Below are 55,874 nucleotides of genomic sequence, written 5' to 3' on the forward strand. Positions count from 1 at the left end.
CCGCACCCTCCGCGAGCGGCAAGCCCAGCTCCAAGGCCCTCAAGGCCCAGGAACTGGGGGTCGAGGTCCTCTCACCCGAGGAGTTCGCCGAACTCGTGGCCGACTTCCTCGACTGAGCGCCACGGCGGCCGGCTGCTGCCGCCGCGAGCAGGAGCAGGCGGCGGGAGCAGAAGGAGAAGCGGTCAATGAGGGTCGTGCCGGTGCGTGGCGTGCAGCGCGCAGGCCGGTGTGCCACCGGGAAGGCGGTGGCGGTTGTCGGCGACGGCGCGGTAGACGCCATGGGCCAGCCACCGCACGGGCGCCAGCTGCAACACCGCTCCCAGAACCGCCCAGCCGCCACGCGCGCTCGCCAGGAGCTTGGCCACCGCCTGAGCGCCGCCGTGCACCGTGCCGTCGGGAGTGATCCACAGGGCCTCGTACTCGGCCCTGTGGCGGGTGACGCCCAGCGCATCCAGTCCCGCCCGCTGCCAGGGCACGACCTCGCAGCGTGGTCCGATCCGCCGCTGTGCGAAGGCCACGCAGGCCGTACAGAAGCCGCAGTCGCCGTCGAAGACGAGGAGAGGTTGCGTCCGCATGCTGTCCATGGTGCCGCGCCGCCGCGCGGAAACGCTCACCCGGGGCGTCCGCGACCGGGCTGATCTGCGCGCTTAATCTCCCTTGAGTGACTATTGTCCCTTTTGTGGAGCGGGTGCCCGTGACGGACGGACGTCCGCCCGTCGGCGGGAGGTGACTGCTACGGGGCGGGCCCCGTGGCCCGGACCCTCTTCCCGCCCAGATCCCGGTCGTGGCTTCGGAAGGTCGGTGAAGTGGCGTGCAGCCTGCCGCCGCCGGTTCAGGGCCGGAATGGGACGAGCTCGCCACCCTGTTCCGCGACCTGGTGCGCGAGGCCGAGCCCTCCGGCGGCATGCTGTTCCTGCTGCCGTCGCGGGAGCCGGTGCTGCAGCTGTCCATGCTGTACGGGATGTCCTGGCACATCGCCGCTCCGTGGGCCCGTATCAGGGTGGAGGAGGCGATCCCGGCGGCGGAGGCCGTGCGTGACAGACGCCTGGTCTGGGTCGAGAGTCCCGACCAGATGGCCCTGCACTACCCGAGGCTCGCCCTCGTGGTTCCGGAGCACACGGTGGCGGCGGGGCCGGTGCTCGTGGGCGACGGCGTACGGGGTGTGGTCTGCCTGCTCTGGCCCGCCTCGCGTCCCGCGCTGCTGGCACAGGGCGAACGCGAGGCGATCGACACCTTCTGCCGTCGGGCGGGACTGTTGCTGGGATCGGCGGCGCAAAGCGGCCGCCCCGTGACGCCCGGGCCCCGCCCCCAGGTGCTGGAGCCGGTACGTCCGCACCCGCCCGGCACGGCCGAGACCATGGCCGCCTACGACTTCGCGGTCCGCCTGCCCGGGGCCATGTCGCTGGACCTGGAGGGCCGGACCACCTTCGTCAGCGACGCGGCGGCCGATCTGCTCGGGGCGAGCGCGGACGACCTGCTGGGTGTCCGCCCCTGGGAACACCCGCGATGGCCCGGTGAGCCCCACTTCGAGGACCGCTTCCGCGCCTCCGTCATCAGCCACCGGCCCGCGCACTTCACCGTCGCGCGCTCACCTGACCGCAGGCTTTCCTTCCAGCTCTATCCCGACGCCTCCGGCGTCAGCGTGCACATCACACCGCTGCCGGCCGACGCGCCCCGGGAGGCGCAGCCCGCCCGGCCGTCCGCCGTGCCCGGCGGCGCCACGACGCTCTACCACCTGACGCATCTGGCGGCGAGCCTGACGGAGACGGTGGAGGTGGAGGACGTCACCGAAAGGGTCGCCGACCAGCTCGTGCCCGCCTTCGGCGCGTCGGGCCTGGTGCTGATGACGGTGGACGAGGGGCGGCTCAGGGTCGTCGGCCACCGAGGCTACGATCCGGCCTTCCTGGCCCCCTTCGACGGCCAACCCCTGACCTCCGACGCGCCGCCCGCACGGGCACTGACGCTGCAGCAGCCCACCTTCTTCACCGATTTCGCGGACTTCCGGTCCGCCCATCCGGACGCCGTCCGCTACGGCGGCAGGGACGCGTGGGCCTTCCTGCCCCTCGCCATCCGTGGCCGCCCCGTCGGGCTCCTGGTGCTGTCCTACAACCGGGCCAAGCGCTTCCCGCCGACCGAACGGCACCTGCTGGTGTCCGTGGCCGGCCTGGTCGCCCAGGCCCTGGACAGGGCCCGGCTGTACGACGCGAAGCAGCGCCTGGCCCATGCTCTGCAACGCGACCTGCTGCCGCGGGAACTTCCCGTGATCCCCGGTCTGCACGTGGCCGCGCGCTATCTGTCGGCCGGTCACGGGATGGACATCGGAGGCGACTTCTACGACCTGATCCGCTGCGACTCCGACGGCGCCGCGGCGGTCATCGGCGACGTCCAGGGACACAACGTCCAGGCCGCCGCGCTCATGGGCCAGTTGCGCACGGCCGTCCACGCCCACGCCGCCGCGGGTACCTGTCCCGGCGAAGTCATGGCCCGTACGAACCAGCTCATGTGCGACCTGAATCCCGGCCTGTTCGCCAGCTGCCTCTTCGTCCACCTCGATCTGGTGAAGCACCGGGCCGCGCTCGCCACGGCCGGACACCCGCCGCCCCTGCTGCGCCATCCGGACGGCGGCAGCGAGGTTCTCCCGGTGCCCACCGGTCTGCTGCTCGGCATCAACCCGGATGCCGAGTACGCCACCATGGACATTCCGCTGCCGCCGGGCACCACTCTCGCCCTCTACACCGACGGGCTGGTGGAAGCCCCGGGGATCGACATCGACGACGCCGTCGCCGACCTCGCCCGTCAGCTGGCCCTTACCCCCGCCGACGACATCGACGCCCTCGTCGACGCCCTCCTGCGGCACGCCCTGCGGGGCATCCCCCGCACCGACGACGTCGCCATGCTGCTGATGCGCACCATGAGGTGACGCGCGAACGCGACGTCCACAGGCTCACTCGGCGGCCAGGCGTGCGAGGTCGGAGACGAAGTCGGTGTTCCCGGTCTGATGCACCACGTTCAACTTCTCGGACGCCACCTTCCAGCCGTGCGGTGTCCGGCGCAGGCCGATCACGTTGCGGGCGTACAGGGTCCAGTCGGTGGCCGACGTGTCCGTACCGAGGCCCGGGTGGTGGTGAAGGGCCTCCAGGTGGAACCGGACCGTGGCCGAGTCTCCCTCGACGTCCACGACGGGAGACGTGACCATGTGCTGGGTCAGCGGGATCATGCCCAGGAGCTCGCTCATGGTGCGCTTCAACGCGTCGGCCTCGACCTGGCCCTGCAGCGGGAAGACGCCCCCGTAGTCGACGGAGACCACGTCCGTCCACAGGCCGCGCATCCCGTCGAAGTCCTTGGCGTCGCAGAACTGGAAGTACCGGCCGATCACGTCGACCGCGTCGAAGGCGTCCAGCGTCGGATGATCCATGTGCCGCGCTCCGCTCGTTCTTCGTGCGTTCGCCGGCTCCCGGCCGACTTCCTGCACGGGACTATGCCGACCGCGGACCGTGTCCTCCTCCACCCCGAACGGTGTGTCGCCCATGTTCCGGCACCGCTGATGCCCGTCACTCGCACGGCGGTGTGCGGGTGACGGGCATCGGTTCACGGCCTACGACGTCGAAGGCGTGGTTCAGGCGGCGGCGAGTCCGGCCTTGAGGCGGGCGGCGATCGTGACGACGCGCTCGGCCTGGACGCGGGCGGCGGTACGGGTGGTCTCGTCGACCGGGTTGTTGCCCTGCGCGTCGACGTGCGACGTGCCGTACGGGTTGCCGTCGGCGAACTTGGCGGCGTCCGTGTAGCCGGGGGAGACCAGGATGCCGCCGAAGTGGTGGATGGAGTTGTACAGCGCGAGCAGCGTCGACTCCTGGCCGCCGTGCGTGGTGGCGGTCGCGGTGAAGCCGCTGTACACCTTGTCGGCGAGCTTGCCCTGGGCCCACAGGCCGCCGAGCGTGTCGATGTACTGCTTGAGCTGGGAGGCGATGTTGCCGAAGCGGGTCGGGCTGCCGAAGATCACGGCGTCGGCCCACACCATGTCGTCCGGGGTCGCGGTCGGGATGCCCTCGGTCGCCGCCGCGTTGGCGGCCCAGGCGGGGTTGGAGTCGATCGCGGCCTGCGGAGCCAGTTCGGCGACCTTGAGCAGGCGAACCTCGGCGCCGGCCTTCTCGGCGGCCTGCGCGATCTCCTGGGCGATCGTGGAGACGGTCCCGGTGGAGGAGTAGTAGATGACAGCGAGCTTTACGGGGCTGGGCACTGTGGTGATCTCCGTGTGGTCGGGGGAGGACGTTCGGTTGCGGCGGAAGATGCCCATGACGGCTTTCATCCCTTGGTTCTGGCACCCGTCGAGCGGGGTGTTGGTTGAACCATAAACCATTCTGGGGCGCCGGTGACGACCGGTGCGAGGGTGACGAACGTCGCACGAGGGGGCATCGCCCTATCCTCGTGCGCGTGCTCCCTGACCTCGTCTTCCGCACCCCTCGGCTCACCGTCCGCGCGTTCACGGCGGCCGACGCGCCCGACGCGTTCGCCATGTGGTCCGACCCGGAGGTGTGCCGGTACACCGGAGACGAGCCCGCCACCGACGTCCGCGTGATCCTCGAGGACATCGACCGCTGGCGGTCCGTCGCGGCCCGGGGCCCGGGCTGCGGTTTCTGGGCCGTGGACGCGGCGGGAGCCGGCTTCGTCGGCGACGTCTATGTGCGCCCGCTCGGGAGCGACCCCGGCGAGCGCGAGATCGGGTGGCACATCGCGCGCCCGCGCTGGGGCCGCGGGTACGCCACCGAGGCCGCCACCGCGGCGGTCCGGTACGCCCACGCCGCGGGCGTGGCACGTGTCGTCGCTCTGATCGACCCGGCGCACCACGCGTCCGTGCGGGTCGCGCACAAGGCCGGCCTGGTTCCCGAAGGGCTCTCCGACCGCTACGCCCCGGGGGAGCCGCCGTCGGCCGTCTTCGCCGGCACCAGCACGCGGTGACCGCGCCGGATGTGCAAGAGCCTGCGGGGAGAGTGGCGCCCGCCGGGCCCGGATCGCGCGGCGTGCCGGACGCTCTCGCAAGGCCCGCCCCACCGGGCGCGCGGGCCTATCCGGAGCTGTCGCTCCTGCCGACGGGCGCCGGATGTGCAAGAGCCTGCGGGGAGAGTGGCGCCCGCCGGGCCGGATCGCGCGGCGTGCCGGACGCTCTCGCAAGGCCGCCCCACCGAGCCCGCGGGCCTATCCGGAGCTGTCGCTCCTGCCGACGGGGGCTGCACCGCCCGTTGTGGGGAAGCGCGGGTTCGGCAACGTCACCCGCCCTGGCGCGGCAACCGCCGGCGAGGCGCATCGACTTGACGCGGGGGCACTCCCGCCCCGGGGCACCGACCGGGCCGGGTGGTGCCCCGAGCCCGCCCCACCGCCCCGGACCAGCAGCCGGTACGCGCCGGGCGACACCCCTTCCCTGCGCCGGAACGCCCGGTTGAACTCGGACGCCCGTGGGAAGCCCCAGCGCGCGCCGATCGCGTGCACCGGCACCGCGTGGAGTCGGGGGTCGGCCAGATCACGACGACAGTGCGCGAGGCGGCGTTCGCGGATGAACGACGACGGTGTGGCGTCCTGCTCCTGGAAGACGAGTTGCAGATACCGCGGTGAGATCCCGTGCGCCCGGGCCACGAGGCCGGGGGAGAGTTCAGGATCGGCGAGATGCCGCTCCACGAAGGCGGCGCACTCCAGGTACAGGACATGCCGCCGTGACTCGGGGGTGAGGCGGGGATCGCGGTCGGTGAAGTGCCCCAGGACGGCCACGGTCAGGTCCAGCACGTTCTGGCCGGCCCGGACGAGATCCCGCGAGGACAGTTCCGTGTACTCCTCGACGAGGCCCCGTAGCAGCGTCGCCAGCAGTTTCCCGACCCCCGAGGCCGCGGGCAGCGGCACCGCCAGCAACTCCCTCATCCGGGACTCGGGCAGGCGGACCAGCTGTTTGGGGAACTGCAGGATCAACGCCCCCGACATCCCCGCGGTGACCGCCGTTCGCGCCGTGAGCGGGAGCGAGGAGTCGTGCAGCACCATCTCCCCGCGTCTGACCAGCGCCCGTTGCCGTGCCTGTTCGATGCCCTGGTCGCCGGCGACGACCACGGCGATCTCGTACAACTCCGGGTCGTCGCGCCGGATGAGACGCGGCGTCCGCTCCGCGACCAGCGCGCTGTAACTCGCCTCCGCCAGTGTCACACCACCCAGCGGCATGGAAGCCAGCCGTGCCCGGCAGTTCTCCGGGATCAGGAATCGACAGCTCATCGGCAGTGCGCCCCGAGCGATGATCGCTTCCCACGCCGACGCCCGCTCGGCGCGCGGTACCTCGTCCAGATCGGCCACCCTGCGCACAACGCCCCCCGTGTGTCCCCCGGGTACATGGTGGGAGCCTGGTCCCGAATTCAACAGTGCGCCGTCGGCCAATCACTGTGCGCGCCCAGCACATGACCTTCTCCCACCCCAAGCAGCAGAGTGGCTCCGCTCGCTCCGGCCGACGCCCTTCCCCCACGGAGGGGCGGAAGGCCGGTGCATCCGACCCGCAGAATGGAGTCAGACATGCGCATCCGCAGAAGGCTCGGCTTCACCGCCGCCCTTGCCGCGATGGCCGCCTCGGCCGGACTGCTCGCCACTGCCGCCCCCGCCTCGGCCGGCCCGAACTGTACCTCGGGGAACCACTGCGTGTTCTACCTGGGGATCAACGACTCGGCTCGCCACTCGTACTTCAACTCGGACAGCAACTTCGCCGGCGACACCTTCAACCAGCTGACCACCCGGGCGGGTGGCGGCCAGGGCGTCAACGACAACACGGTCTCCGCGAGCAACTCGAGCACCGGTGGCTACGAGAGCCACTACTACGTCAACTCCGGCTACAGCGGCTTCCTGTTCTGCGTGAACCCCGGGTCGTACGTCGACTACCTGCCGGGCAGCCAGCAGAACACGGCCAGCTCCCTCCAGTTGCGGGGCACCACCAGCATCAGCTGCTACTGACCGGCCAGGCCGACGGGGCGACGGCAGGCCGGCCTGCCGCCCCGCCCCGTCGGTCCCGGCACCCCGCCGCACACGGATCCGCCAGCCGGAAGGACGCCCGATGCCACCGACGAGTCCACCTCCCGGCCCCTCGGGGCCGCCGCCCGAGTCCGGCCGGCGTTCGGGTGCGCGTGCGCAGCCGCGCCGACGCGCGCGTCGCAGCGCCGGCACCGCCCTGCTCCTCGTCACGCCGGTCGTGGTGGCGGCGACGATCGGCTGGTCCCTTCATCGCGACGACCGAGGGCAGGACGAGCCGCCGGACCGTGCGGCCACCCTGCGCACGGCGCTCCCCCTGCAGAAACTGCTGAACTCGTCGCCGGAGAAGGCCCGCCAGGTGCACCGGGCGGAACAGTCGCTCGTCGCCACCTGCATGGCGCGCCACGGCTTCGCCTACGAACCGGCACCCGAACCGGCCGCGGGTTCGGAGGCGACCGGCTCCGTCACGTCCTCCTTCGGCATCGAATCCGTCGACCCGCCGGGCGCACGAGCGGCGGGAACCGAGCGTCAACCGGTGGAACGCCACCGCGGACAGGACTTCGACCGCGCCCTCTACGGGGACCCGGAACGCAGGATCTCCGCCCGGAACGAGGTCGTCCGCGTCACCCGGCCCGCCACCGGGTGCCTTGCCGAGGCGCAAACCCGTCTCCTCGGCGAGGACGGCCGCGAGCGCGATCTCGCGCTGCGCCTCGTCCTGGACCAGGGGGAGCGCGACGCGGCGGCGGGTCTGGCCGGCGACGCCGCCTCCCGTGCCGCCGACAGGGACTGGCGCAGGTGCATGGCCGAAGCGGGCATCCGAGCCTCCGACCCCCGTGCGTTCGCCCAGCGGCTCCCGAAGGACACGGACCTCACCGGCGATCAGTCGGTGGCCGCCGACCTCGAATGCAAGAAGCAGACCCGCTACCTGGAGCGCGGCTACGGCCGTCTCGCCGCCCTGCAGCGCGACTGGCTGACCGGGCACAAGGAGGACGCGGCCGCATGGAAGTCCCTGCGGGCCCGTGAAGCAGCGAACGCCGCCCGGGTGTTGCGGGGCGCCGCGCACGCCGCCCCCTGACGGAACGCCGAAGGGGTGCCCGAGCGTGCTCGGGCACCCCTCGACGAGTCAGGTCAGCGGACGACGACCTGGGCGCTGCCGGTGATGCCGCCGGAGGTCACCGAGACGGTGACGGTCCCGGCGCGGTGGGCGGTCAGGTGGCCGGTGGCGGCGTCCACCGAGGCGACCTTGGGGTTGCTGGAGGACCAGACATGGGAGGCCGGGTCCGCGATCGGGATGGTGAGCGGTGCGATGTTGTCGCCGGCGATCATGTCACCCGTCGCCGTGAGGGCGATCCGATCGCCCTTGGCGATCGGATCCTTGGGGCCCTTGACGCCGATCGAGGCCAACGCGGGCTCGACGGTGTACTGCAGGTCACCGTCGTCGCCGATGCGGACCAGACCGAAGTGGTAGAAGCCGCCCTGGTCGGCAGGGGCGTAGGCGGGCATGCCGAGGTCCGCGAAGGTGAACTGCGGGATGCCGCCCTGCTCGACGGTCGTGCTCCGCCCCTCGGGGTCGAGGATCTGCTCGGCGAAGCCGCGGGCGTGACCGTACATCATGATCGCGTGCTGCTTCGGGTGGGTCTCCTGGTAGCGCTGCACCAGTCGCAGATACATCCGCGCCTCCCAGCGGTCCGTGAACTGGCTGTTCGCGGCCGGGTGCGGGTCGTACGCGGGCATGTGGGTGATGACCAGGACGTCCTTGGCGGTGGTGTCGGTCAACTGCTTCACCAGCCAGGGGTACTGCGCTCCCGCCGGGTCCTGGAACGGGTCCGAGGACTGCAGGCTGCCGTGCGAGTTGTCGGTGACGATCATCCGCGCCGCGCCCTGGGTGTAGGCGTAGTGGGTGTCACCGAAGGTGTCGCTGTAGTTGCCGTTCTCCGCGTCGGCGCCCTGCGTGATCTCGTGGTTGCCGACGATGTCGCGCTCCGGGATGCCGAGGGCGTCCATCTTGGACTTGGCGTACTGCAGGTCGACCGGTTTGCCGTCGTCGGACATGTCGCCGAGGAACTGGGCGGCGTCCGGGCGGGCCTGCGGGCTGAGCGTGGGCAGCCGCTCCGCGAGGGAGTCCATGACGTTGCTGCTGACCGACCCGGGGTCGCTGGCGAGCAGGTGCGCGTCGTCGCCGGCGAGGAGGGTGGTGCCCTTCCTGGCGAAGTCGGCCGAGTCCTGCTCGAAGGACAGCCACTTCGGGTTGTCCGGGATCGGGCGGTACTCGGGGACCGTGACCGGTCGCGGCGAGTAGAGCGCCTGCAGTCCGGCGACGTTGAGCGAGCCGCTGTAGGCGGTGCTCGGACTGATGGCCAGGAAGTCGATGAAGCTGATCGTCAGCGGGAACTGCATGCCGGCGGGCAGCTGGGCGACCGCGAGGTGCCAGTCCTTCCAGGTGACGAACGTCGGATACAGCGTCGTGGACGTGCCGTTGACGCCGATGTACTTCTCGGCGAGCTCGATGCCGTTGCCGTCGCCCTTGATCCAGACCCCGATGCCGGTGGGGACCTGGCCCTCGTGGGTGTCGGTCTTCAGCGTGGTGCGCGGCGAGAGGACCAACTGCTTGACGCCGGAGCCGGCCGGCATCGAGTAGTCCAGGCGCAGGGAGCCGGACTCGGTCGAGCCGGGCGGGACGACGCCGGGATCGGCGGCCAGGGTGGCCGGCTTGCCGGTGGTGTTGTTGCTGAGACGCCAGACGTCGAGGCTGGTCATCGGGTCGACGACCTTGCTGACGCTGCCGACGGCGATCGACGTGGTACCCGTGGCGCCCGCGACGTGGGCACTGACCTCGGCGAGCCCGCCGTGGTCGGCATCGGCCGTGAACAGGCCGTGCGCGTCGACGTGGCCCAGTTCCTCCGGCGTGACCTTCCAAGTGGCGGCCTCGGCGGGGATCTGCACCTCCTCGCCGCCCTTGACGGTGCCGGACAGGGTGAGCTGCTGGGTGGCGCCGTTGTCGAGGTCGGCCTTGTCCGGCGACACCGTGAGCGTCTCCAGCCTGTTGACGACCTCGAGCTTCTCCGAGGTCGAGGCCTTGCCGTCGGAGGCGATGATGCGGCCCGTTCCCGCGTGGTGCGGCGTGAGCCTGCCGTTCTCGTACGACGCGAGGGACGGGGGCACGACGCGGACGTGGACCTCGCCGGCCGACGGGTTGGCGTACCGGTCGACCGAGTGCACCGGGAGCGGGACGGAGCCGCCGGCGACGGTGGTGACCTTCTCGCCGCCGTTCACCACGACCTCGACGGCCGGTCCGGCCGCCTTGGCGGTGGAGTAGAAGAAGATGCCGTTGGCCACCGGGCGTTCGGAGTTGCCGGGCAGGTCCGAGGGCGTGCTGACCAGCTCGGCCTGGTGCGCGCCGGGGGCGCGGCTGACCATGCCGGTGGAACCGCCGCCGTCGAAGAGCATCGCGGAGTGGGCGCCGTGGGCGACCATGTAGCCGGCGACCTCGTCACGGGTCATGCCGAAGGCGGTGGCGGCGCCGCCGTGGCCGTCGACGGCGACGACGATCGCGTGCTTGCCGTCCTCGGTGACGCCGACCGCGGTCTCCGGGTTGGCGCCGCTCGGCGGGGTGCCGGTCGGGTCCTTGTAGACCTTGCCGTCCTTCACCAGCGTGTCGACACCGCTGATCAGCTGGGTGAGGTCGTTGTCGGGCGAGAGCCGGGTGGCAAGGCCCACGCGGTCGCCGCCGCGCAGGGTGTCGCTCAGCCACTGCCCGCCGTCTCCGGCGCCGAGCAGGCCGAGTTGGCCGGCGGTCAGCCGCGGGACGGTGGTGAGGCCGGTGGTGATGTCGTCGACGACGAACCCGTCGTCGGTGACGTGGCCGAGCGCCAGGGTGGCGGGCCTGGCCAGGCCCGGGGTCTCGCCGAGGGCGGGCGTGACCTCGGTGATGCCGCCGGACGCCACGTCGTTCACGGTGTTCACCGAGGTGAGCGGGCGGGTCGTGGAGCCCACGGTGATCGTCCCGGAGAAGGTCTGCGGACCCATCACCATGCTGCCGTCGGGCTTGACGCCCAGTTGGGACGCGAAGCCCGGCTTGGGGCTCTTGAGGAGCCGCCCGTCGGTCATGATGCCGCCGAGCGGGCGTCCGCTGGCGTGGATCTCGAAGTAGTCGCCGTTGACACCGGCCACCGCGTGGGTGCGGTGGGCCATGGACGACGGGGTCTCGTCCGCCGGGTTGGTGAGGGTGTCGCCGGCCTGGACCATCCCGACCCGGAGGTTCGGATCGCCGAGGTCGGCCCGCAGCACCTGGAGGTGCTGACGTCCGCCGACGGTGTCGTAGGTCTCGCTGTGGTGCTCCAGGCCGCGCGTGACGGTCTCGGCCGACGTACGGCCGGAGTCCACCACCAGCGGCCAGTTCTCCGGTGTGTCCGGGAGCCAACTCCCGTGTGCCGCGTAGCTGTCGGCGGTCGCCGCGTCATCGGCGGAACCGACGGCGGGTCCTGCTCCCGTCACGGCGCCGGCCAGCGCCAGCGCCACCGCGGTCGCCACCGCGGTACGGCGGGCGGCGGGCCCCGCGGGTCTGTCTGCGCGAAGTCTCATCGTGTGTTTCCTCATGGACGTGCGCGCCGGTGGACACCGGCGCGCACGTCCACCGCACACGGACTCGGCGGATCACAGGTTTCCGTTCCGGGCGCCGCAGATGAGCAGGAGGAATGCTCTCGTACCGCATTTGGTCAAGTTGAGTAAACTTTCAACGAATCCGTCCTGCCTGACCGGGCGCCCGACCGGTGGTAAGTTCGTATACCAGTTGTATGCAACGGAGGGGGTCGCTGTGGCATCGGGACGGGACAAGGCCTACGCCTTCCTCAAGGAGCACGTGCTCACCGACCCTGAGCTGCAGGGCACGTTCCTCTCCGAGCAGGAGCTCGCCGATCGCATCGGGGTGTCACGTACGCCGATCCGCGAGGCGCTGCTGCTGCTGGCCGCCGAGGACCTGGTGCGGCTGGTGCCCAAGCGCGGGGCCCAGATCGTGCCGCTGACGGGGCGCGAGCTCAACGAGCTGATGGAACTGCGCGGGATCGTCGAGCGTTACGCGGCCGAGCGGGTCATCGCGGACGGCAAGGCCCCGCTGGAGGAGCTCCGGGAGATCCTGGAGCGGCAGCGGGCGCTGAGCGGGCCGGAGTTCGCCAAGGAGTTCATCGCTGTGGACCACCTCTTCCACGCGACGATCGTGGCCGCGGTGGGCAACGTGCTGCTGGACCGGCACTACGACGGGCTGCGCAGCCGTCAGGTCCGGGCCGGCGTGGTGGCGCTGTTCAACCAGCACGGACGGCAGGCCGCGGTGCTGGAGGAGCACCACGCGATCCTGTCGGCGCTCGCCTCCGGGGACGCGGACGCGGCGCGCACCGCGATCGACGGCCACCTGGACTCGACCCTGAAGGTCCTGCTCGCCGGCTGGTAGCGCGTGCCGGTGGCCGGTGGCCGGTGGCCCGTTGCCGGTTCCCGGCCGGTCAGGCCCGGCCCAGCCTGCGGTTGTCCAGCACCGGCACCGCCCCGCGCACCGACGCGACCTCCCAGGGACCCGGACACGGGTGACGTGATCGGCCTGCGGTACGACGTGGTGGCGATGGCGGCGCCGATCGGCTGAGGGCGTGCGGCTCAGGCGGCCCGTCGGACGTGCGCGAGGACGAGCACCGTGTCGTCATGAGGAGGGTGCGGCAGCAGGCGCGCCAGGATGTGGTCGGCCATCTCCTCCAGCGGACCCGACGCGCCGCTCAGCTCGGTGCGCAGCAGCGCGGCGCCCTGGTCGATGTCCCGGTCCCGCGCCTCGATGAGGCCGTCGGTGTAGAGGGCGAGGGTCGCGCCGTCGGGGAGGTCGACCTCGGTCGTCGCGAAGGGCTGTCCACCGACTCCCAGGGGGACGCCGAGGACGTCACCGATCGTCTCGACGGTGCCGTCGGCCCGGAGCACGAGCGGCGGGGGATGGCCGGCGTTGGCGATGCGGGCCCGGCCGCTCCTGGCGTCGTAGCGGATGTAAAGGCAGGTGGCCAGCTCGATGCCCGCCTCCACGGCGCAGGAGTCCAGCTCGGCGAGCAGGTCGGCCGGGTCCTCCTTGTGCCGGGCGAGGGCCTTGGCCGTGATGCGCAGCCGGCCCATGTTCGCCGCGGCCTGGACACCGTGCCCCATCACGTCGCCGACGACGAGCGCGACCCGGTCGTCGGGCAGCTCGATCACGTCGTACCAGTCGCCGCCGACCTCCGTGACGCGGCTGCCGGGAACGTAGCGGTGGGCGACCTGCACGTGCGCACTGGTCGCCAGGGCGGAGGGGAGCAGGGCACGTTGCAGCGTCAGCGCGATGTCCTGGACGCGGCTGTAGAGCCGCGCGTTGTCCAGGCACAGGGCCGCCCGGGACGACAGTTCCGCGGCGAGCCCCAGATCCTGTTCGTCGAAGGTCGGACGGGCGGCGGAGCGCCCGAACATGGTGAGCCCCTGGACCGTGCCACGGGCGATGAGCGGGACGATGGTGATACAGGTCAGGCCGCTGTCGAGGAGCAGCCGGGCGCGTGCCTTGTGGAGGACGGTCGTCGTCGCGAAGTTCGCGTCGACACCGAAGGTGACGGGGCGGTTCGTCCGCAGCACCTCATGGATCCTGGAGCCCGGTGGGTACGTCACGGTCTCCAGGCCGCTGACCAGCTCGATGGCGGGCGGCGGCAGGACGGTGCCGGAGGCGATCCGGCGGGTGATCAGCGGTTGTCGGGGATCGAAGACCTCGGGGTTGCCCCGCCGGTCCACCAGTTCCACCACGGCGGCGTCCGAGAAGTCCGGGACCGCGGCGTCCACGAGTTCCTGGGCGGTGACGCCGACGTCCAGGGACGTGCCGATCCTGGCCGTCGCCCGGTTGAGCAGGGCAAGTCGCTGACGTGCGGCGGTGGCTTCGAGGATGGCCTGTTCCCGGTCGGTCACGTCCACCATGAGTCCGCCCAGTCCGGGCCGGGTGCCGGCCGCCCGGTTCAGCGGGAACCACGTCACCGAGCGCACCTGGTCACGGTCGGGGTGGCCGGGGGTGCGCAGTCCGACCAGCGTGCCGACCACCGGTGGGCCGCCCGCGACGACGGCGCGGAGCATGTGCCGGTGCTCACCGCCGTCAGACGTGATCATGATGTCGTCGACGGGGCGCCCGAGATGGCTGTCGACGGACAGGCCGTCCATCTCGGCCAGCGCCTGGTTGAGGTGGACGTACCGCAGGTCCTCGTCGAGCATGACCAGGCCGATGGGGCACGTCTCGAAGAGGGCGTCGAGGAACGCGAGGTTGGTCTTCACCCGGTCGAGTTCGCGGCTCCTGGCCGCCAGGCCCATCACCACCGATCGCCCCATGGCCCCGGTCACGGGGAAGACCCGGAACCCGCAGTCGAAAACCGCGCCGCCACGATGCAGCACCGGCAGCCTGCCACGCCAGTAGCCGAGGGTCCGGGCGAGCTTCGCGAGCCTCTCGGCGGCGCCGGGGCTGCCCTCGGGCGGGCCGGGGAAGAGGGACGCTGCCGGCTCGGACAGGATTCCGTCGGGGGCGTGCCCGAAGAGGCTGTGGGCGCCGGGGCCCCAGAAGCAGATCCGGTCCTCCTCGTCCATACCGAAGACGGCGATGGACACGTGTTCGAGCAGGGAGCCGGGCTCCGACCGCAACAGCTCCCCTTCGTCTCCCGGCCGATCAGGTCGCACAGCTTGTTCCTTCCGCCTGAGGCGCGCGGGTCGCGCGGCCGCTTCGGGAGTACTCCGGGAGCGGTGGACAAACCCGATCGCCTTTCCCCATTGTGGGCAAGACGGGCTATTGCCGCCCACGGCGCACCATGACCGCCTCTCCGTGACGGCGGCTGACCGAGAGTGACGTCCGGTGGGTCGCGCGGCACCGCTTCGCGCGTGTCACACATTTCAGATGTCCTTTGTCATAAGGGTTGTAAGCAGCAAATGGCCCGCCGACCCAAGGAGTGCAGTGATGACCGGTCCCGTTCTTGAACCCGCGGCGCAGGAGATTGCAGATGCGACGGCCAATCCGCCGTTCCTCTACGAACTCGGCCCGGAGGGTGCCCGGAAGGTCCTGGACGACCTGCAGGCGGCGCCGGTGGCGAAGCCGGACGTCGAGGAGAAGTGGATCACGGTGCCCGCCGAGGTGGGGGATGTGCGGGTACGCATCATCAAGCCCGTGGGCAGCGAAGGCACCCTGCCGGTCGTCCTGTACGTCCACGGCGGCGGCTGGGTCCTCGGCAACGCCGGCACCCACGACCGACTGGTGCGCGAGCTGGCCGTCGGGGCCGACGCCGCCCTCGTGTTCGTCGAGTACGACCGCTCCCCGGAGGCCAGGTATCCGGTCGCCATCGAGCAGGCGTACGCGACCGCTCGGTGGATCGTCGCGAACGGCGCCGGCGAGGGCCTGGACGCCTCGCGCCTGGCGGTGGCCGGCGACTCCGTCGGCGGCAACATGACCGCCGCCCTGACCCACATGGCCAAGCAGCGCGGCGACGTGACCTTCGTGCACCAGTCCCTGTACTACCCCGTCACGGACGCGGCCCAGGACACCGACAGCTACCGGGAGTTCGCCGACGGGCCGTTCCTCACCGCGCGGGGCATGGCCTGGTTCTGGGACTGCTACACCACGGACCCCGCCCAGCGGGCCGAGATCACCGCCTCACCGCTGCGGGCGACCCTGGAGGAGCTCGCCGGCCTGCCGCCCGCGCTCGTCATCGTCGACGAGAACGACGTCCTGCGTGACGAGGGCGAGGCCTACGCCCGCAAGCTGACCCAGGCCGGGGTTCCCACCACGAGCCTGCGCTACAACGGCATCCTGCACGACTTCATGATGCTCAACCCGCTGCGGCCCACGCAGGCCACAACGGCCGCGGTCCAGCAGGCCGTTCACACCCTGCGCACCGTCCTGCACGGCAACTGAGACTCCGCGACCGAGACTCCCGTGCTGCGCGTCCGCAGCACCTGAACGGCTTCGACAGAGCTGACCTGACAGCTCTTCCGCGCTCGTGCGCGCGGAACTCACGGGCGTAGAACGGTGATGATCCTGTTCCGCCCCGGCGCACGGTGCGTTCCTTCCAGACGTGCGGCAGCCGCGCCTGCCGCATGCGGCCACGTCCACTGTCCGGACCGGCCGCCAATCTCTGCCTCGAAAGGGCCATCTCGTGAACCGTCATTCGCGCCTTCGGCGTGCCCGGACACCGCTCACCCTCGCGGCCACGGCGGCTGTCGCCACCGGCCTCCTCGCCACGACCATGGGCCCGGCCAGTGCCGCCAAGCCCGCGCCCTCCAAGGCCGGCAAGCCGACCGTCGTCCTCGTCCATGGCGCGTTCGCCGACTCCTCCAGCTGGAACGGCGTCATCAAGAGGCTGAAGGAGGACGGCTACCCGGTGGTGGCCGCGGCCAACCCGCTGCGGGGCGTGAGCATCGACGCCGCCGCCGTCAAGAACCTCCTCGCCGGCATCGACGGGCCGGTCGTGCTCGTCGGGCACTCCTACGGCGGAGCGGTGATCAGCAACGCCGCCCACGGCGCCGACAACGTCAAGGCGCTCGTGTACGCCGACGCCTTCCTTCCCGAGAAGGGGGAAAGCGCCAACGAACTGGTGGGCAAGTTCGAGGGCAGCGTCATCGGCAAGGTCCTGCGACCCGTCCCGATCACGAACCCGGACGGCTCCAAGGACTTCGACTTCTACATCGACCAGTCCAAGTTCCACCAGGCCTTCGGCGCGGACGTCCCCGCGCGCACCGCCGGACTGATGGCGGTCACCCAGCGCCCCGGCACCGGCACCGCGCTGAACGAACCGTCCGGTGAGCCCGCCTGGAAGACCATCCCCTCCTGGGCCGTGGTCGGCACCGACGACCGGATCATCCCCCGCAAACTCCAGCTCTACATGGCCAAGCGCGCCGACGCCCACATCAAGGAGGTCAAGTCCTCCCACGCGGTGAGCGTGTCCCAGCCGGACACGGTCACCCACGTCATCGAGCGGGCGGCGCGCACGGTCCGCTGACCGGCGCGGCCCACGGGGCAAAGGGCCGTCACACCGGGGTGCCGGTCCTTTCCCCCTCCCGCACACACCGGCGACACCGACGAGCACAGCCGAGGAGTGAACACATGACCCACAGGCGCGTACTCGTCACGGGCGCGTCCAAAGGGATCGGCCGCGCCCTCGCCGACCGACTGGCGGGAGAAGGTCATACCCCGGTCGGCATCGCCCGCAACGCACCGCGGTCCTTTCCCGGCGAGTTCCATGAAGCCGACCTCGCCGACCGTGCGGCCACCGATCAGGTCCTCGGCACGGTGCTGGGCGCGGGACCGGTCGACGCCGTGGTCAACAACGTGGGGCTGGTGCGGCCCGCGCCCGTCGGGGAGGTCGCGCTGTCCGACCTCGACGCGGTGCTCGACATGAACGTGCGCACCGCCGTCCAGGTCGTGCAGGCCGTCCTGCCCGGCATGCGTGAACGGTCCTGGGGCCGCGTCGTGAACGTCACCAGCCTGGTCTCCCTCGGACTGCCCGACCGTACGTCCTACGGCGCGGCCAAGGCCGCCATGGAGTTCCTGACACGAGGCTGGGCCGGAGAGCTCGCCGCACACGGGATCACCGTCAACGCGGTCGCCCCGGGCCCCACCGAGACCGAGTTGTTCCGCGCGAACAACCCGCCCGGTTCGGCCTCGGCCGCCCGCTACCTGGCGGGCGTTCCCATGGGAAGGTTCGGGCGCCCGCACGAACTCGCCGCCGCCATCGCCTTCCTGCTCTCCGAGAACGCCGGATTCGTCACCGGCCAGATCCTGCGCGTCGACGGCGGCGCGAGCGTCGGCCGCGCCTGACCCGCCCGGGCCCGGCGCTCCACCCGACGGACCGTGACTCACTTCGCCCCGGACGGTGCGCCAGGGCTCAGGTTCGACAGGTGCCGAGGCCGGTTCGACTGGAACCTGCTCGACTAGGCCACGGACGGGCCGGTCGCCGGAGGCCTGATGGCGGCTTGGACCAGGGTGTGTGCCAGGCTCGTGCTTTCCCGCAGGCTGTCGGGAGAGAGGGGCTGCAGGGCCAGGGCGCCCTCGTGCAGCACCAGGAGCCGGGTGGCGAGGGCGGCGGGGTGTGAGCAGCCCGCCGCGGCGGCCAGTTCCTCGAACAGGTTCCGCAGCCAGAGCTTCTGGTCCGCGGCGACGCGATGCGCGGGATGCGCGGGGTCCGGCAGTTCGGCGAGCGCGTTGAGGAACGCGCACCCGCGCTTGTTGGTCTCGCTCCATGTGCGCAATGCCTCGAAGGGTGCGGTGACGGCGTCGCCGGGGGAGTCGCTGGCGTCGACGGCGGCCCGGACGAGGGAGCGCCAGCGCCGGTCGCGTTCCGAGAGGCAGGCCGCCACGAGGTGGTCCTTCGACCCGAACTGGTTGTACAGGGTCCGCTTGGTGACGCCGGAGTGCTCGGCGATGAGATCGACCCCTACCGCTGTGATCCCACGCGCGTAGAACAACTGCTCGGCGGCCGCCACGATGCGGCGGCCGGCCGGCGTCATCGGCCGCGTCGCGTGCACGACGCCCCCTTCACTGATCGGTGTACGGTGGGAGAGGTTCACAGATCAGTATACCGGCGGGAGGTTCAGGGATGAGCGTGTCCCAGTCCATGCGAGCGGTGCGCATCACCGGACACGGAGGACCTGAGGTACTCGAAGTCGCGGAGGTCGCCGTCCCCGTGCCGCGGACCGGGGAGGTGCTGGTCGGCGTCGGCGCGGTCGCCGTGAACAACACCGACCTGTGGACCCGGCAGGGCGCCTACGGTCGCCCGGGGGACCCGAAAGCGCTGTCGGGCTGGCGCGGCCCCGTCGACTTCCCGCGCATCCAGGGCGCCGACGTGGCCGGGCGGGTCGTGGCCGTCGGGCCCGGCGTGGCGGAGAGCCTCCTCGGACGCCGCGTGGTCGTCGACCCCGCGCTCTACGACTCCGAGGGGCCGGACGCCCACCCGGTGGGCCTGATGGGGAGCGAACGGGACGGTGGATACGCCGAGTACGTGACCTCGCCGGTGGAGCGGGTGCACGACGTGACCGGCTCCGCGCTGACGGACGACCAGCTCGCGACGTTGCCGACCGCCTACGGCACCGCGCTGGGCATGATCGAGCGAGGTCGGCTGCGACAGGGCGAGACCGCCCTGGTCTCGGGAGCGTCCGGCGGCGTCGGCCTGGCGCTGGTGCAGCTCGCCCGGGCGCGTGGCGCACGGGTCCTCGCCCTCAGCAGCGGTCCCAAGATCGACGCGGTGCGCACAGCGGGCGCGCACGCGGTCGTCGACCGCTCGGGGAACATCGCCGAGCAGATCCGCGCCGCCGCCCCGGACGGTGTGGACGTCGCACTCGACGTCGTGGCCGGCGAACTCGTGCAGGAAGGACTGCCGTTGCTGCGCGAAGGGGGCCGATGGGTCGTCGCCGGCGCACTCGGCGGATACGACGTGGCCTTCGACGTGCGCCGGCTCTACCTGCACAACGCACAGGTCATCGGATCCTCGATGCACACGCCCGCGCACTTCGACCTCCTCATGGGGATGGCGCGCCGGGCCGAGGTCCACCCCGTCGTGGCCGCGACGTTCCCACTGGAGCAGGCCGCGCGGGCGCAGGAGGAGCTTTCGCGCAGGGGCCACGTGGGGAAGATCGTCCTGCACCCCTGAGGCCGGTCCGGGAGGGTGAGAGCGCAGGCCACCGGCGGCGCACCGGAGGTGACCTCGGCGGTCGGACGACCTGACACGACCCTTCAGCTCGCGTCCCCCGAGCCCTCCCTCTCGACGAGCCCGACCGCGAACGCCTCAAGGGAACCGCTGAGCCTCGGAGCGAAGTTGAGCGCGACGTGCCCCCAGCGCGGTTCCTGCTCGTACAGCGCCGCGAGGGTGGGCGTCGGATGGGACACCTGCCAGAAGCCGGCGGCCAGGGTGATCGCGACGGCCACCAGCTCCTCGATCTGCCCGACGCTCATCGTGCTCGCGGCGCCGAGCGCGGCCGTCATGTCGTCGTGCGCCGCGAAGGCGTTGGTCTTGTACCGGCGGGCTCGCTCGATGTCGACGTCACCCTCGAGGTTCAGGGGGACATGCGTCAGGAGGTCGCAGAACACGGGAAGCCCGGTCAGGGTCCCGCTCACCACGGCCGCGGTCCGCGCGGCGCCCAGTCCGGCACGGCCGCCCACCTCGGCCTTGACCGCGTCGCGCCACCGCCCCCACCCGCGCTCGGCCAGTTCCAGCAGGAGCTCCTCCTTGCTGGCGTAGTACCGCCGTACACCGGTCCGGTGAAGCCCCGCCCGCTCGGTGACGGCCGCCAGCGTGACATGGCGGACGCCGCCCAGTTCGCGCGCGAGCGCCTCCGCGGCATCCAGCAGATCTTCCGCGCGGCGCGCCTTGTCCTCGACCGATCTGGCTCTCTGACGCATCCCGGAATCCTAACGCACCCGGGAGTGCGTTATCTCGCCGAGCCGTGCTACGTTCGGCATAACGCATCACGGCGTGCGTTAAGCCGTGTCCATGAAAGTCGATGGAAGTCGATGGAAGTCGAGGAAAGAGGAATCGCCATGCAAGCTGTCCAGGTGGGCCGGTTCGGCGCCCCGCACGTGCTCGCCCTCGCCGAGGTGCCCGACCCGGTCCCTGGGCCCGGCCAGGTCGCCGTCGACGTGACGCACTCGGCCGTCGGCCTGGTCGACGCCTACATCCGGCAGGGCTTGTTCAAGGACCGTGCCGGGCTGCCGCAGCCGCCGTACGTTCCCGGCCTCGAAGTCGCGGGTACCGTGCGCCGACTCGGCGAGGGGGTCACGGACCTCCGCGTCGGCGAACAGGTGGTGGCACTCTCCGTCAACGGCACCGGCGGCTACGCGCCGATCTACGTCGCCGACCGGGAGCGCGTCGTGTCGACGGAGGGTCACGGCATCGACCCCGCCCTCGCCGTGGCCGTCGTCCCCAACGCGATCATGGCCCATGTCGCGCTCACCCGTGCCATCACGATGTCCCCGGGAGAAAGCATCCTCATCCATGGAGCGCTGGGGGCGCTCCCCGCGGCGTTCCCCGGTATCGCCCGGCAGTTGGGGGCCTCACGCGTGGTCGGCACCGTGCGCGCCGAGCGGCTCGCCGCTGCCACCGCCTCGCGGCTGCCCTACGACGACGTGGTCGACGCCGCCCTGCTGCCCGATGTCCTGGCCGGCGAGAAGTTCGACGTCGTGGTCGACGCCGTCGGCGGCGCCGTCCGCTCCCACAGCCTGGACCTGCTCGCCCTCTCGGGCCGCCTCCTGCTCGTCGGCAACGCGAGCGGGGACTGGAACCACCGTATCGACGGCAACCGGATCTGGCAGAGCAACATCACCGTCGCCGGCTTCAACGCCGGTGGCTACCTCCCGGCCCACCCCGACGCCGTCCCGTCCGCCGCCGAAGCCGCGCTGAAGGCGGTGGCGGCCGGGCTCGCCTCTGTCGAGATCGAACTCCACCCTCTTGCGCAGGCCGCGGCCGCGCACGACCGTCTGGAGAACCACCGGGCCGGCGGCCGGATCGTGCTCACCTCGTGAGCGGCGCCGGTCAGGTGACCAGCAGCCGGTTGAAGAACGACCGGTAGTGGCGCAGGGCCTGGCGAAGGTCCTCGGTGTTCGCCTGCTCGCCGCGGTTCCACTGTCCTTCGAGTTCCTGCTTGTGGTCGGCGAACGTGGTGGCCAGCTGCTGCATGACGTCGGCGACGAGCGCGTCCGCGGTGTGCACCGCGTCACGAGGGTCGTCCACGAACTTGTTCTGCACTTCCTGCCAGCGTGTACGGAACCCTTCCTCGTCCTCCGTGGTGAGGAGCTGCGGCACCTCGTCCTCGGCCTGTCCGCCCTGCGCCACGGCTTCGCGCTCGGTGTCGGCGGGGGGCGCCATGGTCTCCTCGTCGGCGGGCCGCTCGGGCGTGTCGGTGCTCTCGCCGGGGAATGTCGGCACATCGGTCGCCGTGCTCGGTGGGCCCTGCTGCGTGGCCGCCGGGTCCCGGGGGTGGGCGAGGTCTTCGGTGGACAGGCCGCTCGCACCGGCGGTGTCGGGTATGTCTCTGCGTTGCATGTCTCCTCCATTCCGAGGGCCGGTCCGCGCCGCCCGGACCGGGGCTGCCGCGGTCCTGTCGGCCGCGCGGATCAGGCCGGGGCGTGGCGACGGCCGCCGCCGTCGGACAGCAGTTCGTCGAAGAGGGCCCGGTAGTGCACCATCGCCCCGCGCAGCTGTTCGGTGGTCGCCGCGTGCCGGGTGCTCAGCTCGTCGACGTCGTGGGCGGCCCGGTAGTGCTCCAGCGTGCGGCTGTGCTCGACCGAGAGGTCCCTGAGCTGCTGCTCGAAGTCCTGGGTCGGGTAGCCGCGCTCGTGCATCAAGGAGGTCACGAGGCGATCCGCGTCGTGCACCGCGTCCTCGGGGCGGTCCACGAACTCTTCCTGCACGCTGTTCCAGTCCCGGGAGTACCGGTCCCTGACGCCGCTGTCCAGTGGCTTGATGTCCAGCGCGTCGTGCCGCTTCTCGCGGGCCCGGAGCTCACGCTCGCCGGCCATGCGGCTGTCGGCGTCCTCCATCGTTCGCCCGTATTCCGGGCCGAAGCGCTCCTGCAGCTTGCGGCGGCGCATGAACATCGAGATCGCGAAGGCGACCACGGCGATCACCACCACGAGGGGAATGATGATGGCCAGAAGTGTCCCTGTTGACATCAGGCAGGCCTCCTCACTTGCGGGCCCTTTTGTGCCTTTCTCTGCCGAATTGCCGCTTCTTTGCCTTTGAAACGGGGTGCGGAGACCCGGGCGCCGAAGACGCCTCGGACAGGCCGCACCCGGGTGAGGTGTCACCCGGGTGCGGCCGAGCCGGATCAGCAGGTGGCGTTCAGACCGGCCCAGTTGGCCCGGTCGTTGTAGCCGCCGTCCCCGGCGTCGCCGACGACCAGGTCGAGGACCCGGACGCCGGTCAGGTCGACGTCGGCCTCGCGGACGTCGTCGCGGCCGAGCACACCGCTGTCGAACAGCATCCGGCCGTCACCGATGACCTGGAAGGTCGACGTGCCACCGTCGGGGCCGACGTTGCGCACCGCGTCGTCGATGCCGACGGTGGTGGTGAGCCGGGTGCACCGGTCGCCGAGGTAGTAGCGCACCGTGGAGGGCGAGGCGACGCCGATGCCGGTCGGGTGGACCTGGCCGAGCATGCTGATGGGGGACCAGCCTCCGACGCTCCGGTCGACCGTCGGGCTCATCCATCCGCTGGTGGCGCTGATCCAGTCGTGGTGCGACAGGACGACCTCACCGTCCGGAGCCGCCGGTGCCACGACCACCGCCGTGTCCGTCGTCTGCCGCAGCCGTCCCTTTCCGATCACCTCGTACGAAGTGGTGGCGGTCAGTACGGCGTTGCCCGGCGTGGCGCTGGGCGGCAGGGTCACGGTGAAGGCCAGGGTCGCGGACCGGTTCGGGTTCAGCAGCTTCGGCGCCCGGCCGAGCGGCCGGGCCGACCAGCCCGCGGGCACCGCGAGCTCGACCCGCGGCGCGAGGACCGGCCGCGCACCGTCGTTGCGGACGGTGACCTCGACCCGGGTCTGGTCGCCGCCGGCCATCACGGGCGCGACGCCGGCCGGCACGGTGTCGCCACCGACCTGCGTCACCTGCGGCAGACCCGCGACGACGTGCGGAACGCCCGGCTTGCCGGTCGCCCGGCTCACCCGGAACAGGGCCGCGCCGTGGGCCGGGACGGCGGCACTGATCGTGCCGGCGCTCTCGGTGACCTGGTCGGTCCAGGCGTTCTTCAGGGTGAACCGGTCCCCGTGCAGCCCGACCGACTTGGCGGTCGTGGTCAGGGTGGCCGGGCTGTCACCCCGGTTCAGCAGCACCACGGCGCGGTCACCGTCGGCCAGACGCTTCACCCAGGTCTCCGTCGTGCCGGCGGGGCCGACACGGACGGCCTGCACGCCGGCCCTGTCCTGGTTGATCGCGAGGACGTCGCGGTCCTCGAGGATCCCGAGCGAGGTCTCGCTGAGCTTCCGCACGTCGCTGCCGATCACGAGCGGCGCGGCCGCCACCGACCAGAGCGTCATCTGGGTGCGGAACTCCTCGTCGTTCATCCCCAGCTCGGGTCCGAGGTAGTCCGGGTCGTTGAAGTGCCCCGGTCCGGCGACCTCGGGGTGCCGCGCGTTCGCGTCGTAGTTCCGCAGCACGTCCTTGAACTTGATCTCACCGACGAAACCCACGTCCGTGTACGTCCGCCAGGACTGCGCGATCCCCGGCGCATAGCTCCAGGAGTACGTCGACTGCTGCTCCTCCGGGTAGTCGCCCCAGTCCGGGGAGGTCACCGGGTTGCAGAGATTGAAGATCATGGGGCGCCCGGCGGCGTTGTTCCGCAGCGCCTGCGCGAACTCGGTGAAGACGGTCTTGGGGTCGAGGTCCGCGGCGATGCCGCAGAGGTAGTCCACCTTGACCGCGTCGAACTCCCAGGCGGCGAACTGGTCCGCGTCGCGCTGGTAGTAGCCGTGGCTGCCGAGTCCGCACTTGCCCGGGATGTAGGGACCGGCGTCGGTGTAGATGCCGGCCTTCAGGCCCTTGGCGTGGATGTAGTCGACCAGCGGCTTCAGTCCGTTCGGGAACTGGTCGGGGTTGGGCACCAGGTCGCCGGCCGAGCTGCGCGGGGTCGGCGCCGCCCAGTTGCCGTCGATCCAGACGTACTCGTAACCGGCGTCCCGCAGGCCGCTGGTGACGAGGAAGTCGGCTATCGACCTGACCTCGGCGTCGGTCGGATCGCCGCCCAGCGCGTAGTAGGTGTTCCAGCCCATGTACGGCGTCGGGCTCAGCACCTGCTCAGGTGCCGGCGCCGTGCCGACGGCACTGCCGGCCGCGGGGGCGGCGACGGCGGGTGCGTTCACGACCAGCAAGCCGGCCAGAAGAGCCAGGAGGACGGTGAGATGTCGTTTCACATCGGATCCTTCGCTGTCCGATCAGGCGTGCCGACCCGTCCCGGTCGCGAGTCCGAGGTGCCGTTCCCCCGTGGAGGGTGCGGCGGTCGTGCTGCGGACCAGTCGATGCCCGCGCGCCTGCGGGTTGTTGCCAGGATCTTGCAGGGGTTACCGAGGCGCGTCAATAATAATTCCTAAATTAAGAGTTACCGGGATCGCGTCCTTGTCTTCCTCAACTGCCGTGCGTCGACGGACAGCTGAGGTGAAGTCGCACCTCATGGCGGCGTCGCCCGTGCCCGTGCCGGGTGGCTCGATCTGTCGTAGACACGGGGATCGCGCCCCCGGAGACTGGGGCGGTTCCCGGCCGCGACAGCCGTGACAGCCGCGACGAGCTCACCTCCTGGAGACCGCATGCGCACTCACCTGGCCGCTGCCCTCAGCGCCGTAGCGCTGGCCACGGGCACGCTCCTGGGCGCCCCGGCGGCCACGGTCCACGCCGCCGACCACCCGATCAGCGAGTTCGACGTCACCATCGGGAACACGTACACGCGAGGCCTCATCACCTGGTACGACCGGCAGGTCGTCGTGTTCGGGGAGCACAAATCGGTGAGCGACGCCGATCTGGCGAGTTGCCGGGCGACCCGGGCGTACACCCTCGACAGCCATGACGGGCAGTTGGGCGACGGACTCAGCGACAACGTCGTGTGCGGTTCCAGCGCCCGCTTCCACTTCAGCGTGCCCGCGGATGTCCCCGGAGGGGCGGCGGTCGTCCGGATCTGCCTCACCGACGGTCTCCACAAACCCTTGCGCTGCGAGCGTTACGGGCGCTGATCGCGCAGCGGGCCCAAGGGCCTGTCCGGCGGATCATGCCGGAATCGCGCTGATGAGGCACAGTTGCCCGGAGCCGGCCTGATCCGCCGGACAGGCCCTAGGCGTCCCAGGGCGCGGGCCCCGTGCCGTCGCTCCAGGCCCGCAGGGCCGCGCCGTCGACGCAGACGATCCCGCACTGCTCGGCGTACTCGACGGCCGGCGCCGTGAACTCGCTCGTCGTGACGACGACGGCCACGTCGGCCTCGTGGACGGTGTAGCAGGTGCCCCCGAAGCGTTGCAGGTCCTGGGAGCCGCAACGGTTGCTGTCGCAGTAGCGCTTGCACTGCACGACGACGCGCCGCCCGTCCGGAGCGACGGCGAGGACGTCCGCGCCGAGGTCTCCCGCGCCACCGACCACCTCCACCGGGAAGCACCCGTCCCGCTCGCACAGCCCCGCGATCGCCCGCTCGAACTCATCGGCGTCCAGAGCGTCGTAGTCGACAGTCCCGGCTCCGGCCGTGTCGTCCACGTGCACGACCTCCGCCTCCGCCTCGGCCTCGTCCACGACCACGGTCGCCGTGTCGTCCAGGCATGCGGTGCCGGCCACCGGCCCTGCCGCTGCCACGGCGTCGTCGAGCGGAATCGTCAACTCGGTTCCGCTCTCGCCGATGTGCTGCTCGCACGCAAGGGGGGTGCCTGCCGCCAGCGCGGCGTCCACGGCCGGAGTCGCCACGGCAGGGGCCGTCCGCGCCTCCATCAGGTCGAGGGTGGTGTGCGTGGCCTCTTCCAGTGCCGCGGCGGCCCGCAGCGCGGTCCGCTTCGCGGAGAACCCGCGCCGCGTCCTGTGCCTGCGCAGGACGAGGACGGTCGCGGTCACGACGAGGCAGAGCACGACCATCCATACGGGGCTGTGCCGGAGAGCGCCCGCCGCCGAACGGACGACGAAACCGGCGCTGCTCAGCAGGAGCGCGAGCAGCCCGAAGAACACGGCCGTCGCGCGCAGGTCGAAGCTCCGGCGACGGCGGCCACCAGGCCGTATGCGGCGTGTGGGTGTGGTCACGGTGGTGAGACGCCCTCCCTGGTCGACGAAGATCACCAAGCCGTCTGCCCAGAGTTCGCGCACTTGATCAACAACTTGGCCGCCGCTTCACGGAAGCCGGAGTGCTCGCCGCTGTCCTCGGGCGCCCCCGTCGCACCGCGGAGGGCGACCGGACGGTGTGCGACGGGCTGACCGCGGGTCAGTCCAGGCCGGTCGCCCATGCCGTCAGCGCGGCGAAGTCCTCGCCGACCAGGCCGCATCGGGGGTCGATCCGGCGCAGCAGGGCGGGGCCGTCGTGGTGCGCCCGCACCCAGGCGCGATCCGCGTCGGTGATCTCGTCGTCGATCCAGGCGAACGCCCGCCCCTCCGCCCATGCGACGATCTCCGGCGTCTTCCAGAACACACCGCCGCCAGGCTCGGCCCTGCGCGATGACCAGAAGACGCAGGGCAGTTCGGGAAGTCCCAGTAGAGGCGCGACGAAGACGTTGGCCTCCTCCTCCCACGTCGTCGCCCACACCAGGTCGAAGGGGAGCGCGCGCAGCGCGGGCCCGTGCTCCGGGTTGAGCCACACGCGCAGCGGCCTCACCGGCCTGCCGTACAGCCCCCACTCGGCCAGCCGACGCCGCTCGGCGGCCTCCCAGCGCGGCGTCAGCAGCCGGTGCGTCTCGTATCCGTCGGGCCGTCGGTGCGGCTTCGCGGCATACGGGTTCAGGGGTCCGTCCACATCCACCAACAGCACGGGACGCACCGGCTCACCTCCCTCGGTCCTGCCGCGCAGGGTACTGAGCGACGGCAGGATCGCCCAACGGAATGCGATGGGCGGCACCTTGGGGGAGGGTCAGCAGAACCAGCCGTTCTGCACCCAGCCCCGGCGGTTGATGTCGCCGTACGCGAAGCCGTAGACCCACTCCCCGCCGGCCTGCTCGACCAGGAAGGTCTGTCCTCGGTACAGGGTGCCCATCCAGGCCCCGTGGGGGGCGGTGACGCGTACGAAGAGGTCCTGGGCGCAGACGGTCTCCCGTTGACCCACCGTGCCGTTCGCGGACGCGGCAGGGCCGACGGTCATGACGGACATCGCCGCGACGGCCAGGGTCAGGACGGCGAGCTTGCTGGTGCGGGTCATGCGTGGTCCTTCCGTCGTCCGGCTGTGGTCCTCGGTCACCATGATCCGAAGCCCCCCAGGCACTCCTGCCTGACGAAGCCCCAGTCGTTGGGACCGAAGTCGAAGGTGGCCGCCCAGCCGTTGTAGACGGGGTGGGCGCCTCGGGTGTGTCCCACCTTGTCGCCCCGCAGCAGGACCCGTTTCAGGCCGGCCGGCCCCGACGCGCTGTCGTAGTTCGCGTAGAAGCTGGCACTCTCGCAGACGACGACCGCGTGCTCCGGCACCGTCGGCTCGGCCTGCGCGGCACCGGCGGTGCTCAGGACGAGAGCGGCCGTCGCGGAGAGGGCGACACCCAGTGCACTAGTTGCGTTCATGACAATCATGGTGAGGGACGGGCGATGCCCCGTCCAGAACGCGGCGTGTCCGGTGGTCGGCGGGCGGTTGAAGAACAGTTCCGCGCGGCGCCGCGGACCTCTGGCGCGACGAGCGGGGGACGTCCCGAGCACCCACCCGGCCAGGTCATGGGTGCCCGTCCCGGCATGTATCGCCCGATCCGCTCAGCGGTGCTAGAAAGGACCACGTGACCAGGCGTTTCGCCCCCTTCCGGGGTGTGTCGGTACGGCCACGCATCGACAAACGCCCCAGGAGCGTCGCCGGGCAGGCATTCATCCTTCAGGTCGTGGTCGTGGTCCTGCTCGTGTGCGGGACGATCCTGGCGCTCGTACTGCAGTCCCGCTACGAGGGGGACCAGGAGGCCAGGACGCGTTCGGTCGCCGTGGCGGAGACCTTCGCGCACTCGCCCGGCCTGCAGGCGGCCCTCCGGTTGCCCGATCCGTCCCGGGTGCTGCAGCCGATCGCCGAGGAGACCCGTGTGAGCGCCGGCGTCGACTTCATCGTCGTGATGGACACCAAGGGGATCCGCTACACCCATCCGCAGCCGGATCGGATCGGCGGGCGTTTCGTGGGCACCATCGGACCGTCGCTGGCCGGGCGCGTCGTCGTCGAGAGCGTCGACGGTCCCCTCGGCCAAGAGGTCCAGGCGGTGGTCCCGGTGACCGACTCCGACGGCTCCGTCGTCGCCCTGGTCGCCGCCGGCCTCACCGTCGAGAGCGTCACCGGCGCGGTCTACAAGCAGCTGCCGGTCATCCTGGGCACGGGCGCCCTCGCGCTCGCGCTGGCCACCGCGGGCACGGCGCTCGCGGCAAGAAGGCTCAAGCGGCAGACCCGTGGTCTCGGCCCGGCCGAGATGACCCGTATGTACGAGCACCACGACGCCGTGCTGCACGCCGTACGCGAGGGTGTCGTCATCGTCGGCGGCGACGGGCGGCTGCTGCTCGCCAACGACGAGGCCAGACGGCTGCTCGACCTGGATCCCGACAGCGAGGGACGGCGCGTGACCGAGCTGCCCGGTCTCGACGCCGCCACCGCCCGCCTCCTGGCCTCCGGGCAGGCCGCCACGGACGAGGTCCGACTCGCCGGGGACAGGCTCCTGGTGGTCAACCAGCGCCCCACCCACGAGCCGGGCGGCCCGATGGGCACCGTGGCCACGATCCGTGACTCCACCGAGCTGGAGGCGGTGACCGGCCGGGCCGAGGTCGCCCGTACCAGGCTCAAACTCCTGTACGACGCCGGCGTCGGCATCGGCACGACACTCGACGTCAGGCGTACGGCCCAGGAGCTGGCCGATGTCGCGGTACCCCGTTTCGCCGACTTCGTGACCGTGGACATCGCCGACCCCGTCCTGCGGGGCGACGACTCGGATGTGGCGCTGGGTATGCGCCGTACGGCCGTCAGTGGCATCCGCGACGATCACCCGCTCTATCCGCAGGGCCTCCTGATCAACTTCGTGCCGTCGACACCGCAGGCCCGAGGGCTCGGCAGCGGACGGTCGGAGGTGGTGAAAAACCTGTCCGACGCACCGGGGTGGCAGGCTCAGGACCCGGAGAGAACCAGGCGGATCGTGGACTACGGCATCCACTCGCTCATCACGGTGCCGCTCCAGGCCCGGGGGACGATCCTCGGCGTCGCCAACTTCTGGCGCTCGGAGAAACCGGGCCCCTTCGAGGAAGAGGACCTGTCACTGGCCGAGGAACTGGTCGCCCGTGCGGCGGTGGCCGTGGACAACGCGCGCCGCTACACCCGCGAGCACGCCCTGGCCGTGACCCTCCAACGCAGTCTCCTGCCCCGGGCCCTCCCGGAGCAGAGCGCGGTGGAGGTGGCCCACCGCTACCTGCCGGCGCAGTCCGGTGTGGGCGGCGACTGGTTCGACGTGATCCCGCTGCCGGGAAGCCGGGTGGCGCTGGTGGTCGGCGATGTCGTCGGCCACGGTCTGCACGCCGCCGCGACGATGGGCCGTCTGCGTACGGCAGTGCACAACTTCTCCACGCTCGACCTGCCTCCCGACGAGATCCTCGGCCATCTCGACGACCTGGTCGGGGCCAACGACCAGGACGAGACGGACTCCGCCTGGGGGCAGGCGATGACGGGCGCGACCTGCCTCTACGCGATCTACGACCCGGCGTCGAGGCGCTGCTCCATGGCACGTGCCGGGCATGTGCCGCCCGCCGTCGTCCGGCCGGACGGCACGGTGTGGTTCCCCGACCTTCCGGCCGGTCCGCCGCTGGGGCTCGGCGCCATGCCCTTCGAGGCCGTCGAGCTGGAGCTCGCCGAGGGCAGCCAGCTCGTCTTCTACACGGACGGGCTGATCGAGGACCGCCACCGTGACATCGACGTCGGGATCGAGCAACTGCGTCGCGCCCTGGCGTACCCAGGGCGGCCGCCGGAGGAGAGCTGCCGGGCGGTGCTGCGGGCACTGCTGTCCGCCCGGCCCCGGGACGACGTGGCACTGCTCATCGCCCGCACCCGGGTACTGGGACCCGACCGGGTCGCCGAGTGGGTGATCCCGCGTGATCCGAGCGCGGTGGCGAGGCTACGGGCGGCCGCCGCCGCGAAGCTGGAGGAGTGGGGCCTGTCGCAGCTGGCGTTCAGCACCGAACTCGTCCTGAGCGAGCTGGTCACCAACGCCATCCGCCACGGCTCCGGTGCGATCCGGGTCCGGCTCCTGAAGGATCAGGGCCTGACCTGCGAGGTGGCCGACGGGAGCAGCACCTCGCCGCATCTGCGCTACGCCGCCTCGACGGACGAGGGAGGCCGGGGACTTTTCCTCGTCGCCAAGATCACCGAACGCTGGGGTACCCGTTACACCGCCGCCGGCAAGATCATCTGGGCGCAGCAGTCGCTGCCGGACGCGGATCAGGACGCCGCCTCGTTGCTGGACCTGTTCGACACCTCGGCGATGTGACGAGGTCTCCGCCGCCGCGGACGCCGCCGCTGTCGCCGGCGGATCGTCGCCGCCCCCTTGTTGCGGGGTGCCGGTGGTAGGGATGCGGCGGACGGGGCACTCCGGGTGGTAGGCACGCTGCCGTCGCGGGCGGGAGACCGGGCGACGGACGTGTCCGGGACGTGCGGCTTCGGCCGGTGACTCGGTGGGGCGAGGTGGGATGCGTGGACCAGGAGCGTGAGGCGGGCGGGCGGCGGATGCTCGCCGGCCTGCTGGACGCCAGCCATCTGCTGCCCATCGACCGGCTCGGCGAGGTGGCGGCCGAGCACGCCCGCGCTGCCGGCTTCACCAAGGTGTCGATCTACCTGGCCGATCTGCAGCGGCGGGTGGTGCGCCTGCTGACCGACGCGGGGGCACCGGGCGTCGGGCAGCGGACGGAGATCCGGATCGACGGCACCGCGCCGGGACGCGCGTACCAGTACGGCCACATCGTCTCCGCCGACCCGGCGCAGGGCGAGGCCACGGCGTGGTGGGTTCCGATCCTGGACGGCACCGAGCGGCTCGGCCTGCTGTACGCGGCGGCGGAACACGACGACGACCGCACGAAGGAGGACCTGGACCTCCTGGCCGCCCTGCTCGCCCTGATCCTCGTCAGCAAGCGGACCTCCAGCGACACGGTGGCGAAACTGAGCCGCACCGAGCCGTTGAGCATCGCCGCCGAGATGCAGTGGAACCTCATGCCGCCGGGCACCTACGCCGACGGGCGGGTGATCATCTCCGCGTCGATGGAACCGGCCTACCAGATCAGCGGTGACGCCTACGAGTACGCCACCGACGGTCCTCTGGTGCACCTGACCGTCTTCGACGCGATGGGCCACGACACCGCCGCCGGGCTGAGCGCGGCCCTCGCCCTGGGGGCCTGCCGCAACGCCCGCCGGGCCGGGGCCGGCCTTGCCGCCAAAGCCGACAGGGTGGAAGCCGCGCTGATCGAACAGTACGACCACCAGCGTTACGTCACCGGCGTCCTCGCCACCCTCGACACCCGCACCGGCATGCTCAGCTGGGTCAACCGCGGGCACTTGCCGCCCATCGTCATCCGCGGCAGCCGCTGGACCACCCGTCTGCAATGCCCGCCCGCCCATCCCATGGGCACCGGCCTCGGCCTGGACAGCGTCGTGTGCCAGGAGCAACTCGAACCAGGAGACCGCATCGTCCTCTACACCGACGGCATCACCGAGGCCCGCGGCCCGGCCGGAAACGAATTCGGCGTGGACCGTTTCACCGAATTCATCATCCGCCACCACGCGGACGGCCTGCCCGTCCCCGAAACCCTGCGCCGCCTGATCCTCGCCGTCCTCGACCACCACGACGGCAAGCTCCAGGACGACGCCACCGTCCTGCTGTGCGAATGGCTCGGACCGAGCCAGGAGGCCACCGAGACCGCAGCAGCCCTGGTCGGCCTGCCCGAGAGCAGGCCGACCTTCGACCTCCCCGACCCACGGACCAACACAGGGACATGAGTACCGACTTGCGCGTGCACATCACCGAAGAGGCCGACGGCCACCTCGCCGTGGTCTCCGTGTCCGGAGAACTGGACATGCAGACCTCCACAGCGGTGTACCAGCAGACCGCGGCACCGATCTCCGAACACGTCACCGTCGTTCTCGACCTGTCCCAGGTCACCTTCTGCGACTCGTCCGGGTTCAACGCCCTCCTGCGGCTGCGCCGCCGCGCCCAGGAAGCCGGCACCCGGCTGGCGCTCGCCGCCCCGCCTCCCCAGGTGGACCGACTGCTGACACTCACCGGCGCCGGCACCGTCTTTCCCGTCTACCGCAGCCTCGCACAGGCCCTGGCCCACGAATCGTCGCGCGGCGACGGGTCCTGACGTACGAGGGTCGCCCTCGCTCGCCGAGCAGTCAGGTGCGGATCCTCGCGCCTGACAGGAGCGGCCTCTACGATGTCGCCGGAAGGGGAAGGGGAGGGGGCGCGGGGTGCGGGTGTGCTGGTTCTGCGGCGACGCCGCACCGCCGTCGTGGCACGATCGCGTCCTGGGACTGCACCAGGGCGTCGACACCACCATGACCCCGTGGATCGTCGTCCTGCGCACCACGTGGCGTCAGGAAGTCGTCCATGTGCCGCGCTGCGTCCGCTGTCACACCGGGCATCAGATCGAGCGGACCGCGGCGGCGCTCTCCGTGGCCGCGTTGATCGCCTACGCCGCGAGCGGCGAACTGGACCAACTCATCGGTGTCCTCCCGGCGTCCACCGGCGAGCGGGCGGTCGCCGCGATCTGGGCGGCGGTGGCCTGCCTGCCGGGGCTCACCTGGATCGCCCTCAGGCACGCGTGGCTCCCGTGGCGGCGCCTGGCACCCCGGCGTCTGGGCCACGCCCGCCACCACCCGAAGTTCCAGCGGCTGCTGGAGGAGAACTGGAAACCCAGGCCGGGTCCCTTTCCCTACTGGGCGAACCCGCCCCACCCTGATCCCCCGCCGTCGCCGGGCGGATTCCGGCGCGTGGTCGGCCGCCTCATCGACCTGGTCGGCACGGCGTGCGGCATCGGCATCCCCGTCGCCTACTTCCAGGGCTACGAAGAACTGGCCGGAGTCCTCATCGCGGCCACGGCAGGGCTGTTCTTCCTGTCCTCGAAGGTCAGACCCGAGAACTGAGCCCCGTGCTCGCCCCGCCCCGCGGACGGCCTGAAGCGCTATGTCCTGTTTGTTTGGATATTCTGTGACGTGTGATTGAGTCTGGACGGCTGTGGCTCCGTCGTCGCCGTGGCCGGGGGAGGCTAGTGCGGCTGTCGCCGGTGATTCTGACCGTCGTCATCGCCGGCCTCGCCTACGCCACGCCCCCGGAAATGGCCTTCAGCCGTCTCCTGCCCGCGGCGCCGGCACTCGCCGCCGCGATGTGGCCCGTCCTCCCCACGGTTCTGCTGGGGACGGTCTGCCTCTTTCTGATGATCGGCCTCAGCATCGTCTTCCCCGGCCTCGGGACGTGGTGGACGGCCGCGGGAATCATCGCGGTCACGGTGGCGGCTGCGTACGGAAGTCATGTGCGGCTCCAGCGGGAGCGGACCCTCTTTCAGGTGCGGCTCGTCGCCGACGCGGCCCAGCAGGTGGTGCTGAGTCCGATGCCGCGCCGTTTCGGGAGGGTGGAGATCGAGTCGCTGTATCTCGCCGCTGCCGCGGAGGCCCGCATCGGCGGGGACTTCTACGAGGTGGTCGAGACCCGACACGGGGTCAGACTGCTCATCGGCGATGTGCGCGGCAAGGGCCTGCCGGCGGTGGGGGCGGCCGCGGCGATCGTCAACTCCTTCCGGGAGGCGGCCCACGGCGAGGTCGACATGGCCGGCGTCGCGCGCCGCCTCGACGCCAGCAGCACCCGCTACAACGCCGCCTTTCCTCCCGAGAAGCAGCTGGAGCGCTTCGCCACCGCCCTCCTCGTGGAGATCCCGCACGAAGGCCGCCGCCTCGCGATCCTGAACTGCGGGCACCCCCCGCCGCTGCTGCTCAACCGCGGGAAGGTCCGTGTCCTCGAACCCACCAGCCCCTCTCCGCTGCTCAACCTGGCGGAGCTGATCGGCGATCACTACTGCATCGACACCTACGAGTTCACCCCCGGCGACCTGCTTCTCCTCTACACCGACGGAGTCGCCGAGGCCCGCGCCCTGGACGGGGGGTTCTTCCCGCTCGCGTCCTGGATGCGCCAACAGCCCCCGGTGCAGCCGCGCGAGCTGCTGACGGCGCTGCACCGCGACCTCCTCCGCTACAGCAGGGGACGCCTGGACGACGACATCGCCGCACTCGCGGTGCGTCTGTGCGACAACTCCGACTAGCCGGGGGCCGGTCGGGGTTCACCGGCGTTCCGGGAGCGGGTCCGCGAGGTGCCAGCCCTCGGCGAGCAGGGTGTCCACGGCGGCGACGGCGGTCGCGAGTCGCTCTTCGTGCGGGCCGGTGACGACGACGGTACGGCGGCCGCTGTGCGCCAGTTCCGTGGCGAAGCGGTCCGTCATCCAGGGCCGCAGATGCTCTCCGTCGCGCAGCCCGTCGTCCTCGAAGGCGACGCCGTGGTGGTCGGTGAGGATCCAGAGGTGCTGGCGGCCTTGGGCGGCGATCGCCTGAGTGCCGGGGCTGGTGGTGCCCATGTATCGCTCGTGCCAGATGGTCGTGGCGAAGGCGTCGGTGTCGCAGACGAGGACGGGGGACCCGTCCCGCGCGGCTTTCTCCTCCCACCGGGCCTGGCGCCGCGCGATGACGGGGAAGTCGCCGGAACGGAAGCTGACGTCCGGCCAGTTGGCGTCCGGGCGTTCGGCGCGCAGTGCGGCGAGCTTGAGTTCGCTGTACTGACGGCCGTACTCCGGGACGTACCGGGTGCGGGCCCACGGTCCGCCGCGGCGCCGGTAGTGGTCGGCGAGAGCGACGGCCAGGGTGGTGGTGCCGGTGGACTCCGCGCCGAGGACGACGACGCGCCGCGTGAGCGCGGCCCGTACGGGCGGCTCCAGGAAGTCCCAGCAACCGACGGGGTCCTTGCGCACGGCCGTTCCGGAGACGGGGAAGAGGGTGCGGTCAAGGTCGACGCACACGGCGTCGGCGGCGAAACGGCGCCCCAGCTCCTCGCCGTAGGGCTCGGACGTGAAGACGGCGTCCACCCGATCGGGCACCGCCGCACGGAATATGGCCATGTGGGCGGCCCACACGTCGGGGTCCCGGAGGTCGACGGGGATGTCGTCCACGGTGCCGACGACATGGACGTCGGGATGGATCTCGCGCATCCAGGCGACCCGGTCCTCCAGGGGCAGGGTCTCCACGGAGGAGGCGCAGACGAGCACGGTGAGGCGCTCGCAGCGGTCGCGCGCGGTGCGGACCAGGTGATGGTGGCCGGCGTGCGGGGGATAGAACTTGCCGAGGACCAGGCCGTGTCCGTAGCGCTTCATGCCACCGCCTTCACGCGTGGCGCGGGCCGCTCGGTGAGGTCGCGGCTCCAGCCGCGCAGGCCGAGGACGCAGAGCGTCATGAAGCCGACGTACAGCAGGGACGTCAGGTACAGCTCCTTGTAGGCATAGAGCGGCACGTAGACGACGTCGGCGGCGATCCAGAGCCACCAGGACTCCAGCCGCTTGCGGCACTGGCCGTAGGTCGCCGTCAGGGAGAGCGCGGTGGTCAGAGCGTCCCAGAAGGGGACGGTCGAGTCGGTGGCGCGGTCGAGCAGCACGGTGAGGGCGAGGGTCCCCACCACCCCCGCCGTGATCAGCCACGTCCATTCGGTGCGCGAGGTGCGGCGTACCGGGAGCGTGTCGGAGCCTGGTCCACCCCCGTGGGTCCAGGTCCACCAGCCGTACACGGCGAGGGTGATGAAGACGATCTGGAGGCCGGCGTCGGCGTAGAGCCCGGCCTGGGTGAAGAGGAGGATGAAGAAGAGGTTGTTGGCGATGCCGAGGGGCCAGTTGGCGAGGTGCTGGCGGGCGACCAGCCAGACGCAGAGCGCTCCGCTGCCGAATCCGAGGACCTCCGTCCAGCTGATCGGGGTGTCCAGGACGGTGAAGAGCGGTTGTTGAAGGGGTTCGAGTATGTTCGCGAGGCTCACGCCCGCCTCCTTAAAAGTCATGTTGACTATAAAGTGCGACGGGCTTCGGCCACAAGTGCGACAGTCACGAGGGAGCCCGCGGCCCTTGAACGGTCACGATGTCGCCGACGTCGCCCGGGCGATGCGCCAACTCCCGCTGCCTGTGGGAGAAACGGAGTCAGGAGAATCATGGTCGCGTTCCACGCGTCCGCGTTGGACGGCGTCGCCCGCAACCCGGCGCTGCCGACCCCCTTGCTGCTGCGCCTGCTCGCCTTCGACGGCGGCGGTGACGGCCCGCCCCTTCACGCCCTACGGCGGGCTGGACTGCCCGAGCCCGCCGTCGAGGTGATCCTGGCCCACCCGAACCCGAACACCCGGATCGAGTTCGCGACGAGCACCCGAGCCGAACCCGCCCAGCGGGCCCGGCTCGCCGACGACCCTTCCCCCGAGGTGCGGGCCGCTCTCGCGTACGGACCCGAGGGGCGCGACCCGCGTACGACGGTCGCGCCGCTGCCGGACGACGTGTGCGCCCGCCTCCTCGACGACCCTGACCCCGCCGTACGGGCGGCCCTGCTGAAATCGCCCCATCTGACGCCGTCGTTCGTGGCCTCGCTGGCCACGCACCGCGATCCGGCGGCGCGCCGGATCGCGGCCCGGGCAGGGGAGAACCTGTCACCGGCCGAGCGGCAGGCGCTGCGCGCCGACCCCGACCCCGACGTGCGGCGGACCGCCGCGCTGGGGGAGTGCCGGAGGGACCCGCACATCAGCGCCGCACTCCTGCGCGACCCGAACTCCGCCGCCGAGGTGCTGCGCCGGGGGCTCGTCCACCGCACCGACGCCGAACGGTGCCTTGCCCAGCGGACGCACCTGACCGCCCTCGCCGAGAACCCGTCGCTGCCCGTCGACCTCGTGGAACGACTCGCCGTCGACCCCGACGAGGCCGTACGGCTCGCGGTCTCCCTGAGGCCGGAACTGGACGAGGAACGGCGCATGTCCATCGACTTCACGGTGGACGAATTCGCCAGGGCGGACGTGGCGTGGGTACAGGACGGACTCGCAGACCCCGACGTGCTGCGCCGAGCCGCAAGCTCCGCCCACCCGCTCCTGCGGCGCGCCGCCGCCCAGAGCCCCCACCTGCCCCCCGACCTCGTGCGCCTGCTCGCACGCACCGAGGACCCGCTGGTGGATCAACTCCTGGGCGTGCACCACCCCGACGCCCCGGAAGACGTCCTGATGCGTGTGTACGCGCGGCTCGGCGGCACGTTCTCCGCCTGGATGGCGGAGACGCACCCGCGCTTCCCCCGCGAAGGGCTTGCCGCGCGCTACGCGGACCACCCGGACGGCACGTACCGTCGGCTGGCCCTGCGCGACCCGGCCGCCACCCCCGAGTTGGTCGAACGGCTCAGCCATGACCCCGCGGTCTGGACACGGCAGGCGGCGGCCGGCGACTCGCGCCTCCCGCTCCACCGGCTCCTCGAGACCCTCCACATCCCCGAACTGGCCTCCAGCGCGGGTGGAAACCCGGCGCTCCCCGACGACGAGATGGCCGCTGTCCTGGACCGGGCGGGCGTACCCGCCTGACGGCGACCGGGCGTTCGCCGCGTCAGCCAGGAAGCCGCCGGTCGAGGCCGACGCCGAGCGCGCCGTGGCAGCCACGCCACCGAGGACCTTGCGTGGCGCCTCGGGGACGCCAGTGAACTGGTCCTCTTCCTCCATGACCGCAGCACGGCATGCGGAGCGCGGCGTTTTCTCGGTCTCACGGAAAGTCGCTGTGTCGCATCACGTGTGGCCGCCGTGGCCTGGGATGCTGGAGAGGGCGGGCCTGGAGACAAAGGCGGCGAGCGTGGACGTGACCGAGCGTGTGCTGAGGGTGTTCACAGGAATGCTCGGCGAAGGCCCTCCGGCCGGGTTCGATCAGCTGCCGCATCTCGCGGACCCGCATTCCGAGGCACCCGGCCCCGCCGGAACGCGCATCTCGGTGGACGCCAAGGTGCCCGCCCCGGTGTTCACCGGCAACCACCCCCGCCAAGGGACCTGACAGGCGTAACGTCGAAGAGGTGAGGACGGGGAGTGTGACGGCCCCCGCCCTCACCCGTGCCGCAGGAGCGCGGCCGACGACGAGGCGCGCGGTTCAGCTCGTGGGCCGGTCGTGCTGGTCGTGCCGGTCGTGCGGGTCGGCATGCGGAATGCGGATGGCGAGCAGCGCGACGTCGTCGTCGTTGTCGGCCGGCCTGACCCGCTGCACCAGGTGGTCGGCGAAGGAGTCGAGCGGCCGGTGCGCCAAAGCCGCCGCATGTCGGCGCAGGGTCTCCATGCCGACGTCGAGGGGATGCGTGCGGGTTTCGATGAGGCCGTCGGTGTAGAAGACCAGGGTCGAGCCGGGAGGCAGAGTGTGCCGGGCGTCGGGCCGGGGGTGCTGTGTGGCCGTCCCGAGGAGCATCCCGTTCGCGTCGTCCAGGAAACGGGTCAGGCCGTCGCGGTCGACGAGGAGCGGGGGCGGGTGGCCGGCGTTGGTCCAGCGCAGGTGCCAGGAGCCGTGCGGGTCCGTGCTCAGCCGGGCCAGGACCATCGTGGCCATGCGGACGTCGCTGATGTGACTCATGGCCTGGTCGAGCTCTTCGACTATGCGGTGCGGCGGCTGGTTCTGCGACCAGGCCAGGGCCCGCAGCATGTTGCGCAGCTGGGCCATGCCGGCCGCCGCCTCGAGGTCGTGTCCGACGACGTCTCCGACGACCAGGGCCGTGTCGCCGCAGCGCAGCGGGAACGCGTCGTACCAGTCGCCACCCACGTGAGAGGCGTCCGGTGCCGCCAGGTAGCGCGCGGTCATCGCGACGCCCGGCGGCGGAGGGAGCTGCGGCAGCAGGTAGCGCTGCATGGTTTCCGCGATCTGGGCCTGGCGCCGGTAGTGGCGTGCGTTTTCCAGGGCCAGGCCGATACGGCCCGCGATGTCCTCCAGCAGGGCGAGATCGTCCGCGGTGAAGGCCTGGTAGTGCGGGCCGGAACGGCCCAGCGTCACGGCTCCCAGCACTTCTCGGGGGCCGCGGATGGGGGCGATGGCCGCGGTCTTGATGCCGGTGGCCTTGAACAGTCTGTGCTGCTCCACGGCGATGCCCGTGTCGGGGGACCCCTGATAGGTCTCCGGCCCGGCCAGGGTGGAGGCGACGCCACGGAGCGCTCTCGACAGGGGCATGGGCGAGGCGTCGGAGACCGGCGGCATCGGACCCTGCAGGTCTTCACGCCGCTCCAGCCGCCCGTCGTCGGCGTGCACCACCAGGTGCCGTGCCACCTCGTCGGACTCGGTGACCAGGTCGACCACGGCCCAGTCCGCGAGGCGGGGGACCATGAGCGCCACGACGCGGTGAAGGGCGTTGTCCACGTCGTTGTTGCGGATCAGCTGAGCCGTCGTGTCGGCGAGCAGGGCCAACCTCTCCAGGTCGGACAAAGACGTCGGAGTCACCCCCCGAGGCTGGTCGTGGTGGATGTGGTCAGGCATGGCCGCCCCTCGGTCCGCCGGCAGAAAGATCAGCACAAGTCAGCTTCGTCGACGGCGGTTTGACTTCCTTACACCTTCAGGGCGCGACAACCTGGCGACGGCGTCCCGGACGGACGCGAAGCGCTGTGCGCTGAGGTCGGCGCGCTACGGCATGGGCGAGCATCGGAGAGGCTGCTTCTTCCCAACAGCCGACCTGTACCGGCTACGGGAGCCGAGAGGACATTTGTAGCACGAAATCGTCCGGGCCCGATGGGCGCTCCGGCTCACGGTGCGACGCAGGTCACAGGCGTGGTCGGCTTCACGGTGACGGACCGGGGCACACGTGCGGGGCGCACGTGGACAACCGGACGTCGATGATGTGAGGCGTGCGCGCGCGTGACCGGGGGAGTCGAGGGAGGGGACGAGCGTGTTGACGGACACCGACTGGGGCAAGCAGGGCCTGTGCAGGACCGCACCCCCCGACGAGCTCTTCGGGGAGAGCGCCGCACAGAATCGCGCCAAGGCACTGTGTTCGGGATGTCCTGTACGTACCGAATGTCTTGCGTACGCTCTCGACGAGCGGATCGGACATGGTGTGTGGGGCGGGATGACCGAACGCGAACGCCGCGCCCTGCTGCGCCGACGCCCCTCCGTCACCTCCTGGCGCCGGCTCCTGCACACGGCCCAGCTCCACCACGTTCAGGCGGCCACGGGCGCACCCGCCACTGCCCTGTCCAAGCCGTAGGGCGGCTCACGGCGTCGGCGCCGGCCCGCGAGGTGGTCGACCCGTTCGGGGAGGGTCGCCTCGATTCCGGGCCGGATCCCCGGGCGTCCCCGGTCCCGGCCCTCGGTGTGCGGCGCCGCGTCCCGCCCGTGCTGCACGCGAGTCGAGTCCGCGGTGAACTCGATGAGAAACCGTCAGGGACTGGGAGAGGCATCGGTGAGTGCCATCCAGGCGCGGACCGTCTCCTGGTGCGAACCGCTCGCCGTGCTCGTGGCTACCGCCTCCGCCGCCTCCTCGGAGCACGGCGCGCCTGCTCGGGTGAGCAGGACGAGCGGCCACTCGGGGCCCGCGCCGGCCGACTGTCCGTCGAAGGCGTTCCAGTGCCAGGGCCCGTCGAACCGCCATGCCCGGCCGGCGGCGTCGGCGACCTCGTCCCCCTGGTGGAGAGACGCGTAAGGACGCATCAAGAGATCGAACGTGAAGGGAATCCCGTCGCCAGGGTGGAGGGTGTACCCCGAGCCATCGAGATGGCTCTCGTCCGGGAACTCCCGATAGGACAGGCCGCGGCGCAGCACGGTCACGGTCCGGGTGGGATGCGGCAACCAGGCCGTCCGCAGCGGGGGATCGTGGCTTTCGACGGCCGTCACGTGCACGACGGTGGAGGGCACGCCGACCCGGCAGACGTCTCCGGCTTTGAGGTGTTCGGGCGTCGGGTCCGTTCGGAAGAGCTCGGCCGCCACCTCAGGCACGACGTGCCCTCCGCCGGCCACTCCGAAGGCGACGATCCCGTTCTAGTGCCCGAATTCGTTGTCGCTGTCGATTTCCCACCACGGCCATCGCACCGCCACGTGATCCCACGTGACTCCCTGCTCGACCCTGGTCACCGTGAAGGGACACGCGACCGCCAGCATGTCACCGACCCGGAAGTCCCCCTGATCCATCATTCGGTCAGGGTAGACGGGTCCGTTCGACGGTCACGAGGGCCGGCATGCTCGGTGGCCGAACCTCCTTCGACCTCCCGTGGACCCGCATCCGCGAAAACGGCCCATGAGACAGTCGGGCACGGCTCACTGATCGTCAAGGCAGTACGAGGCGCACGTCCACTTCATCGATGGTCCGGCCTGGGCGGGGGCGACCGTTGACGAGGTGCTGACTGCGGTCCGCGGCGACGACGACCTGGCCGTTGTCTTTCTCGCCGACCGAAAGACCATGCGGGCCGAGAGTCACCCCCTGTTGGCGGTCACCACGCTGACGCGGGAGGAATGCGTGGACGCCGAGGACCACGAGCAGCTGACCGAGTTCGGCCGCGATTTCCGCGGTCCACCTCGCCTGCGAGTCCTGCCGGTCGTCGGGGGAGAAGGCCGGCGGCTCCGCACGCCCCACCGAGCGCGTAGTGCGCAACTCGCATCCTGGCTGCCGCAAGCCGAGACGCGCGTGCTGCCGGGAGTCAGCCATGCCATGCCCCTCGAAGATCCCGCGTTGATCGCCCGAGCGGTCGAGGAATTCGTGACCCGCCACAGTGACTGAGCGATGGCACCGTCGACATGCCATCAGGCGCGCGGAAACGAGATCGCCGTTGACGGGGAAGAGTGGCACCTCGGGCGCGTAAGGGTCCCGGCGCAGCCGCTCGGTCGCCTCCGGGCGGTCGCGCCGGAGGCGCCGGATGTCGTCCGGTGAGTGGACCATCGGCGCCGCGCGCCTGTCGTTGTGTTCTGCGGCCTTGCTGTCACATCGCCGGGTGCTTCCAGGTCTCTCCTTCGATCGGTCTTCGGTCTGTTTCCAGGGAGTGCATAGATGAGACCCGACACAATCGTCCTTGTTCACGGCTTCTGGGTGACGCCGCGTGCCTGGGAAGGCTGGATCGCCCACTACGAGGACAAGGGATTTCGTGTCATCGCGCCGGGGTATCCCGGGTTCGAGGTGGAGGTCGAGGCCTTGCGCGCCGACCCCTCCCCGATCGGGAGGGCGACCGTTCCGGCGATCATGTCCCGGCTGGAGAGTGTGATCAGGGAGCTGGACCGGCCGCCGATCGTGATGGGCCACTCCGCCGGCGGGGCGTTCACCCAGATCCTGCTGGACCGCGGCGTCGGCGCCGCCGGAGTCGTGATCAACTCGGCGCCGACCGAGGGGGTTCCGGTCGTGCCGCTGTCCCAGGTCCGGTCTCTCCTGCCGGTCCTGAAGAACCCCGCCAACCGTCACCGTGCCGTCGGGCTGACACTCGACCAGTGGCGCTACGCCTTCGCGAACACGCTTCCGCAGGACGAGGTCCTGGCCACCTATGAGCGCTACCACATCCCCACGCCGGGTTCCATCGTGTGGAGCAGCTCCCTTGCCAATCTCCGTCCCGGCCACACCGACACGTATGTCGACTTCCACAATGCAGGGCGGCCGCCGCTGCTGTTCCTCTCCGGCGAACACGACCGCCTCATGCCGCCGAAGGTCCAGTTGTCCAACGCCAAGCACTACAAGGCGGCGGGTACCACCACCGAGGTCAAGGTGTTCACCGGCCGCTGTCATCTGATGCCGGTCCAGGACGGCTGGCACGAGGTAGCCGACTACGCCCTTGAGTGGGCGCTCGCTCATTCCTGAAAGGCTTCGGGCTATCCGAAGACAGGTGTGCCGCACTACACCTTCGCGGCCCGCCGCCGAACCGCACCGGTTCCCGCTTCCGCTGCCGCGCTCTCGCCCAGGAACTGCCCTGCCGCTGCGGTCACTTCTCCGGCCTGGTCGAGTTCGTAGGCGATGTCTGCCCGGATGAGCTGGGTGCCGGTGGCGGGGGCCAGGATGCCGTCGGCGATCTGGCCGGCGACCCAGTGGGCCATCGCCCCCTGCGCTTCTCGTGGGTCGGCGGGCGGGGCGAGGGAGGGGCTGCCGACCTCGGCGACTAGTGCGTCGAGCCCCACCTGGATGAGCGCGGCTGCGGGCGCGGGCGTCGTTGCTGTTAGCATGCTGGTCCCTGTTCTTCGTGTGTCGAGGAGACCGACCGTGGTGGGTGACGACGACATCTCGGGGTGATACCCGGAGGTGAACGCCACCGGCCTGGCGCTCAGGAGCGCCGGCCCGTGTGGCCATGCGGTCGTTCCCTCATCCTGCGCCTTCCGCCTTCCGCGTCGAGGTGCCTCTTCCGGCATCTCCGCGTCACACACGAGGTCTCACCATGTCCGACGCGTCCGTCGTCTGCTCCGGCCTGTCCTTCTCCTGGCCTGACGACACCCCTGTCTTCGACGACCTGTCCTTCTCCGTCCCGCCCGGCCGCACCGGCCTCGTCGCCCCCAACGGCGCGGGCAAGAGCACCCTGCTCAAGCTGATCGCGGGGGAGCTGCGACCCACGAGGGGATCGGTGTCCGTCTCCGGCTCCCTCGGCTACCTTCCACAGACCCTGCCGCTCGACGCCGGCCTCACCGTCGCCGAGGTGCTCGGCGTCGCCCCGGTCATCAAGGCCCTGGACGCGGTCGAGTCCGGCGACGTCGGTGAGGAGCACTTCACCGTCATCGGCGACGACTGGGACATCGAGGAACGCACCCGCGCCCAGCTCGACCGCCTCGGACTCGCCGGTCTCGCCCTCGACCGCGACCTGGGCACGCTCAGCGGCGGCCAGGTCGTCTCCCTCGGCCTCGCCGCCCAACTGCTGAAGCGCCCCGACGTGCTGCTGCTGGACGAGCCGACCAACAACCTCGACATCGACGCCCGCCACAAACTCCACGACGTGCTCGGCGACTTCACCGGCTGTCTGCTGCTGGTCAGCCACGACCGCGCGCTGCTCGACCGCATGGAGCGGATCGCCGAGCTCGATCGCGGCCGACTGCGCACGTACGGAGGCGACTTCACCGCCTACGAGGAGGCGGTGCGGGCCGAGCAGGAGGTCGCCGAGAAGAACGTCCGCAGTGCCGAGCAGGAGCTGAAGCGGGAGAAGCGCGAGATGCAGCAGGCTCGCGAGCGCGCCGAGCGCAGGGCGAGCAACGCCGCCCGCAACCTCAAGAGCGCCGGCCTGCCGCGCATCTTCGCCGGCAACATGAAGCGCGGCGCCCAGGAATCCGCGGGCCGCGCCGGTCAGTTGCACGCCTCCCGCGCGGAAGAGGCCAAGGCCCGCCTGGACGAGGCCGGCCGCGCGCTGCGCGACGAGCAGCGCCTCTCGCTCGACCTGCCCGACACCGTCGTCCCCGCCGGCCGCACCCTCTTCCTCGGCGCGCGCCTGCAGGTACGGCACGGCGGGCGCGCCCTGTTCGCCGGGGACGGGATCGACCTGTCGATCCGCGGACCGGAACGCATCGCGCTGACCGGACCCAACGGCGTCGGCAAGTCGACCCTGTTGCGTCTGCTCAACGGGGACATCGAGGGGGAGACCGGCGAGATCACGCGAGCCGACGGCCGGATCGCCCACCTCTCCCAGCGGCTTGACCTCCTGGACCTCGACCGCACGGTCGCCGACAACTTCGCCGCGTTCGCCTCGCACCGCTCGGAGGCCGAGCGGATGAACCTGCTCGCGCGCTTCCTGTTCCGCGGGACCCGCGCCCATCTGCCGGTGGGAGCCCTGTCGGGCGGTGAACGACTGCGGGCCACCCTGGCGTGCGTCCTGTGCGCGGAACCGGCTCCCCACCTCCTGTTGCTGGACGAGCCCACCAACAACCTCGACCTGGTCGGCACCGAGCAGTTGGAGAGCGCGCTCGGCGCCTACCAGGGCGCCTTCGTCGTCGTCAGCCATGACGAGCGGTTCCTCAAGGAGGTCGGCGTGAACCGCTGGCTGCGCCTGGCCGACGGGACGCTGACGGAGTCGGCCGCACCACAGGTGTGATCCACCGCCCGCAGCAGCTCATCCGTCTGTGCCGCGACCTCTTTCCGTGGAGACACACATGCCTGCCCAGCCCGCCCTCCTCGCCCACGACCTCGTGCGCGTCCACGGGGACCGCAAGGTCCTCGACGGCGTCTCCCTCACCGCGTCCCCCGGCCACCGCATCGGCCTGATCGGGGAGAACGGTGCCGGGAAGTCCACCCTTCTCGATGTGCTCGCCGGAGCCGACAAGCCTGATTCCGGCAGTGTGGTCCGCCCCGCCGACCTGGGTCATCTCCGCCAGGAAATGCCCTTCGACGGGGCGACGACGATCGCCGACGTCCTCGACGACGCGCTGCGTGAGGCCCGCGACGACCTCAGGCGCCTCGACGAGGCCGGGCGCCTGCTCGCCCGGACGCCGCAGGACTCGACCGACCATGCGGACCTGCTCGGGGAGTACGCCCGGGCACTGGAGCGGGCACAGGAACGAGAAGCCTGGGACGCCGACCGACGTGCCGCGGTCGTGCTCACCGGGCTCGGCCTCGGCGAGATGGCGCACCGGCGCACGCTCGGCTCGCTGTCCGGCGGCGAGCGCGGCAGGCTGGCGCTGGCGGCGCTGCTGGTGCGGCGGCCGTCGGCCCTCCTGCTGGACGAGCCGACCAATCACCTGGACGACGCGGCCGCGGCGTTCCTGGAGGAACAGGTGCGCGGCCTGCCCGGTGCCGTCGTCGTGGCCAGCCACGACCGGGCCTTCCTCGACGCCGTCTGCACCGACCTGATCGACCTAGACCCGGCCGTCGACGGCCCCGTCCGTCACGGCGGCAACTACAGCGCCTATCTGAGCGAGAAGCGGTCGCAGCGCGCACGCTGGGAGCGCCGGTACACCGAGGAACAGGAGGAACTGGTCGCGTTGCGCGAGGTGGCGAACGTGACCGCGCACCGGCTCGCCCCGGACCGCGGACCCCGCGACAACGAGAAGATGGGGTACGGGCACCGCGCGGGCCGGGTGCAGAGCCAGATCTCGCGCCGGGTGCGCAACGCCACGCGCCGGCTGGACGACCTGGAGCGGACCCAGGTCGACAGGCCCGTGCCACCGCTGAGGTTCCACACCGCCCTCGCGGCGGGCTCCGCGGCGGGCGCCCTGGTGTCGCTGCGTGACGTGCGGGTGCCGGGCCGACTGCGGGTGCGCCGGCTGGTCGTGTCGGCGGGCGAACGCCTGCTCGTCACGGGAGGCAACGGGACGGGGAAGTCCACCTTGCTCGCCGTACTGGCCGGGCGCCTGCCGGTGGCGGACGGCGGAGTGGAGCGGCGTCCGGACCTGACCGTCGGTCTACTGGCTCAGGACACCCATTTCGGCAGGCCGGAGCGCACCGTCCGTGACACGTATGACGCGGCCCTCGGCGCCGAGCGGGCGGAGACCGTACCGCTCGACTCGCTGGGCCTGCTGGCGGAGGCGGATCTGGACAGGCCGGTCGGGCACCTGTCCGTGGGGCAACGCCGTCGGCTCGCGCTGGCCCTGCTGGTCGCGCGCCCGCCCGAACTGCTGCTGCTGGACGAACCCACGAACCACCTGTCCCCGCGGCTGTGCGACGAACTGGAGGACGCCCTGCACTCGGGCCCGGGCACCGTCGTGCTGGCCAGTCATGACCGCTGGCTGCGAAACCGTTGGGAGGGACGGGAGTTCCGGCTGCCCGACGACGGCCTGCGCTGACCGCGGCGAGGTCAGCGAGCACTCGCCGACGACGGGGAGCGGACGCGGAGCAGGAGCAGGAGCAGGAGCCAGAGGCCGAGGAGCCGGAGGCCGGGGGTGAGACGGTGTCTCACCCCCCGCCCGGCTCGGCCGTGCTCTGCCGTGTCACCAGGTGCGTGGCCAGTTCGATGCGCTGGGCGCCCGTGCCCGGGTCGTCCGGCCGGAACAGCATGCGTGCCGCCTCCTGCGCCATGTGCCGAAGCGGTTGGTGCACCGTGGTGAGCGGTGGGCTCGACCACTGGGCGAGCTGCACGTCGTCGTAGCCGACCACCGAGAGGTCCCGCGGGACGCGCAGGCCCTTGAGGCGGGCCGCTTCCAGTACGCCCAGTGCTTGCAGGTCGCTGCCCGCGAACACGGCCGTGGGCCGGTCCGGTCCGTCCAGCAGGTCCATGGCGTGCTCGAAACCGCCCTGTACCTGGAAGTCGCCGAAGCGGATCAGCCGGGGATCCGTCTCCAAGCCCGCCATCGCCAGCGCGGAGCGGTAGCCGTCGAGGCGGGCCAGCGAGCACAGCATGTCCTCGGGGCCGGTGATGATCGCGATCCGTTCGTGCTTCAACTGGGTGAGGTGGCGCGTCGCGGCGAGCCCGCCGGCCCAGTTCGCCGAGCCGACCGACGGCACGTCGGGGTCGGGGTCGCCCGCCGGGTCGATGACGACGAAGGGGATCGCCGCCGACCTGAGCCGGCTCCTGACGTCCTGCGGGAGCGTGGAGAAGACGAGTACGACACCCAGCGGTCTGCGTCGGAGCACGCCCTCCAGCCAGTCGGGCGCCGGCCTGTGCCGGGTTCCGCTGCGGGTGAGCACCACCGTGGCCTGATTTTCCCGGGCGACGCTCTCCACGCCCCTGATCAGCTCGATCGCCCAGGTGCTGTCCAACTCGTGGAAGACCAGCTCGATCAGCGGGGGGCCGGTGGTGGTCCTGGGCCGGCGGCGGTACCCGTTGGCCTCCAGCAGGCGCTCCACCCTGGCCCGGGTGGAACGGGAGACGTCGGGACGGCCATTGAGGACCTTCGAAACTGTCGGCATCGAGACGCCCGCTTCTTTCGCCACATCAGCCAGGGTCACTCTGCCCGGAGCCGCCTCTTCATCGTGCATAGCAGCAGAGTAAGTCACCGCGCCTCGGTAACGGTTTGAGTGACCAGCTCCACGACCGTTGACCGAAACCTGGGTCTGACCTACTGTCCCACGGCATGGACTTTCGGTAATGGCGCCGAAACTTTCGAAAGGCGAACGATGAAGACACGTGCGCGCTTGCCCAGACTGGTCGCCTGCGGCGCGACGCTCGGCCTGGCGCTGACCCTGTCGGCCTGCGGTGGCGGCGCCGGCGAGGCGTCGTCGGACGGCAAGATCCATGTCCTGGTCTACGGGGACGCGAGCAACAAGGTCGAGAAGCAGATGGTCGAGACGTTCAACAAGACGTCCGACGTCAAGGTCGTCCTCGACACCATCCCGGGCGCGGACTACCAGCAGAAGCTCCAGACGATCATCAACACGCCCCAGGCCCCGGACGTGTTCTTCAACTGGGGCGGAGGCAGCATCCAGCCGTTCGTCAAGGCCGACCTGCTGATGCCGCTGGACGGCTTCATCAAGGAGAACCCGGACCTGGACAACAGGTTCCTGCCCTCGGTCTTCAACAGCGCGGTCGTCGACGGCAAGCCGTACGGCGTGCCGATGCGTGGCACCCAGCCGATCCTGCTGTTCCACAACAAGAAGGTCCTCGACGAGGCGGGCGTCACACCGCCCAAGACCTGGGACGAACTGATCGACGCGGTCGGCAAGCTCAAGGCCGCGGGTGTCACCCCGATCGCCCTCGGCGGCGGTGACCGCTGGCCGACGCTCATGTGGTTCGAGTACCTCTACGACCGCATCGCCGGGCCCGGCCTGTTCCAGAAGGCGCTGGAGGGCGACAAGGCGGCCTGGGAGAGCCCCGAGAGCAAGAAGGCGCTGAGCACGCTCAAGGAACTCGTCGACACGGGCGCCTTCGGCAAGAACTACGACTCGGTGAAGTACACCAACGGCGCCTCCCCGGCACTGCTGGCCTCCGGCAAGGCCGGGTTCGAGCTGATGGGGTCCTGGTACTACGCCCAGCAGCAGACGGACGCCAAGACGTTCGCCGAGAAGGACCTCGGCTACACCACCTTCCCGACCGTCCCCGGCGGCAAGGGCGACACGGCGAACATCGTCGGCAACACCAACAACTTCTACTCGGTGCTGAAGAAGACCGAACACCCCGAGGCCGTCGCCGAGTTCCTCAAGCTCATGTACTCGGACGAGTTCGTCGAGGCGCAGCTGGCCATCGGCAACCTGCCGACCACGACGAACACCCCGCAGTTCCTCGACTCCTCCGCGAACCCCGACTACTCGCGCTTCCAGTACGACCTCGTCGAGAAGGCACCCGCCTTCCAGCTGTCCTGGGACCAGGCGTACCCCCCGTCAGCCGGCACGCCCATGCTCCAGGCCGTGCAGCAGTTCTTCAACGGCCAGCTCGACGCGGACGGCTTCATCACGGCCATGCAGGCCCTCCCCACCGAATGAACGGCTCATGACCACACAGATCACGAGCGCTCCGCCCGCCGCCGGGTCCCGCAAGGAGGCCCGGCGGCGGCCGGCCGGCTCGTCCGCAGCGCACGTGGGACGGCCCGGCTTCGGCTGGGCGCTTCCCGCCACCGTCTTCTTCGCCCTCTTCGCGATCGTCCCGCTGGTCATGGTCGCCGTGCTGTCCTTCATGAGCTGGAACGGCCTCGGCGCGCCCGAGTTCGTCGGCCTGGACAACTGGTCCCGACTGCTGGACGACCCCGTGATGCTCCAGAGCGTCTGGCTGACCCTGCTCCTGACCGCGCTCGGCGTCGTCATCCAGACGCCGCTGAGTATCGTGCTCGGCGTCTGGGCCGCCGGACACCAGCGCAACCGCGCGGTGCTGTCCGTCATCTACTTCGTGCCGCTGCTGCTGTCGGCGACGGCCGTCTCCGTGGTCTGGCGGGCCCTGCTCGACCCCAACTTCGGCATCCCGGCCGACGCGACCTGGCTGTTCGGCGACGGCAACCTGTTCGGCGAACAGGCCACCGCCATCGGCGTCCTGGCCTTCGTCAGCACCTGGCAGTTCACCCCGTTCCACACGCTGATCTACCAGGGTGCCGCCCGCGCCGTTCCCCACGTGCTCTACCAGGCCGCGGAGATCGACGGAGCGGGCCGCTACCGGCAGTTCTTCCACATCACGCTGCCGCAACTGCGCAACGCCATGATCACGTCGATGATCCTGATGATCGTCGGTGGCCTGACCACGTTCGAGACCGTCCTCATCCTCACCCAGGGCGGCCCGGGCACCGACACCACCATCAGCGCCTACTACATGTACCAAAAGGCCTTCAAGGGCTTCGACTTCGGTGCCGGCGCCGCGATCGCCCTCGTGCTGGTCGTCGCCGCCACCGTGGTCTCCCTCGTCGTCGTCCGCGTCTCCGGCTACGACAAGATGCGCAGCACCATGGAGGGTGTGTCATGAGGCGCCGCCCCAACTACCTGGCGGGTGCCGGCTCCCTGGTCTGGCTCTTCCTGGTCGGCCTGCCGCTGTACGTGATGCTCGCCGCGACCGTGCGCACCCGCGGCGACTACGCCGAGAACGGCCCGGTGTCCGTCCCGGAGAGCTTCACCCTGGACAACTACCTCGGCGCCTTCGACTCCGGCTTCGGCCAGTACTTCCTCAACACGCTCCTCGTCACCGCCGCGGTGGTAGGGCTGGTCCTGGCCCTGGTGCCCCCGCTCGCCTACGCGATCGTACGCAGTCGCAGCAAGGTCACCTCGCAGGTCTTCCGCCTGTTCCTGCTCGGTCTCGCCATTCCCGCCCAGGCCGTGATCGTGCCGATGTTCTACCTGATCAGCGAGGCCGGGCTCTACGACAACCTGCTCGGCGTCATCCTGCCGACGGCGGCGTTCTGCCTGCCGATGTCCGCCCTCATCCTCAGCGGCGCCATGCGTGACATCTCACCGGAACTGTTCGAGGCGATGGCTGTGGACGGAGCGAGTCCGCGGCGCATGTTCTTCCAGCTCGTCGTCCCCCTGTCGCGGGGCGGACTGTCCACGATCACCGTGTTCTCCGCACTCCAGGCCTGGAACGGCTTCTTGTTCCCGCTCGTGCTGACTCAGTCCGACTCCGCGAAGGTCGTGACGCTGGGTCTGTACAACTTCCAGACCGAACACGGCATCGACATCCCGGGCCTGCTGGGCGCCGTGGTGCTGTCCATGATGCCCGTCTTGCTCGTCTACCTGTTCGCCCGTCGCGCCCTGGTCCAGGGCCTGATGGGCGTCGGAGGAAAGTGACTGCCAACGTGGCCGTAGAGACCACCCCCGAGATCCCCCTCTGGAACGACACCACCCGCTCCCTCACCGACCGGGTCGCCGCGCTGATCGAGGCGATGACCCTCCAGGAGAAGATCGCCCAGCTGTTCGGCGTGTGGGTCGGTGCGTCCGACCAGGGCGGTGAAGTGGCCCCCCATCAGCACGACATGGAGGAGGCTGTCGACCTGGAGGCGCTGCTGCCGAACGGTCTGGGACAGCTCACCCGGCCCTTCGGCACCGTCCCCGTCGACCCCGCGCTCGGGGCGCTCTCGCTGCAGCGCACCCAGGCGCGCATCGCCTCGGCGAACCGTTTCGGCATCCCCGCCCTGGCCCACGAGGAATGCCTGGCGGGCTTCGCCGCCTGGGGCGCCACCGCCTACCCCGTCCCGTTGTCGTGGGGTGCCACGTTCGACCCCGACGTGGTGCGCCGCATGGCCGCCGCCATCGGCCGTGACATGCGCTCCGTCGGCATCCACCAGGGCCTCGCCCCGGTGCTGGACGTGGTGCGCGACGCCCGCTGGGGCCGGGTGGAGGAGACCATCGGCGAGGACCCCTACCTCGTCGGCACCATCGGCACGGCCTACGTCCAGGGCCTCCAGTCCGCCGGGATCGTCGCCACCCTCAAACACTTCGTCGGCTACTCCGCCTCCCGCGCCGGACGCAACCTCGCCCCCGCGCCCCTGGGCGCCCGCGAGCGGGCGGACATCCTGCTTCCGCCGTTCGAGATGGCCGTTCGCGAGGGCGGCGCCCGGTCCGTCATGCACGCCTACAACGACACCGACGGCCTGCCCGCCGCCGCCGACGAGGACCTGCTGACCGGACTGCTCCGCGACACCTGGGGCTTCGACGGCACGGTCGTCGCGGACTACTTCGGCATCGCCTTCCTCAAGACGCTGCACGGCATCGCGGCCGACTGGGCCGACGCCGCGGGCACCGCGCTCGCGGCAGGCGTCGACGTCGAACTCCCCACCGTCAAGACCTTCGGAGCCCCCCTCGTCCAGGCCGTCACCGAGGGCCGCGTCGCGGAATCCGTCATCGACCGCGCCCTGACCCGCGTCCTGCGGCAGAAGGCCGCCCTCGGCCTGCTCGACCCCGACTGGACCGCCGTGCCGGCCGTCCTCGACGGCGCCGACCTCGACGCGCCGGACGCCCTGCGCGGCAAGGTCGACCTGGACCCGCCGGAGAACCGCGCCCTGGCCCGCGAGGTCGCCGAGAAGGCGGTCGTCCTGCTCACCAACGACGGCACCCTGCCGCTCACCCGGCCGCGCCGGATCGCCCTCATCGGCCCCAACGCGACCGTCCCCACTGCCGTACTGGGGTGCTACTCCTTCCCGATGCACGTCGGAGTGCAGCACCCGGACGTCCCCGTCGGCATCGACCTGCCCTCCCTGCACGACGCCCTGGCCGCCGAGTTCCCCGACACGGACATCACGGTCGCCCGCGGCACCGGCGTCGACGACGCGGACACCTCCGGCATCGCGGAGGCGGTCGACGTGGCACGTGCGGCGGACGTCGTCGTCGTCGCCCTCGGCGACCGCGCGGGCCTGTTCGGCCGCGGCACCAGCGGCGAGGGCTGCGACGCGGAATCGCTCTCCCTGCCCGGCACCCAGCAGGACCTCCTCGACGCCCTGCTCGACTCCGGCACACCCGTGGTCACGGTCCTCCTCGCGGGCCGGCCCTACGCCCTCGGCCGCGCGGTCGACGCCTCGGCGGCGCTCGTGCAGTCCTTCTTCCCCGGCGCGGAAGGCACCCGGGCCATCGCGGGCGTGCTCAGCGGCCGTACCGACCCCTCCGGCCGGCTCCCCGTCAGCGTCCCGCGCGGACCCGGATCCCAGCCCACCACGTACCTGGGCGCCCGTCTCGCGCAGGCCAGCGACGTGTCCAACATCGACCCGACCCCGGCGTTCGGCTTCGGCCACGGCCTGACGTACACCCGCTTCGCCTGGAGCGACCTGACCGTGGAGGAGCAAGAAGCGCCGACTTCGGGGCAGTTCACCCTCGGCCTCACCGTGCGCAACACCGGGGACCGTCCGGGCACGGAGGTCGTCCAGCTCTATCTGCACGACCCGGTCGCCTCCGTCGTACAGCCGGTGCAGCGTCTCATCGGCTACACCCGCCTCGCCCTGGGACCGGGCGAGGCCGCCCGAGTCCGCGTCACGGTCCCGGCAGACGTGGCGTCCTTCACCGGACGCGACGGCCGACGCATCCTCGAACCAGGGGAACTGGAACTCCGCCTGGCCTCGTCGAGCGCCACCGTCCACATGACGGCGACGGTCTCCCTGACCGGTCCGGAACGCCGGCTCGACCACACCCGGCGCTTCCACGCGACCTTCGACCACGCACCGGCACAGGAGGCCTGACGCGGGTCCTGGTCATGCCTGACCGGGAGGAGCGCGGACGTCGGCGGACTTCCCCGCTCCTCCCGGGAAAACCGACTCGACCTGGCTGCCCCAGGGAAGAGATCCTGGAGCATGGAGTTCCTCTGCTACCACCGCGACCGGCCCGGCTCCCTGCACCTGCGCGAGGAACTGCTCGCCGAGCACTGGTCCTACATGGACCAGTACGCGAAGGAGATGATCGCCCGGGGCCCGACGTTCGCCGACGACGGCGAGACGCCCACCGGCAGTGTGCACATCGTCGACCTGCCCGGTCCCGACGCGGCCCGCGCGTTCGCATTCGACGAGCCGAACCAGCAGGCCGGCGTGTACCGCGACGTGCTGCTGCGCCGTTGGCACAACACGCTGGGACGCACCATGTGGGACTTTCCCGGAGGCCGGTCCGGCGGCAACCGCTACCTGGTGCTCGGTCTCGGCGCCGGGCAGGCCGCCGACATCGCGTTGCCGCCCGACGAGAACGAGCTGATCGCCTACGGCCCGCTGCTGTCCGACGACGGCGACACCTGGCTGGGCACGGCGGCACTGGTGCGGGCGCCGGACCCGGAGACGGCCCGCGCCCTTCTGACCTCGGACCGGTATGCCGACGTCGAGGTGCACAACTGGCAGTTCGGCGGCCGTCCGTCCTGACGGGTGTCTCTTTGTCTCTTCAGACCGCTCACAAGCGCTTGATCAGGTGGGCCGTGGACGGCACGTCTGAACGCATCCTCGTGACAGTACTTGCTGCGGCGGATGATGATGACGAGGTGGACGGGACGGGCGCCGTGGATTCCAATGTCTGCCGGGCTCACCAGCACGAAGGTCCACTTGGCCGGTGAGCGTCCGGGGCGCTTGTTCGCCGATGAGCCGCGTTGGCGCTCCGGCTCGGCCGGCCGTGACAGGTGGAGCCGGCTCATGTCAGCGGCGACGCTGATCAGCCCGCAGCTCAAAGTCCCCGTAGCTGTTGTCGACCGGGTTGACCGTGACGCCCGGGGCGACGATCTCGTCGATGGCGTCGAGGATGTCGGAGGAGAGGGTGACGTCGGCGGCGGGCAGGAACGCCTCCAGCTGTTCCATGGTGCGCGGTCCGATGATCGCCGACGTGACGCCGGGGTGGTTGATGACGAACGCGACGGCCAGCTCGATCAGGGAAAGGCCTGCCTTCTCCGCCAGGACGGCAAGCCGTTCGACGGCATCGAGCTTGCGCTGGTTGGCGGGGGTACTCATGTCGAACCGGGCCTGCGGGCGCGCGGCCGAGGCCGGTCCGTCAGTGGCGTTCTTGCGGTAACGGCCCGAGAGCCATCCGCCGGAGAGCGGGCTGTAGGTGAGAGTGCCCATACCGTGGCGGCGCACGGTCGGCAGCACGTCCTCCTCGACGCCGCGGACCAGGATCGAGTAGGGCGGCTGCTCGGTGACGAAGCGCTCCAGGTTCCGCTCGCGCGAGGTCCACTGGGCCTCGACGATCTGCGAGCCGGAGTAGGACGAGGAGCCGATGTAACGGACCTTGCCCTGGCGGACGAGGTCGGTGAGGGCCCCGAGGGTCTCCCAGACGTCTGTGTCGGGGCTGGGCCGGTGGACCTGGTAGAGGTCGATGTGGTCGGTGCCGAGCCGCCGCAGGGAGTTCTCGACCGCGCGGATGATCCAGCGGCGCGAGCCGCCACGCTGGTTGGGGTCGTTCTGGTCCATGGGCATGAAGAACTTGGTGGCCAGGAAGACGTCCTCGCGGCGGCCCCTCAGCGCCTTGCCGACGATCTCCTCCGAGACGCCGGCGGAGTAGACGTCCGCGGTGTCG

50 protein-coding genes and 2 pseudogenes (2 of these 52 only partly in view) are annotated in these 55,874 nt (G+C 71.1%); 30 read left to right on the forward strand and 22 right to left on the reverse strand.

From position 1 onward, the window contains the following. Nucleotides 1-116, forward strand: partial view of an NAD-dependent DNA ligase LigA gene (gene ligA, locus ACZ7LV_RS03280; protein ID WP_471935169.1) — the final stretch only. 1,948 nt of this gene lie to the left of the window's left edge; the window shows 116 of its 2,064 coding nt (coding positions 1,949-2,064); its start codon lies beyond the left edge, outside the window; the stop codon is at nt 114-116. 66 nt (nt 117-182) lie between these two features. Here ligA and ACZ7LV_RS03285 read toward each other — a convergent pair whose 3' ends face one another. After that, nucleotides 183-575, reverse strand: a complete 393-nt coding sequence (locus tag ACZ7LV_RS03285; RefSeq protein WP_471935171.1) for a thiol-disulfide oxidoreductase DCC family protein — start codon at nt 573-575, stop codon at nt 183-185. A gap of 236 nt (nt 576-811) precedes the next feature. Here ACZ7LV_RS03285 and ACZ7LV_RS03290 point away from each other — a divergent pair, with 236 nt between their 5' ends. After that, complete coding sequence (locus ACZ7LV_RS03290; RefSeq protein ID WP_471935173.1) at nt 812-2,920, forward strand: SpoIIE family protein phosphatase; 2,109 nt, start codon at nt 812-814, stop codon at nt 2,918-2,920. A gap of 24 nt (nt 2,921-2,944) precedes the next feature. On the opposite strand, the gene ACZ7LV_RS03295 is transcribed toward ACZ7LV_RS03290, so the two are convergent. Both ACZ7LV_RS03295 and wrbA read right to left on the reverse strand, forming a co-directional pair. Further along, nucleotides 2,945-3,415: a nuclear transport factor 2 family protein gene (locus tag ACZ7LV_RS03295; protein ID WP_471935175.1), complete on the reverse strand. Its 471-nt coding sequence runs from the start codon at nt 3,413-3,415 to the stop codon at nt 2,945-2,947. A gap of 201 nt (nt 3,416-3,616) precedes the next feature. After that, the gene (gene wrbA / locus ACZ7LV_RS03300; protein WP_471936085.1) at nt 3,617-4,237 is read right to left on the reverse strand and encodes an NAD(P)H:quinone oxidoreductase; all 621 of its coding nucleotides are present in this window, start codon (nt 4,235-4,237) and stop codon (nt 3,617-3,619) included. A 194-nt stretch (nt 4,238-4,431) separates the two neighbouring features. Here wrbA and ACZ7LV_RS03305 point away from each other — a divergent pair, with 194 nt between their 5' ends. Next, nucleotides 4,432-4,956, forward strand: a complete 525-nt coding sequence (locus ACZ7LV_RS03305) for a GNAT family N-acetyltransferase (protein WP_471935177.1) — start codon at nt 4,432-4,434, stop codon at nt 4,954-4,956. A gap of 237 nt (nt 4,957-5,193) precedes the next feature. Here the strand turns inward: ACZ7LV_RS03305 and ACZ7LV_RS03310 are convergent, their stop codons facing one another. Further along, nucleotides 5,194-6,336 (reverse strand): helix-turn-helix domain-containing protein, encoded by a 1,143-nt coding sequence (locus tag ACZ7LV_RS03310; protein ID WP_471935179.1) that lies wholly within the window; start codon nt 6,334-6,336, stop codon nt 5,194-5,196. 204 nt (nt 6,337-6,540) lie between these two features. Between ACZ7LV_RS03310 and ACZ7LV_RS03315 the strand changes: the two genes are divergently transcribed. Together ACZ7LV_RS03315 and ACZ7LV_RS03320 are read left to right on the forward strand one after the other, a co-directional pair. After that, complete coding sequence (locus ACZ7LV_RS03315; protein WP_471935180.1) at nt 6,541-6,972, forward strand: hypothetical protein; 432 nt, start codon at nt 6,541-6,543, stop codon at nt 6,970-6,972. Between the two features lie 100 nt (nt 6,973-7,072). Then, on the forward strand, nt 7,073-8,062 hold the full coding sequence (locus tag ACZ7LV_RS03320) for a hypothetical protein (protein ID WP_471935181.1): 990 nt from the start codon (nt 7,073-7,075) through the stop codon (nt 8,060-8,062). 53 nt (nt 8,063-8,115) lie between these two features. Here the strand turns inward: ACZ7LV_RS03320 and ACZ7LV_RS03325 are convergent, their stop codons facing one another. After that, complete coding sequence (locus ACZ7LV_RS03325) at nt 8,116-11,568, reverse strand: phosphodiester glycosidase family protein (RefSeq protein WP_471935182.1); 3,453 nt, start codon at nt 11,566-11,568, stop codon at nt 8,116-8,118. Nucleotides 11,569-11,800: 232 nt separating this feature from the next. On the opposite strand from ACZ7LV_RS03325, the gene ACZ7LV_RS03330 reads away from it, so the two are divergent. Next, nucleotides 11,801-12,430, forward strand: coding sequence for a GntR family transcriptional regulator (locus ACZ7LV_RS03330; RefSeq protein WP_471935184.1), 630 nt, complete (start codon nt 11,801-11,803; stop codon nt 12,428-12,430). Between the two features lie 197 nt (nt 12,431-12,627). On the opposite strand, the gene ACZ7LV_RS03335 is transcribed toward ACZ7LV_RS03330, so the two are convergent. Next, entirely contained in the window at nt 12,628-14,685 is a 2,058-nt protein-coding gene (locus tag ACZ7LV_RS03335) for a SpoIIE family protein phosphatase (RefSeq protein ID WP_471935186.1), read from the reverse strand. A 274-nt stretch (nt 14,686-14,959) separates the two neighbouring features. On the opposite strand from ACZ7LV_RS03335, the gene ACZ7LV_RS03340 reads away from it, so the two are divergent. From ACZ7LV_RS03340 to ACZ7LV_RS03350, 3 genes are all read left to right on the forward strand, one after another. Next, complete coding sequence (locus ACZ7LV_RS03340) at nt 14,960-15,910, forward strand: alpha/beta hydrolase (RefSeq protein ID WP_471935188.1); 951 nt, start codon at nt 14,960-14,962, stop codon at nt 15,908-15,910. Nucleotides 15,911-16,151: 241 nt separating this feature from the next. Further along, nucleotides 16,152-16,994 (forward strand): alpha/beta fold hydrolase, encoded by an 843-nt coding sequence (locus ACZ7LV_RS03345; RefSeq protein WP_471935190.1) that lies wholly within the window; start codon nt 16,152-16,154, stop codon nt 16,992-16,994. 104 nt (nt 16,995-17,098) lie between these two features. Then, nucleotides 17,099-17,812, forward strand: a complete 714-nt coding sequence (locus ACZ7LV_RS03350) for an SDR family oxidoreductase (RefSeq protein ID WP_471935193.1) — start codon at nt 17,099-17,101, stop codon at nt 17,810-17,812. A gap of 113 nt (nt 17,813-17,925) precedes the next feature. Here ACZ7LV_RS03350 and ACZ7LV_RS03355 read toward each other — a convergent pair whose 3' ends face one another. Continuing rightward, a complete protein-coding gene (locus tag ACZ7LV_RS03355) occupies nt 17,926-18,501 on the reverse strand; it encodes a TetR/AcrR family transcriptional regulator (protein ID WP_471936087.1) in 576 nt (191 codons plus the stop codon). Between the two features lie 89 nt (nt 18,502-18,590). On the opposite strand from ACZ7LV_RS03355, the gene ACZ7LV_RS03360 reads away from it, so the two are divergent. Then, nucleotides 18,591-19,640: a zinc-binding dehydrogenase gene (locus tag ACZ7LV_RS03360; RefSeq protein WP_471935195.1), complete on the forward strand. Its 1,050-nt coding sequence runs from the start codon at nt 18,591-18,593 to the stop codon at nt 19,638-19,640. A gap of 83 nt (nt 19,641-19,723) precedes the next feature. Here ACZ7LV_RS03360 and ACZ7LV_RS03365 read toward each other — a convergent pair whose 3' ends face one another. Then, nucleotides 19,724-20,389, reverse strand: coding sequence for a TetR/AcrR family transcriptional regulator (locus tag ACZ7LV_RS03365; RefSeq protein ID WP_471935198.1), 666 nt, complete (start codon nt 20,387-20,389; stop codon nt 19,724-19,726). Between the two features lie 138 nt (nt 20,390-20,527). Between ACZ7LV_RS03365 and ACZ7LV_RS03370 the strand changes: the two genes are divergently transcribed. Then, nucleotides 20,528-21,508, forward strand: coding sequence for a quinone oxidoreductase family protein (locus tag ACZ7LV_RS03370; RefSeq protein ID WP_471935200.1), 981 nt, complete (start codon nt 20,528-20,530; stop codon nt 21,506-21,508). 10 nt (nt 21,509-21,518) lie between these two features. Here the strand turns inward: ACZ7LV_RS03370 and ACZ7LV_RS03375 are convergent, their stop codons facing one another. The 3 genes from ACZ7LV_RS03375 to ACZ7LV_RS03385 all read right to left on the reverse strand — a co-directional run bounded on the left by ACZ7LV_RS03375 (nt 21,519) and on the right by ACZ7LV_RS03385 (nt 24,894). Then, entirely contained in the window at nt 21,519-22,028 is a 510-nt protein-coding gene (locus tag ACZ7LV_RS03375; protein ID WP_471935202.1) for a hypothetical protein, read from the reverse strand. A gap of 71 nt (nt 22,029-22,099) precedes the next feature. After that, on the reverse strand, nt 22,100-22,657 hold the full coding sequence (locus ACZ7LV_RS03380; RefSeq protein WP_471935203.1) for a hypothetical protein: 558 nt from the start codon (nt 22,655-22,657) through the stop codon (nt 22,100-22,102). 155 nt (nt 22,658-22,812) lie between these two features. Beyond that, nucleotides 22,813-24,894 carry an NPCBM/NEW2 domain-containing protein gene (locus tag ACZ7LV_RS03385; protein WP_471935204.1) on the reverse strand — a complete coding sequence of 694 codons (2,082 nt, stop codon included), beginning with the start codon at nt 24,892-24,894 and terminating at the stop codon, nt 22,813-22,815. Between the two features lie 390 nt (nt 24,895-25,284). On the opposite strand from ACZ7LV_RS03385, the gene ACZ7LV_RS03390 reads away from it, so the two are divergent. Further along, the gene (locus ACZ7LV_RS03390; RefSeq protein WP_471935206.1) at nt 25,285-25,704 is read left to right on the forward strand and encodes a hypothetical protein; all 420 of its coding nucleotides are present in this window, start codon (nt 25,285-25,287) and stop codon (nt 25,702-25,704) included. Between the two features lie 97 nt (nt 25,705-25,801). Here the strand turns inward: ACZ7LV_RS03390 and ACZ7LV_RS03395 are convergent, their stop codons facing one another. From ACZ7LV_RS03395 to ACZ7LV_RS03410, 4 genes are all read right to left on the reverse strand, one after another. Beyond that, nucleotides 25,802-26,743 (reverse strand): restriction endonuclease, encoded by a 942-nt coding sequence (locus ACZ7LV_RS03395; RefSeq protein ID WP_471935207.1) that lies wholly within the window; start codon nt 26,741-26,743, stop codon nt 25,802-25,804. A 178-nt stretch (nt 26,744-26,921) separates the two neighbouring features. After that, the gene (locus ACZ7LV_RS03400; RefSeq protein ID WP_471936089.1) at nt 26,922-27,461 is read right to left on the reverse strand and encodes a hypothetical protein; all 540 of its coding nucleotides are present in this window, start codon (nt 27,459-27,461) and stop codon (nt 26,922-26,924) included. A 99-nt stretch (nt 27,462-27,560) separates the two neighbouring features. Then, complete coding sequence (locus tag ACZ7LV_RS03405; protein WP_471935209.1) at nt 27,561-27,845, reverse strand: hypothetical protein; 285 nt, start codon at nt 27,843-27,845, stop codon at nt 27,561-27,563. Nucleotides 27,846-27,880: 35 nt separating this feature from the next. Further along, entirely contained in the window at nt 27,881-28,198 is a 318-nt protein-coding gene (locus ACZ7LV_RS03410) for a hypothetical protein (protein WP_471935211.1), read from the reverse strand. 236 nt (nt 28,199-28,434) lie between these two features. Between ACZ7LV_RS03410 and ACZ7LV_RS03415 the strand changes: the two genes are divergently transcribed. The 5 genes from ACZ7LV_RS03415 (at nt 28,435) to ACZ7LV_RS03435 (ending at nt 34,939) form a co-directional block, all read left to right on the forward strand. Beyond that, nucleotides 28,435-31,125, forward strand: coding sequence for a SpoIIE family protein phosphatase (locus ACZ7LV_RS03415; RefSeq protein ID WP_471936091.1), 2,691 nt, complete (start codon nt 28,435-28,437; stop codon nt 31,123-31,125). Nucleotides 31,126-31,361: 236 nt separating this feature from the next. Continuing rightward, a complete protein-coding gene (locus ACZ7LV_RS03420; protein ID WP_471936093.1) occupies nt 31,362-32,624 on the forward strand; it encodes a PP2C family protein-serine/threonine phosphatase in 1,263 nt (420 codons plus the stop codon). Beyond that, a complete protein-coding gene (locus ACZ7LV_RS03425; protein ID WP_471935213.1) occupies nt 32,621-32,989 on the forward strand; it encodes an STAS domain-containing protein in 369 nt (122 codons plus the stop codon). The genes ACZ7LV_RS03420 and ACZ7LV_RS03425 overlap by 4 nt, the downstream gene beginning before the upstream one ends. Nucleotides 32,990-33,095: 106 nt before the next feature. Further along, on the forward strand, nt 33,096-33,770 hold the full coding sequence (locus ACZ7LV_RS03430; RefSeq protein ID WP_471935215.1) for a hypothetical protein: 675 nt from the start codon (nt 33,096-33,098) through the stop codon (nt 33,768-33,770). A gap of 71 nt (nt 33,771-33,841) precedes the next feature. Continuing rightward, nucleotides 33,842-34,939 (forward strand): PP2C family protein-serine/threonine phosphatase, encoded by a 1,098-nt coding sequence (locus tag ACZ7LV_RS03435; RefSeq protein ID WP_471935217.1) that lies wholly within the window; start codon nt 33,842-33,844, stop codon nt 34,937-34,939. Nucleotides 34,940-34,957: 18 nt separating this feature from the next. On the opposite strand, the gene ACZ7LV_RS03440 is transcribed toward ACZ7LV_RS03435, so the two are convergent. Together ACZ7LV_RS03440 and pnuC are read right to left on the reverse strand one after the other, a co-directional pair. After that, nucleotides 34,958-36,037 (reverse strand): AAA family ATPase, encoded by a 1,080-nt coding sequence (locus tag ACZ7LV_RS03440; protein ID WP_471935219.1) that lies wholly within the window; start codon nt 36,035-36,037, stop codon nt 34,958-34,960. Beyond that, nucleotides 36,034-36,687 (reverse strand): nicotinamide riboside transporter PnuC, encoded by a 654-nt coding sequence (gene pnuC, locus ACZ7LV_RS03445; protein WP_471935221.1) that lies wholly within the window; start codon nt 36,685-36,687, stop codon nt 36,034-36,036. The genes ACZ7LV_RS03440 and pnuC overlap by 4 nt, the downstream gene beginning before the upstream one ends. 168 nt (nt 36,688-36,855) lie before the next feature. On the opposite strand from pnuC, the gene ACZ7LV_RS03450 reads away from it, so the two are divergent. Then, the gene (locus tag ACZ7LV_RS03450; RefSeq protein WP_471935223.1) at nt 36,856-38,247 is read left to right on the forward strand and encodes a Mucin-2; all 1,392 of its coding nucleotides are present in this window, start codon (nt 36,856-36,858) and stop codon (nt 38,245-38,247) included. A gap of 262 nt (nt 38,248-38,509) precedes the next feature. Beyond that, nucleotides 38,510-38,704 carry a hypothetical protein gene (locus ACZ7LV_RS03455; protein WP_471935225.1) on the forward strand — a complete coding sequence of 65 codons (195 nt, stop codon included), beginning with the start codon at nt 38,510-38,512 and terminating at the stop codon, nt 38,702-38,704. 93 nt (nt 38,705-38,797) lie between these two features. On the opposite strand, the gene ACZ7LV_RS03460 is transcribed toward ACZ7LV_RS03455, so the two are convergent. Continuing rightward, nucleotides 38,798-40,159: a PP2C family protein-serine/threonine phosphatase gene (locus tag ACZ7LV_RS03460; RefSeq protein ID WP_471935227.1), complete on the reverse strand. Its 1,362-nt coding sequence runs from the start codon at nt 40,157-40,159 to the stop codon at nt 38,798-38,800. Between the two features lie 409 nt (nt 40,160-40,568). On the opposite strand from ACZ7LV_RS03460, the gene ACZ7LV_RS03465 reads away from it, so the two are divergent. Further along, a complete protein-coding gene (locus ACZ7LV_RS03465) occupies nt 40,569-40,883 on the forward strand; it encodes a WhiB family transcriptional regulator (RefSeq protein WP_471936095.1) in 315 nt (104 codons plus the stop codon). A 173-nt stretch (nt 40,884-41,056) separates the two neighbouring features. On the opposite strand, the gene ACZ7LV_RS03470 is transcribed toward ACZ7LV_RS03465, so the two are convergent. Beyond that, nucleotides 41,057-41,611, reverse strand: coding sequence for a hypothetical protein (locus tag ACZ7LV_RS03470; protein WP_471935229.1), 555 nt, complete (start codon nt 41,609-41,611; stop codon nt 41,057-41,059). Nucleotides 41,612-41,954: 343 nt separating this feature from the next. Between ACZ7LV_RS03470 and ACZ7LV_RS03475 the strand changes: the two are divergent. Together ACZ7LV_RS03475 and ACZ7LV_RS03480 are read left to right on the forward strand one after the other, a co-directional pair. Next, nucleotides 41,955-42,389, forward strand: a pseudogene (locus ACZ7LV_RS03475) (alpha/beta fold hydrolase); the annotation flags it as partial. A 267-nt stretch (nt 42,390-42,656) separates the two neighbouring features. Further along, nucleotides 42,657-43,451: an alpha/beta hydrolase gene (locus tag ACZ7LV_RS03480; protein ID WP_471935231.1), complete on the forward strand. Its 795-nt coding sequence runs from the start codon at nt 42,657-42,659 to the stop codon at nt 43,449-43,451. Between the two features lie 35 nt (nt 43,452-43,486). Here the strand turns inward: ACZ7LV_RS03480 and ACZ7LV_RS03485 are convergent, their stop codons facing one another. Beyond that, nucleotides 43,487-43,810 carry a hypothetical protein gene (locus ACZ7LV_RS03485; RefSeq protein WP_471935233.1) on the reverse strand — a complete coding sequence of 108 codons (324 nt, stop codon included), beginning with the start codon at nt 43,808-43,810 and terminating at the stop codon, nt 43,487-43,489. A gap of 209 nt (nt 43,811-44,019) precedes the next feature. Between ACZ7LV_RS03485 and abc-f the strand changes: the two genes are divergently transcribed. After that, entirely contained in the window at nt 44,020-45,654 is a 1,635-nt protein-coding gene (gene abc-f, locus ACZ7LV_RS03490) for a ribosomal protection-like ABC-F family protein (protein WP_471935234.1), read from the forward strand. Between the two features lie 58 nt (nt 45,655-45,712). Continuing rightward, the gene (locus ACZ7LV_RS03495) at nt 45,713-47,341 is read left to right on the forward strand and encodes an ABC-F family ATP-binding cassette domain-containing protein (RefSeq protein ID WP_471935236.1); all 1,629 of its coding nucleotides are present in this window, start codon (nt 45,713-45,715) and stop codon (nt 47,339-47,341) included. 109 nt (nt 47,342-47,450) lie between these two features. Here the strand turns inward: ACZ7LV_RS03495 and ACZ7LV_RS03500 are convergent, their stop codons facing one another. Beyond that, entirely contained in the window at nt 47,451-48,473 is a 1,023-nt protein-coding gene (locus ACZ7LV_RS03500; RefSeq protein ID WP_471935238.1) for a LacI family DNA-binding transcriptional regulator, read from the reverse strand. Between the two features lie 138 nt (nt 48,474-48,611). Between ACZ7LV_RS03500 and ACZ7LV_RS03505 the strand changes: the two genes are divergently transcribed. From ACZ7LV_RS03505 to ACZ7LV_RS03530, 6 genes and pseudogenes are all read left to right on the forward strand, one after another. Beyond that, nucleotides 48,612-49,913, forward strand: coding sequence for an ABC transporter substrate-binding protein (locus tag ACZ7LV_RS03505; protein WP_471935240.1), 1,302 nt, complete (start codon nt 48,612-48,614; stop codon nt 49,911-49,913). Between the two features lie 7 nt (nt 49,914-49,920). Continuing rightward, the gene (locus ACZ7LV_RS03510; protein ID WP_471935242.1) at nt 49,921-50,877 is read left to right on the forward strand and encodes a carbohydrate ABC transporter permease; all 957 of its coding nucleotides are present in this window, start codon (nt 49,921-49,923) and stop codon (nt 50,875-50,877) included. Beyond that, nucleotides 50,874-51,692: a carbohydrate ABC transporter permease gene (locus tag ACZ7LV_RS03515; protein ID WP_471935245.1), complete on the forward strand. Its 819-nt coding sequence runs from the start codon at nt 50,874-50,876 to the stop codon at nt 51,690-51,692. The genes ACZ7LV_RS03510 and ACZ7LV_RS03515 overlap by 4 nt, the downstream gene beginning before the upstream one ends. Further along, nucleotides 51,689-54,070, forward strand: a complete 2,382-nt coding sequence (locus ACZ7LV_RS03520) for a beta-xylosidase/alpha-l-arabinosidase (protein ID WP_471935248.1) — start codon at nt 51,689-51,691, stop codon at nt 54,068-54,070. The genes ACZ7LV_RS03515 and ACZ7LV_RS03520 overlap by 4 nt, the downstream gene beginning before the upstream one ends. 111 nt (nt 54,071-54,181) lie before the next feature. Then, nucleotides 54,182-54,733: a YciI family protein gene (locus ACZ7LV_RS03525; protein ID WP_471935250.1), complete on the forward strand. Its 552-nt coding sequence runs from the start codon at nt 54,182-54,184 to the stop codon at nt 54,731-54,733. 14 nt (nt 54,734-54,747) lie between these two features. Next, nucleotides 54,748-54,900 (forward strand): annotated as a pseudogene (locus tag ACZ7LV_RS03530) (IS5/IS1182 family transposase); the annotation flags it as partial. 100 nt (nt 54,901-55,000) lie between these two features. Here ACZ7LV_RS03530 and ACZ7LV_RS03535 read toward each other — a convergent pair. Beyond that, on the reverse strand, nt 55,001-55,874 hold the 3' portion of the coding sequence (locus tag ACZ7LV_RS03535) for an aldo/keto reductase (RefSeq protein ID WP_471935251.1). The gene runs 146 nt beyond the window's last position; only the last 874 of its 1,020 coding nucleotides appear in the window; its start codon lies beyond the right edge, outside the window — the gene reads right to left on this strand; its stop codon occupies nt 55,001-55,003.

It is taken from the genome of Streptomyces sp. NPDC107562, assembly GCF_055657325.1.

Excerpts from the sequence above, each read along its gene's own strand:
- ACZ7LV_RS03285 (WP_471935171.1), bottom strand. The coding sequence starts at position 575 with ATGCGGACGCAACCTCTCCTCGTCTTCGACGGCGACTGCGGCTTCTGT.
- ACZ7LV_RS03295 (WP_471935175.1), bottom strand. The coding sequence starts at position 3,415 with ATGGATCATCCGACGCTGGACGCCTTCGACGCGGTCGACGTGATCGGC.
- ACZ7LV_RS03315 (WP_471935180.1), top strand. The coding sequence starts at position 6,541 with ATGCGCATCCGCAGAAGGCTCGGCTTCACCGCCGCCCTTGCCGCGATG.
- ACZ7LV_RS03320 (WP_471935181.1), top strand. The coding sequence starts at position 7,073 with ATGCCACCGACGAGTCCACCTCCCGGCCCCTCGGGGCCGCCGCCCGAG.
- ACZ7LV_RS03325 (WP_471935182.1), bottom strand. The coding sequence starts at position 11,568 with ATGAGACTTCGCGCAGACAGACCCGCGGGGCCCGCCGCCCGCCGTACC.
- ACZ7LV_RS03340 (WP_471935188.1), top strand. The coding sequence starts at position 14,960 with ATGACCGGTCCCGTTCTTGAACCCGCGGCGCAGGAGATTGCAGATGCG.
- ACZ7LV_RS03350 (WP_471935193.1), top strand. The coding sequence starts at position 17,099 with ATGACCCACAGGCGCGTACTCGTCACGGGCGCGTCCAAAGGGATCGGC.
- ACZ7LV_RS03355 (WP_471936087.1), bottom strand. The coding sequence starts at position 18,501 with ATGACGCCGGCCGGCCGCCGCATCGTGGCGGCCGCCGAGCAGTTGTTC.
- ACZ7LV_RS03360 (WP_471935195.1), top strand. The coding sequence starts at position 18,591 with ATGAGCGTGTCCCAGTCCATGCGAGCGGTGCGCATCACCGGACACGGA.
- ACZ7LV_RS03365 (WP_471935198.1), bottom strand. The coding sequence starts at position 20,389 with ATGCGTCAGAGAGCCAGATCGGTCGAGGACAAGGCGCGCCGCGCGGAA.
- ACZ7LV_RS03370 (WP_471935200.1), top strand. The coding sequence starts at position 20,528 with ATGCAAGCTGTCCAGGTGGGCCGGTTCGGCGCCCCGCACGTGCTCGCC.
- ACZ7LV_RS03375 (WP_471935202.1), bottom strand. The coding sequence starts at position 22,028 with ATGCAACGCAGAGACATACCCGACACCGCCGGTGCGAGCGGCCTGTCC.
- ACZ7LV_RS03380 (WP_471935203.1), bottom strand. The coding sequence starts at position 22,657 with ATGTCAACAGGGACACTTCTGGCCATCATCATTCCCCTCGTGGTGGTG.
- ACZ7LV_RS03390 (WP_471935206.1), top strand. The coding sequence starts at position 25,285 with ATGCGCACTCACCTGGCCGCTGCCCTCAGCGCCGTAGCGCTGGCCACG.
- ACZ7LV_RS03405 (WP_471935209.1), bottom strand. The coding sequence starts at position 27,845 with ATGACCCGCACCAGCAAGCTCGCCGTCCTGACCCTGGCCGTCGCGGCG.
- ACZ7LV_RS03410 (WP_471935211.1), bottom strand. The coding sequence starts at position 28,198 with ATGAACGCAACTAGTGCACTGGGTGTCGCCCTCTCCGCGACGGCCGCT.
- ACZ7LV_RS03420 (WP_471936093.1), top strand. The coding sequence starts at position 31,362 with ATGCTCGCCGGCCTGCTGGACGCCAGCCATCTGCTGCCCATCGACCGG.
- ACZ7LV_RS03425 (WP_471935213.1), top strand. The coding sequence starts at position 32,621 with ATGAGTACCGACTTGCGCGTGCACATCACCGAAGAGGCCGACGGCCAC.
- ACZ7LV_RS03440 (WP_471935219.1), bottom strand. The coding sequence starts at position 36,037 with ATGAAGCGCTACGGACACGGCCTGGTCCTCGGCAAGTTCTATCCCCCG.
- ACZ7LV_RS03450 (WP_471935223.1), top strand. The coding sequence starts at position 36,856 with ATGGTCGCGTTCCACGCGTCCGCGTTGGACGGCGTCGCCCGCAACCCG.
- ACZ7LV_RS03460 (WP_471935227.1), bottom strand. The coding sequence starts at position 40,159 with ATGCCTGACCACATCCACCACGACCAGCCTCGGGGGGTGACTCCGACG.
- ACZ7LV_RS03480 (WP_471935231.1), top strand. The coding sequence starts at position 42,657 with ATGAGACCCGACACAATCGTCCTTGTTCACGGCTTCTGGGTGACGCCG.
- ACZ7LV_RS03485 (WP_471935233.1), bottom strand. The coding sequence starts at position 43,810 with ATGCTAACAGCAACGACGCCCGCGCCCGCAGCCGCGCTCATCCAGGTG.
- abc-f (WP_471935234.1), top strand. The coding sequence starts at position 44,020 with ATGTCCGACGCGTCCGTCGTCTGCTCCGGCCTGTCCTTCTCCTGGCCT.
- ACZ7LV_RS03495 (WP_471935236.1), top strand. The coding sequence starts at position 45,713 with ATGCCTGCCCAGCCCGCCCTCCTCGCCCACGACCTCGTGCGCGTCCAC.
- ACZ7LV_RS03500 (WP_471935238.1), bottom strand. The coding sequence starts at position 48,473 with ATGCACGATGAAGAGGCGGCTCCGGGCAGAGTGACCCTGGCTGATGTG.
- ACZ7LV_RS03505 (WP_471935240.1), top strand. The coding sequence starts at position 48,612 with ATGAAGACACGTGCGCGCTTGCCCAGACTGGTCGCCTGCGGCGCGACG.
- ACZ7LV_RS03510 (WP_471935242.1), top strand. The coding sequence starts at position 49,921 with ATGACCACACAGATCACGAGCGCTCCGCCCGCCGCCGGGTCCCGCAAG.
- ACZ7LV_RS03515 (WP_471935245.1), top strand. The coding sequence starts at position 50,874 with ATGAGGCGCCGCCCCAACTACCTGGCGGGTGCCGGCTCCCTGGTCTGG.
- ACZ7LV_RS03525 (WP_471935250.1), top strand. The coding sequence starts at position 54,182 with ATGGAGTTCCTCTGCTACCACCGCGACCGGCCCGGCTCCCTGCACCTG.